Here is a 57,340-nt window from a genome sequence, read left to right on the forward strand (position 1 = left end):
ACCGAACACGAACAGGCCATCCGTGACGTCGCCGCCGGAGTCGCCGCCCCCGCCCTCATCGGCGCCACCTTCTGGATGCTGCACGAAGCCCACCAGCGCGGGCTCGCCCGATTACGATTCCTGTCCCGCGACGGCCAGATCTTCTACGAACTCGCCCGCCGACTCGCCCCGCTCGCCGGCGTAGACCTCGACTTGGAGTACGTCTACAGCAGCCGGATGACCTGGAGTCTGGCCGCCACCGACCCCCAGCACCTCGACCAGGAATCCTGGCTGTTCAACAGTTTCGTCAAATCCAACGCCAGCGACCTCTGCGCACGATTGGGCCTGTCCACCGACAACTACACCCCACTGCTGCACTCCGCGGGAGTCTCCCTCGACCCTGACGCACGCGCCGACCACCCGACCCACGCCGACGCGATGCGCCGGTTCCTCACCCTCCCCCAAGTCACCGAGGCCGCTGCCACGCGGATCACGCACACCCGCGACCTACTCATCGCCTATGCCGCCGACCACGACCTGACCGATTCCCGCACCGGGCTCGTCGATGCCGGCTGGACCGGCCGAATGATCACCGCCTTGCTCACCGCCTGCAATGCCACCGAATCCGACCAACCGCATGTGCTGTTCTGGGGCCATGAGCCGCGCCCGAGCGGCGGAGTCCACCCCGGCCTCGTCAGCGCCTACATGTACAACACCGGCACCGGCCAAGGTATGGCTCTGCGGGTCCCCGATGCACCGTTCGTGGTCGAAACCTTCTGTATGGGCGACCACGGCATTGTCACGGGCTACCAGCGAACTCCCTCTGGCGGTGTCGAACCCGTACTGCAGTCGGCAGGCAACCCCGCGGCCGAGGCGTGGGGACTTCGCACTTACCGATCCACTGTCTACGCCGTCGCCGACGAATTGGCCGAAGTTCCAGCCGATGATCTCCGGCCGATGATCCACCAGCTCATGATCACATTCTGGCGCCGCCCAACTACCCAGGAAGCCACCGCTTGGGGGAAATACCCGTACGATAGCGACCCCACTGGAACCGCGGCCCGGCCCCTGGCACGTCCCCTCAACCCAGACAAACCCATCCGCGGAGACCGCGCCTGGCTCAACGGCACGCTCGCACTGAGCACCCCCGACACCCGCAACCACTACCTGAAATCGGCCAGAGAAATCGACCTCCACGGCACCCCGGAAACCGATTAGCTCAGCGGGCGCGGACCAGTTCCTCAGTCAGGCTGCTGATCGGTAGGAGCCGCTCGTTGTCAACCATGAATCGCGTGAGGCCGAAGCGATTGGATACGACCGCGAGGCGGCGGTTGCAGCGCGCACAAGCCCACCTCAACTGTTCTGAGTACGTAGACCTTCCAGCAATTCCTGTATTCGGCGGACGCGGGGAGCGTCACGGCCCAGTATCCGCTCTAGTGGAGGCAGTAGCTGCTCGTACAAGGTAACCGCCTCGCTGATCCGCTCGGCCGCGCGATATGCATCAGCGAGACTGTTTCGGGTGGTCAAGGTGTCTGGGTGCTCCGAACCCAAAATGTTTTCCCGCTCCGGAAGCAACCCCTCCAGCAGCGCAATCGACTCAGCTACCCGGCCTCCTCTGCAATACGCATCGGCAAGGCTATTTCGGGTGGTTAGGGTGCGAAGGTGCTTGATACCCAGAATCCGCTCTTGGTCGGGAAGTAATCCCTCCAAAAGGGTGATCGACTCGGTTATGCGCCCCGCCGACCGATATGCGTCGGCAAGGCGGTTTCGAGTGGTGAGAGTCTGAGGATGCTCTGCGCCCAGAATCCGCACCCGATCCGAGAGCAACTCCTCATACAAGAAAATCGACTCATCGACCCGACCAGCCAAATGGTAGGCATACGCCAGGCTGTTGCGGGTGAGCAAGGTGGAAGGGTGCTCTGTGCCCAGGATCCGCACCCGATCAGGGATCAACTCCTCGTAGAGGGTGATCGACTCGTCATATCGACCCGCCGCGCGATATGCGTATGCAAGATTGTGGCGGGAGGTCAAGGTATCGGGGTGGCCCGGGCCCAGAATCCGCTCCCGGTCTGAGAACAACCCCTTATAGAGGGAGATCGACTCATCGACCCGACCTGCTAAATGGTAAGCGTAAGCGAGGGTTTGGCGGGTGGTGAGCGTCTCAGGGCGTTCAGGCCCCAAAATATGCTCCTGTTTTGGAAGCAACCCCTCCAACAGCGCAATCGACTCCTCCACCCGACCTGCCGCGCGATAAGCCGACGCAAGGATACCGAGAGTAGCGAGAGTGTCGGGATGCTCAGGGCCCAAAATACGCTCCCGATCAGGAAGCAACCCTTCCAGCAGCATAATCGACCGATCTGTGTGCTCTGCCGAGTAACACGCGTAAGCGAGGGTATTGCGGGTCGTGAGAGTGTCGGGGTGGTCGGCGCCTTGGGCCTGCTCACAGTATCGGAGAAGTCGCTCGGCGATAGTGATCGACCGGTTCAAGCTTGCAGTCTCAATCAAATGGTCTGCGGCCCACAAGCGGACAGCTATCGCGCGGTCGCGGAGATTGGGTTCCGTTCGGTCAATTAGGCCATGGGACCAGATCGCCTCGACCTGGTCCACAAGGTCAACACCTTCAACTCGACGTGCCCACGACTGCCTCCGATTGAAAAGTTGGGGTTGCAGCACGGCGAGTGCCTGAGCGAGAAGATCATCCGTGGTGGCAGCGTCACGAGACCGTTCAAGCAGCACACGAGCGGTGAGCCGGTGCGCAATCAACCTGTCGGCCTCGGTGGACCAGCTCAGCAACGAGTGCTGAGTACAGCGGTCGATTGCCTCATCGACCAGCCCGTCCAGTACCGAGTCGGGGTGGCGGAGCATTTCCCGGCGCACCCCGGAAGGGGATAGCACGGCGAACAACCCCAACAGCCAACGCACGACGGTGTCCAGTTCCGGATCGTCAGTGGTCTCTTCGGCGGCCTGGACGGATAACAAGATCGCTTGATCTACCCCCAACGGGTGATCTGCTCCGTCTCGACGGCGTAGCGCTCGCGGCAGAGGCTGTGCCCGCAGTCGCTTCAGGTATGTCCCATACGCCAGCGGTGGTCGCGCGGCGGTAATCGCCGCCGCAGCCGCTGCCAATGCCAGAGGTAAGCAGCCCAGCTCCTCAGCGAGCTCTTGGACATCCCCGGTGCCTTCGGTGATGCCTGTGGCCTCGTGCAGGTAGGCCAAAGACTGATGAGGCGTGTAGCCGGTACCGACGTCGACGGCGACGTCGGCTAGCCGGGCCATGGCGTGGTTGGTGGTGGTGATCACCACCCGCGCACCGCCGCGGCTGGGCAGCACTGATCGTAGCGGCTCGGGATCGCTGGCATTGTCGAACACCAGCAGGCATCGGTCGGAGCTGTTGTTGAGGTAATTACACAACCGCCGGGCAGACCGCAGAGTATCTTGGCCGGGCGCTGTGAGGCCCAAGTGGTCAGCAATTTCAGCTAACCCGGCATTCAGCGTGTCGGCAGTTTCGGCGTTCACCCACCCAACCAGCCCGCCCTCGTCGTCAAGAAAGTGGCGAGCGTAGGCGGCGGCCAGTTGAGTCTTGCCCGCGCCACGCATCCCGGTCACCACCACTACCGGGCCCTGGACCAACCCGTCGTTCAGGTCGGTGAGCTGCTCGCGGCGTACGAAATGATCAGGTTCGCGCGGCACTGAACCGACCACTGCACGATCTGTCACCGCGGGCACCATCGCGTGCGGGTGAACGAAGAATTGGACATCGCGACCAGCCTGTACCCGGTCGAGGTCGAACATCGGCGCACTGACCGAGGCCCCCTGCTGTAGAGATACGGCGCCCGGGTTGGGGGTTACCTGCGCGCCGGCGAAGGGTCCTGACCGTCGGTCCTCCCGACCCGGACCCCACTTATTCTGATGGAACCACCGGCCTTGATATCGGTGGCATCCACACCACGACCGCCAGCCGCGGTGATGTCACTGATCTCGATCTCTCCGTCTGCATCCACCCGCGTGAGCTTCACTCCCGCTGCTACTGCAACTTCGGGGGCCTGCTCTTCGATTAATCGCAACAGTTCCTCTGCCGCGCTACGCACCTCAAGATCTTCACTGGCGCCAGCCCTGCCGAGTTCATTGGCCAGCAGCTGGCGCCGTAGCGGCTCTTGCGGGTCACGCTCCACGCCGATGACCTCCGCCTCAACTACCTCGTATCGACGTATCAACAGGCCCTTCAGCCCCTGATAGGCATCCGTCACCGCGCGTGTGGCCACATCGGTCACTCCTACCGCCGCGCCCGCCGCCACCGCAGCCGCGATCAACGTCACCGGATCCATCCTGCCGAATCTCCCCTCCACCGCCATCAACCGGCAGCCACCCGTCCAATCTAGCCGAAACCCCCCTGCCAAAAGTGCGGGTCCCACATGGCTGGGCCCGGCTCGCATCGCCTGTCTCCTGGAGCTGTTTCTCTCGACAGTGGCGGTGGCGGAGATCACACCCAATCACGCCACGTACCTGGGCGTGCACCGCCTGTACTGCTCATCACTGCACCTCGACGGTCCAGCCGAATTCTGGCATGCGAGACATCTGCGCAGCACGGAACTCATACGATCGCTTTAGCCAGAGGTAGGGCGAGGAATCCGGTGGAACCCGATCGGCTTACGATGAGTGATTGACCCAGCTCGCCCGATCAGGGGCGGGGCTACGACATCCCTCGACCAGTCTGGAAGGCGTCTATGTACTCGGCCGACATCAGGAGCCGCGCCCTCAGCTTCTTCGAGAAGCGAGGCCACATCGTCGTACCGTCAGCATCGTTGATCGCTGACGATCCGACCTTGCTGCTGATCAACGCGGGTATGGCACCTTTCAAACCGTACTTTCTCGGCGAAGCCCCCGCCCCGTACAAACGGGCGACGAGCTTGCAGAAATGTGTGCGAACCGTCGACATCGAAGAAGTCGGCCAGACCAGCCGTCACGGCTCGTTCTTCCAGATGTTCGGCAACTTCTCCTTCGGCGACTACTTCAAAGAGAAGGCTATCCCCTACGCCTGGGAGTTCCTGACCAGCTCGGTCAGTGATGGCGGGCTCGGGCTGCCCGAGGAGAAGTTGTGGGTGACGGTCTACCTCGATGACGACGAAGCCGAGGACATCTGGCGGCGTGATGTCGGGGTGCCCAAGGATCGCATCCAGCGCTTGGGCATGTCGGAGAACTTCTGGTCGATGGGTGTACCCGGCCCGTGCGGGCCGTGCTCGGAGATCTGCTTCGACCGCGGACCCGACTTCGGTCAAGAGGGCGGACCGGTCGCTAACGACGAGCGCTACCTCGAAATCTGGAACCTCGTGTTCATGCAGAATATCCGCGGCGAAGGCCCCGCCAAAGAGGGTTACCCGATCCTCGGGGACTTGCCGTCGAAGAATATCGATACCGGCTTCGGTCTCGAACGCATGGCGCTGTTGCTCCAGAATGTGCCGACCATCTTCGACATCGACACCACCCGCCAGATCCTCGACCTTGCGGCTGAGCTCAGCGGAGCCAAGTACGGTGCCGGGGTCACCGAGGATGTACGGTTGCGGGTGGTCGCCGACCACATCCTCACCAGTGTCATGCTCATCGGAGATGGCGTCACCCCTTCCAACGAGGGACGCGGCTACATCCTGCGCCGCATCCTGCGGCGCGCTGTGCGCATGATGAAGCTCCTCGGATCCGACGATCCGGTCGTGCACGAGCTGGTCGCGCGCACCGTCAAGGCGATGAGCCCGATGTACCCCGAACTTGAAACCGAGCACAAGCGCATCGACCGTATCGCTGTCGCCGAAGAAGCCGCCTTCACTCAAACGCTGCGCTCGGGTACCGCGATCTTCGACATAGCCGCCTCCGAATTACGCAAGGCTGACGCTCGTGTCCTGCCTGGCGACAAGGCTTTCCAGCTCCACGACACCTACGGGTTCCCCATCGATCTCACACTCGAGATGGCCTCCGAGGCCGGACTAAAAGTGGACGAGACCGGCTTCCGGGAGCTGATGGCCCAGCAGCGCGCCCGCGCCAAGGCCGATGCCGCCGCCCGCAAGTCCGGCGGCCACGGCGAGTCCGGGGTTTACCGTGACCTGCTCGCGCAAGGCCCCACCGAGTTCACCGGCTACGGCGAACTCACCTCGGAGGCGACGGTGCGCGGGCTCGTCCGCGACGGCGAACGCATCCAGTCGGCCGCCGAGGGCGACATCATCGAACTCGTTCTGGACCGCACCCCGCTATATGCCGAGGCCGGTGGGCAGGAAAGCGACGCCGGGGTGATCACCGCCGACGGGGTCGACCTCGAGGTCCTCGACGTCCAGAAGGTCGCCCGCAAGCTCTGGGTTCATCAGGTCAAGGTCCGGCGTGGAGAGATCACCGAGGGCGCGGCAGTGCTGGCCCAGGTCGACCCGGAATGGCGCCTCGGAGCGCGTCAGGCCCACTCGGGAACACACATCGTGCACGCGGCCCTACGCCAGGTACTCGGCCCGACCGCCTTGCAGAGCGGCTCCTACAACAAGCCGGGCTACCTGCGCCTGGACTTCTCATGGACCGGCGGCCTCTCAGCCGCAACCCGGACCGAGGTCGAGGAGGTCGCAAACCTCGCCATCCGCCGTGACCTGCCTGTGGCCGTGGAGTACATGCCACTGCCCAAGGCTCGTGAGATCGGTGCGCTCGCGCTGTTCGGCGAGACCTACGATGAAGACGTTCGCGTAGTCGAGATCGGCGGGCAGTGGTCGCGTGAGCTGTGCGGTGGCACCCACGTCGGGCACTCCTCGCAGGTTGGGCCGCTGACCGTGATCGGTGAGTCCTCGGTCGGGTCGGGCCTGCGGCGCGTCGAGGCTTACGTCGGCATCGACGCTTACCGCTACCTCGCCAAGGAACGCGCACTCGCGGTCAAGGTGGGCGACATCCTGAACGTGCCCACCCCCGAAATCGGAGACCGCGTCGCTGCGCTGGTCAAGCAGCTCCGCGACGCCGAGAAGCAGATCGGACGCTTCCGGAACGAACTACTGCACAACCTCGCCAAGGATCTGGGCCGCGACGCCACCACAATCGGTGGTGTTTCGGTTGTCACCCAGCATCTGTCCGAGCCTGCCACCACCGACGAACTGCGCAGTGTGGTCTTGGACGTACGAAAGTCCCTCTCGTCTGCTGGCAACGCTGCGGTGGTCGCGCTCACCGCGCTGTCCAACGACAAACCCGTGGTGGTCGCCGCCGTCAGCGACGGCGGCCAGCAGCAGGGGCTCAAGGCCGGTGATCTCGTGCGGGTGGCGTCCAAAGCTCTCAAGGGTGGCGGTGGCGGCAAACCCGACATAGCACAAGGCGGGGGCACCGACCCTCTTGCTGTCAACGAGGCACTGCGCCTGGTGCGCGAGCTGGTCGAGCAGAAGACCCGGTCCTGACTTCAGGGTAGGTGTTCAGTCGGCCCCGAGATGCGACAGCAGCTCGGGGCCGACCTCGTCCGGGCTGGTGAGGACCAGATCCGCGCCCGCGTCCCGCAAGGCATCCGGTCCGGCGAATCCCCATCCCGCGCCGACCGTGAACACTCCGGCCGCGCGTCCGGCCGTGATATCGGTCGGGGAGTCACCGAGGAAGAACGCCCGACTCGGTAGTACTCCGAGCCGAGCACACGCGGCGAGCACTCCGTCCGGTGCCGGCTTCGGGACCGCGTCCTCGTAGGCCACGACGAAGTCGGTGAGGTCGGCGACGGCCGGCGGAATCCAGAACTTGATCCGGCTACGTGCTTGAGCGGTGACTATCCCGACACCGGCTCCGTGGCCGGCCAATGCCGACATCGCCGCGATGACGGGCTCGAACACGAGCACACCTTCGCTCGCGGCAGCCGAGAGCGCCGCGTCGAAATGCCCGTAGTACACCTCCCGAGGGTCGGGCACACCCAACATCTCCAGGGCCTGCATCGGGGGGACCGCAGCGCACCGACCCAACACGGTCTCATCCACCATGCTCAGCGACCACGTCTGTGCCAGCGTCCGCAAGGCGTCCACCGTCGCCACACGGCCGTCGATAATTACGCCATCAAGGTCGAACAGGGCCGCATACCGTCGCTCACCCGACCGCATCCGACACCCCCTCGAGCTGGGGCAGATATTCAAGCATGTCCGGGTCCAGTAGGCCGCGCAGCTCGATACCGTTTTCACGCAGAAGCTCACTACCCCCAAGACGACGGTCCAGGACGCACACCGCCCTGGGCACTCGCGCGCCAACTCCGTGCAGCGCTCTGATCGCGTCGTAGACCTGCCCGCCGGTGCGCACCACGTCATCGACCACGACTACGCGAGAACCGCTCGCGATGTCTCCCTCGACCTGCCGCCGTAGACCGTACGGTTTCGGTTCGGGTCGTACGAACGCGGCCGGGATGCCGGTAACAGCCGACACAGCCACTGCCAGCGGCACGCCACCCAGGGCGACTCCGGCGACCACATCGACATCCGCCGGTATCAGGCCCGCCATCGCTTCGGCGACCTCGGCCAGCAGGTCGGGGGCCGCGGCGAGCGCGTATTGGTCGAAGTACTCGTCGAGGACTTCACCGGAGGCGAGTACGAAACCGCCCCGCCGCACTGCGGATTCCCGAATCCGGGTCACCAGCCCGGACGAGACCGTCATCGGTCACCAGCCGACACCACGGAAGGAGCCTCGAACACAGACAATGCACGAGTGAATCCCTCGATGTCGGGGATCTCGGACAGGAACGACAGAGGCCGTGTCGGTGTTTCGAACAGCCACCGCTCGGTCCGTAGGAACGCGGCCAGCCGCAGCGCGGTCGGCCCGCACAGCCATATTGGGACGGGGCGAATGTTCCCCGCATACCACACCGCCGCGGTGAGTTCGTGTAGGGTCCCGACCCCGCCGCCCATCGCGATCACCAGATCCGCGGTGTCGAGGAACCGGTGCAGTCGTTCGCCCATCGTCGGCAGATGCACACTCGCACCGATGTAAGGGTTGAACTCACCCCACTTCATCCCCTCCAGAGAGACAGCGACCACGTGCCCGCCCCGGTTTGCGGCCCCGCGAGCAGCGTCCTCCATCAGACCGTTGTAGCCGCCATGCTGGAGCACGAACCCCGCCGCACCAAGGCCGGCGCCGATGTTGTAGGCGAGGTCGCGTTCGACGTCCGAAGCCGGCACGACACCACCGAAAAAGGTTGCAGTTTTTCTCTTTTCGCTCATCGCAGCTCCATATAGCGACAATAAGCGTCGATCGCGTCACGGTGGGTGTGCAGGACCTCCGGGATCGCTCTTTCCGCGATGGCGATTACCCGGTTCAGGCCCTCGCTGACAGAGGCTGAAGTGGGGATCGGTGTAGCGGTGACGAGCGCGGTCAGATGATCGAGGCAGTCACGCCCGAGGGGAGTCCTGCCGATCTCCTCATGCAGCTGATACCAGCCGTAGAAGGACGAGGATGGAGCCAGCGCAGTCTTGATCAGGTTCTTAACCGCTGTGTTGAACAGGAACCACTCGGAATAGGCGATGAAGTCCTGTCCGCGCGCAACTCGCTTACGGGTCAAATACCCAAGCACGAGGGCTTCGATCAGCAGGTTCTCGCAGTCGGAAGGTTGGCGCGCGACGCGCGTAACGAACTGGCTCGTATCGTCATCGACGGTGTGGATGGCGTTGGGGTCGCGAGTGAAGACCGTCTGGCACACCGATTGTTCACGCACTCGCGCCAGACGGCTCGCGGGAACAGCGTAGAGGTCCAGCTGCTGAAGGTGATCCGCCCACACGAGCAGAAATACGTATCCGAGCCCACCCATGTCGCCCACGATCGTGTCGCGCCATCCGGGCAAGATTCCGCCGAGTTCGGTCGCGACCAGTGGGTTCAGCGCCGAGACGAACTGCGGGAACTTCGCATCCTCGACGGCCACTACGAAGTCCACGTCCGAGAGCCGATCCGCGGTGCCACGAGCCAACGAGCCGCGCACCAGCAGATCGGTCACCGCGTCGCTGCGCGTGAACAGTTCGGTCGCTGCCTCTAGTAGCGCGAACTGATCAGGTCGGTTTGTTTCCAGCAAGTGACGCAGGCCAGGAGTGCTCACGCGAGCACCCCCGACGCGACCTCGCCGAGCATCATATGCTTGTTCGCTCGCCACCGCTGAGCACTCTCGATGTCGTCCAGCCGGCCGTAGAGGTCCGTGATCAGGTCGTAGACCTGACCCTCCGGAAGGGCGCGCTCGTAGAACAGTCGCAGCAGGTGCTTCTCAGCGGCGGACGGGTAACCCAACTCAGCCAGTGTCACCGCCTGCTCGAACCGGCGCGACAGTTCTTCGGGCGTGGCTACGGGCATCGGTTCAACATCATCGGACTCCAACCATGCGTCCTCGACTGCCTCTGCCAGTCGGTCGTCGAGGTAACAATCCATCAGCAAGTGGTATCGGTCCGGGCCGAGCAGATTGCCGGCGCCATGAGCGTGGGTCGGCCTCAACAGCCAGATCCGCCCGGCATGTAGCCGGACTCGAGCTCCGGCGGCGACGAGGACAGCCGAGCTGTTGGTCACCAGCGGGACATGTAATCGCACCCGCGCCGAACCGTCGAGATCCTGATAGTCGCGATGCTCCCACAGAAAGGAGTGCGCGCTCAGTCGCGCGATCCGCGCCCACATGTAGCGAAACCCCAACGAGAAGAGAAACTCCCGTGTAACCGGCATCTGCTCGAGCAGCTTCGTAGCTCGCGGAGAACAATCAGCAATCCGCACATCGCGAGGGTCGCCCGAATCGTTGATCAGCGACAACGTCGACCACCCTCCGGACTGAAACTCCCCGTACTCGGCCACCCACTCCCGATCGTCGGGAACCGTCAACACCTCATGCCGTACTCGATCCAGCGTCGCCGCCTCGACCCGATCCAGACATGCGATCTGCCCGACGAGATCGTCAAGCCCCACCGCGGATGTCGCTGCCATCGCCACCTGCCTGTTCTCGATCGATAATGAAATCTATTCTCGTGCAGTACAACACAACAGTCCGACAGGTCTCGCGCGGTTATCCCAAGCCGGAGCGATCCGGCGAGGGCTGCTCACCCGGCGAGCCGATGTCGGGTTGCTGACCGCGGGCTGAGACAGCTGGTAAAAGTGACCCGCCTCGTGCATCGCCTCAACCACAAACCATCAATCAAGCGTCCGGTCAGCGAATCAGGCCGGAAGCTCCCTCTAAATCCACAGTCCCCCTCCTACACGTACATGGTCGCCTGACCGGCCGAGAATTCACCGTCGTGGATACCTGCGACAAAGGCGGCCCATTCAGGTGGCGTGTAGGTCAGGGTGGCGCCATCGGCGGCGGTGATGCTCACTTCGCCGCTGGAGTGCTGGTGGATGGCAGGAAGGCTGGGCACCTCAAGGGGCTGTTCGCCAAGTTGGCCGACGACGTGATCGAGGAACACGGCCCATCGGTCGGCCGGCACGGTGATGACGGGCTGGTGTTGTGGGTTGTTGGCGGGGTCGCGCAGGTATTTGCTGTCGCGGATAAGCACGGGGTCGGCGTCGAGGTTGACTTCGACGCAGTTGGGGCCGTCGTTGGATCGCGATGATTTGAACCATCCGGTCCGTAGGGCATTGACGGTCTCGGTGGTGCTCATACCGGTCAGGCTATCCCATCTGCTGTGTGCTGGATCATCGCTGTCGAGTCCTCACGGCTCAGCGCTGATTCCAGTTGCTGGCCGTAGAGGATACGCAGCTCACGCACCCGGGACGGGTCGTCGATGATGCCGTGGGCGGCGACGGATTCGTGCCAGACGAGCATGGGCAGGATCGGGCTGGCGAACTCGAGGAGATGGAACGGGGATCCACTGAGGATCGGGCGCATCCGCGCGGTGAACGGGACGATTCGGATGTCGATGTTCGCGTCCGGGTCGTGGAGCAGTTTCACCAGGTGCAGTAGCTGTTCGCGCAGCACTGTGGGTCCGCCGGTTTCCTGGACGAGCGCGGCTTGGCTGATGACGGCGGTCAGTTGCAGGGCGTCGGGGCCGGTAAGGCGGTTCTGGCGGCGCATCCGTGCCTCGATGTAGCGTTCGGAGTCCACGGGGCGGATGCGTGCGATGTCGGAGGCCATGATGGCGCGGGCGTAGTCCTCGGTTTGCAGGAGCCCGGGGATGAGCAGCCCCTCGTAGCTGTGGACTGCTTGGGCGCCGTGTTCGAGCCCGAACAGCCGCCGGGTTTCGTCGCTGAACAGCCCCGAGTATTCCGACCACCAACCCCGGTCGCGGGCATCCGCACGTAGCTGACGTAGTTCGGCTTGGTCCTTGGCGGCGATTCCGAACAGCGTGAGCATGCCTTCGAAGTGGTCGTCGGTGAGCGCGCGCCGATCGCTCATGATCTGCCACCAGTGGTTGCGGGAGATCTTCAGCGACTTCGCGGCGGTTTCCACGTCGATACCGAGCTGCTTGCGCCACTCGTTGAGCCGCAGGCTGAGTTCCCAGCGCGCCACCGTCGGTGACTTCGATGCCATCGGACACTCCTTCACTAGCGGACTCCACCTGCGGACCGGCCAATCTTACAACCCGCCCGAATTCTGGACTGAGTGTTGTCTTGACAACTTGTCAGATGTAACGTCCGAAGTGTTATCGGTCACCTTCCCTGACAGCTTCCAACCCACCCGGAGGGCACGCGCCCATGTCTGAACACATCGACAGGCACCGCACGACCAACTCCTCGACCGCCCACCTGCCACCGCCCGCCCAGGCAGGCACCCGGCCGGCGTCCTCGGCGCGGTGCTACTGCAGTGCCGTGCAGCAATTCACGGGAGGACTCGATTGGCGACCCCGGCCCACCCCCAACACGCAGGCAGCCATAGTCCTTGGTTCCATCCGGCTCCACGCGGGAGGGCGGTGATGTTCGAGAACTGCCACGGGCCCCGCGAGGTCGCCCACATCTACTCCATGCGCGGTTTCCCGGTACAGGTGTCGTTTAACCGGACCTCGCTGGTAACCACCACGGCGCTGGGCGCGATCGCGATGCCCCCGATGCTGGGGCGAGCCACTCTGCAGGCCACCGGCGACACGTGCACGGTGCCGATCCTCACCTATGCCCGGCCCGGACGCGAATGGGTCTTCCTCATCGGAGCGGGCCGAGGACGCGCCCTCGGCACTCGTCGCATCGAAGCATTGGCGCGCCACGGTGTCCGCATCTTGCCCCTGGGAAGTCGCGTATGGCTGCCGATGTCGGACACACCGAGCGGGTGGTACTGGGTCAACGCGCCCCAAGACGTTCAATCCGTTCCGGCGATCGCCACCGTGCTCCACGCCGTCGACACGGCGTTGACCGAATCACGCAACCACCACAACGGATCGGATCTGAGCAGATGATGCCATCCACCGCGCGCACATCCGGTGACCGGGCAAAACCCGGCGGGCCGACGGCGTTGCCGGAGCTGACATTTCCCAGCGATGACGAACTACTGATCGCGATGCGAGGCCGACCTACAGGGAACCACCCCATCTCCGCCTACACACACCGACTGAGCCGCCTGCACGACCAGTCCCACCCCGAAGGTGGTGCCGCAACCGGGATCCGGTGGGGCCGCCACCTACTGGTGCGGGCGATCGATGCATGGGTGGACCATCGGCTACCGCCACCTCACCCCACAGCGACTCTGCACGCGCAGACGATCGGGCAGGTGATCGACCACCTGGTAGCGGCCCAGGTCCACGCCTACCGGTTGCTGATGACCCTGGACCCGATCGACCCCTGCGTCCACACAGCATGGACCCGCGTCGCCGAACTCGCCGACGAATACACCGATCTCACCACCGCAGTCCTGCATCGATCACGCCGCCTCCCCGCCCTCGGAGGCCACTGGTGAGCAGCCTGCCGGACAAAGACATGATCCTGGCTGCTTGCCGCGGATTCCCCGTCATCCCCGAACACGCTGTGCTCGACGCAGCCGCCGAACTCGCCACACTGCACCAAATCCGAGAAGTCACCCCCGCCTGTCACACCGAAGATACTGATTGGCGGCGAACCTGGCTGATGCGCGAGATCGACGAATGGATACAACAGGCAACCCCCGTACCGTTTCCCGCCGCGAAGGTGCACACTCACACAATGGGCCAGGTCATCGACCAACTCGCCCAGCACACCGCACACGCCTACCTCGCACTGCCCTCCCGCTCCATACACCTGTACAAGGATGCGTGCGACCGCCTCGACGAACTCGGCGACGCCTACCAAGACCTCGCCGACGACCTCGCCTGCGGCACCCGCCGTCTACCGCAATAGCCATCGCTGTAGTCGAATCCGTCTCGACCCCTGGCGGCCTGCCACACCTCTTGGTCGTCAATTCGCGGCGACACGAGCCAAGCTCGGCGCGCTTGAAACCTGGCTTCGATACCTTCGCGAACCCGATGCTGACCTGGTCGCACGCTTCGGTGGCCGGGGCCAGGGAGATTCGGCGAGCCTCGATCCACCACCAGCACGCAGCCGATCATGATACTGTGCGCTGGTAGATGTTTCCTGATTATCAGGTTCTGTAGATGCGGGTCGGGTAATCGTTTGTTGGCCAATGGTGGGGAGCTATGGCTGGTGCTCTGCGGACTGCCCGCAAGTTGCTGCTCGGGCGCGAGATCGACCAAATGATCCGTGTCGCCGGGTTGAGCCAGGCTGAGGCGGGCAAGCTCATCGAGGTCGGGCAGTCACGGATCAACAGCATCGTCGCCGGTTCGGGCACCATCTCTGCGGGCGACCTGAAGGATCTCGCCCGGGGCCTGGGATTCGCTGATGAGGTCTACATCGAGACCCTGCTGGAGCTGCGTCGCGACAACCACAAGCGCGGTTTCTGGAACACCGGCTATCGCCGCGCCTATATCGACGAACTCCGGTTGCTGGTCGACCTGGAAGCCCAGGCCGACCGTATTCGTGAGACCGGCGCCGAACTCGTTCCGGGCCTGTTGCAGCATCCCGACTACATCCGTGCCCTGCACGAGCCGTTTGTCGCCGATCTTCCCGGCGACGGCCCCACGGTTGATGAGTATGTGCAGGCCCGGATGGCAAGGCAGGAGAATTTGACCAAACGCGGTGCACCCGAGGTGCACATGATCTTGTCGGAGTCGTGTCTGCGGCGCACCTACGGCAGCGACATGGTCATGTACGCCCAGATCCTGCACCTGATCGAGCTTTCCGAACGACACAGCAACATCTTGTTGCAGGTCATGCCGTTCACGCACGCCGTTCCCGGAGCCGGCATGGAAGATCGTCACGTCCTGATCAGGGTCCCCTCTCCCGGCGCTGCGGGCGATCTGGAAATGGCGGTCGTGGAAGCCCAAGGCGAGCTGCGATACATCGACGACAAGGCCGCACTGGCCGCCCGCGAGCGCGTGTTCTCCCGTCTCGCCGCGACCGCATTGTCCGAATCCGACTCACGAGCTTTCATGGAGCACATCGCACGCAGTTTGCGTTCTCGCCCCACCGTTCGCGCCTGAAACCTCTTCCCGGAAGGGACCCATGACCGACAGCATGCCCCGTGAACTGGACACCTCCACACCGACGTCGGCTCGTATGTATCACGCGATGCTGACCGGTGAGACCTTCTACGACGCCGACCGGCGCTTCATGGAGCGGCTCTACGACACCATCCCGATCTTCCCGGTGTGGGCTCGCCACAACCGCGGGTTCCTCGCCCGAGCAGTCGATTACATGATCGGCAACGGAATCGAGCAGTTCCTCGATGTCGGCTCCGGGCTTCCCACCGGCGGCAGCACTCACGAAATCGCCCACGCGATCGACCCCGGTATTCGGGTTGTCTATACCGATATCGATACCGACGCGATCGTGCGTGCACGCGAACAACTCGTCGATCAAGGCGTGACCGCCACGGCAGCCATGGTTCCCGGCGATCTCCGCGAGCCCCACCCGATCCTGCATCACCCGGAGACGGTGCGGCTGCTCGACTTCACCCAGCCGGTGGGCGTGCTGCTCGTGTCCATCCTGCCGTTCGTCCCGGACTCCGATCGACCGGCCGATCTCGTCGCCCGGCTCCGCGATGCTCTCGCACCGGGCAGCTATATCGCCATCACCCATGTCAGCCTGGAGGACGCGGCACCGGACACCGCCCAGCAGGTCGCTGCCGGTGCCGCCGCCTACCGTGACACTTTGGACCCGGTGTCGCTGCGGACTCGCGCGCAATTCGCCGAGTTCTTCGCAGGGTTCGACGTGGTGGAGCCGGGAATCAGCTACGCCAGTGATTGGCGCCGCACGGCTCCGGTCGACACCACGGACCCAGCGCGACCATGCAACTTCGCCGCGGTCGGCCGGGTTCCCTGAGGGCAATGCCCTCTACACGAGGTATTGCCGGCCAGCGCATACGTTGTGATCGAACCCGTGCAGCCGAATAGAAATCTCAGCGCATCGGTTTCCGGCCGCAGGCAGCGTAGAAACCGACATCGGCATCGGTGATGCCCGTTGTGTCGCCGCGTGGGTTGCGCCATCGATGAGGAGTGACGATTCCGGGCGCGACGAGTTCGAGGCCGTCGAAGAAGCGGACGATTTCCGCGCGTGTGCGGGGTTGAGGGTCCATGCCGCTTGCGCGGTATACCTTCACAGCGGCGCTGGTGCCCTGTGGGTCGAAATCTGCGGTGCTGTGACTGATCGTCAAGTACGAGCCAGGTGCGAGAGCTTCCAGCAGTGTCGATACTGCTTCGAGGGGATAGTGGCGGTCGCTGATGAAGTGCAGGACCGAGATCAGCGAGAGTGCGACCGGTTCCTCGAGGTCGAGGGTCTCATGGAGGACTGGAGCGTTGAGGATCGTATCGGGCTGGGTGATATCGCCTTCCATGATCGTCACTGGGCCGTGCGATATCCCGGTCAGAAGGTCGCGGGAGTGAGTCAGCACGACCGGGTCGTTGTCGACATAGACGATCTTGGCAGTCGGCGCTACGGCCTGTGCGATCTGGTGCAGGTTGGGTTCGGTGGGGATGCCGCTGCCGATATCGAGGAACTGGCGAATACCGGTGTGTTCGGCGAGATAGTGGGTGGCGCGGTGCATGAACGCTCGGTTGGTGCGTGCCATGGTTCGCACTGTGGGGGTGACTTTTTCGACTTCCTCACCGGCGATGCGGTCGGCGTCGTCCTGGACGCTGCCGCTGAGGTAGTAGTTGTAGAGTCGGCCCGGCTGGGTAGTCCGGGCCGGGGTGCGGCGGGGTGCGGGCATCTTCTTCTCCTGGGATGTGTGCTGGTTCGATAGGGCGGTGCGGCTGACCTGTTCCGGCCGGGCATTCCGGTTCACATGCCGAGGCCGGTGGCTTCGATCTGTGCGCGGTTGGTCGCTGAAGGTGCGGTCGGGAGTGTGGTGCCGTCGACGGCGCTGAAGATCGGTGGTTGGACACCGGGCCCACTCGCCGGCTCCTCCAGGCCGGGGGTGGTGGCGTGGATTGCGGCGTCGATGTCCGCGCCTGCGCTGAGGTGCAGGTCGCGTGGCAGGTCGGTGGCGGCGGCGATGCTTTGCTTGATGTGGTCGAGGTCGGGAAGTGCCGAGCTGGTGCCGATAGGGATGTCGGCGCCGGTGACGGCGACGGTTTGCAGGCCGTAGGAGCGGGTGTCGGCGCGGGTCGCGGTGCGCCAGCGTTCTGCGAGTTGGTCGGCGGACAGGTGGTTCAGCGTCTGGGTGCCCTCGGTGATCCAGTCCTGGCTGGTGCCCCAGAGCAGGGTGCCGTGTGCGTCGCCGAGGCCGAGGAGGTTGGCGACGGCGTTGGTCCGGTAGTGCAGGGAATGCAGGTTGCGGTCGAACCGGCTGCGCAGGTGTGGGCTGTGGCTGGTGTCGAGTCGGCTGTAGACCGCGTCCAGGGTGACCCAGTCACGCAGCCTGTGGGCGTCGGCGGTGAGGTCGCCGAGGACACGGTCGAGGTCCGCAGGTTCCGGAGCGGGGAGGGTGTCGGAGCCGCGCCAGGGTTGATTGTTCTCGCCGCAGGTGCGGGCGTGGTCGATCCAGGATCGGGGTAGTGCGGCGGCGTGGGCGGCGTCGGTGAGGGCTTCGCGTAGGACGGAGCGGTCGTGGAAGTCTTCGTACCAGGAGGCCGGTGGTTGGGTGCCGGTGTGTTGCTGGTGGCGGGTGGCGTCGGTGAGCATGCTCGAGATAGCGGCCGACTGTGCGTGCAGCGTGTTCAGGACAGCGGTTTGGGCTGGTGTGGGTGTTTTCATGAAGTAGTTCCTTGTCGTGTGAGGGCGCGGAAGTCGGGGCCGAACCCGAGCCGGTCGACCGGTGTCCGGGCCCCGGGCAGGGCGAACCAGTTGTCGGGCACCGGGGCGCCCGCCAGGCCGGCCAGATCGGTGTGCCGGTCGGGGGTACAGCGGTGCAGGGGCCCGTTGGCGGCGTCGAGAATGAGGCGTAGGTGGGGGTCGATGTGGCGGGCGAGCAGGGTGGAGATGGCGGTGTGGTCGTCGCTGGCGAGGGCGGCTTCGAATGCGGTGTGCAGGCCGGCAAAGCGGACCGCGACGGTGTGGTGGCGCCACCACTGGGTGCACCAGGTGTATTGGCCTTCCCTGTTGTTGGCCGCGATCCGGACGGCGGTGACCGGTAGCAGCCACTGTTCGACGAAGTCGCGGTAATGGCCGAACCGCTTCTGCGGCTGCTTACCGCCGGGCTCGGGTGTTTTCGGTGGTGGGAACCAGTTCTCCGGCACCGGCGTGAACGGCAGCGACGGGGTAGGCACATGTTCGGTGCGGGTGCAGCGGTGCAAGGGGCCGTTGGCGGCGTCGAGGATCCAGCGCAGGTGCGGATCGATATGGTTGAGGACCAGGTTGCTGAATCCGGTTCCGCTGCGGCTGCGTCGGGTGGCTTCGAATGCCCTGTGTAGGTGGGCGATCCGGACCGCGACGGGTCGGTGGGACCACCATTGGGTGCACCAGGTGTAGGTGTTCTCGCGGTGGGCTTCGGCCAGCCTTAGCGTGATGAACGGGAACAGCCAGTCCTCGGCGAAGTCGACGAAATGGGAGTACCGCGGCGGTGTCGGCGGCCGGGCAGGCGTGGTGGGGGCGTTCATGAAGGATCCTCCGATCCGGGGGGCGAGTTCGTGGCGGTGGGGAGTTCGATCGGGGTCGCAGTGGCCTTTGCGAAGCGGGCGAGCGACGCGGCGATCAGGGGCGCGTATTCGGTGTCCTGCCACCAGACTTTGCGGACCAGGACGGGGCCGTGGCCGGGTAGCCGGACCAGGGCGCGGTCTTTGGCCAGGGCGGCGAGCTGGGCGATGTCGAGGATGGGTTCGGGCCGCCAGGTCAGAGTCCGGTTGACCCCGCCGGCGCCGTGGCTGCGGGAGCGGTCGGCCACATCGTGCTGGCCGGCCATCGCCCGCCAGTGCTCCAAATACCCGGTGTCGGCGATTCCGCCGCCGTAGACCTCGATCGACTGGGCGCGCATCGTCTTCAACCCGTTTACACCCCACAGGTCTTCGCCTTGTTCGAGGACCTGCAAGATCGTCATCAGAATGATTCCGCAGCCACCCGCGTAGGTGTAGTACGACGGGAGTTCACCGATGCGCGCGCAGTTGGCAGCCTCGTCCAGTACTGCCAGCAGCGGCACCGTGAGGCGGCCGTCGGGGCGGGCGCGGGCGGTGTTCAATGCCGCTTCCAGGATCTGGCCGACCAGCGCGGAGGTCAGTGGAGTCGCGCCGTCGGGGCCGGCCATCGACAGCGCATACAAGGTGTCGTTGGAGTTCGCGAATTCGACCGGTTTGAACTCCGGTAGATCATGGTTGAGCGTGGATTCCTCGGCGATATCGATGGAGATCGCCATCGTCCCGCTGCCGTCCTCGGCCGGAACTTCGCTGGCCCGAAGGACTTTTCGACGCGGTGGGGTGACCATGCGTGCGTAGCCCTCGTCGGAGGTGACGTTGAGGAAACGTCTCGCCATGTCGTAGAGGCCGTCGCGCTGACGACTGTAAAGGGCTTGCGCCTCGAGGATCCGTTCGGCCGGCCGGGGATGACCGCAATGGCGCAGGATCAGCGCCGGGGTCTGATCCTGGTCACGGCCGAGCCATTCGGCCACATGCAGCAGGTCCCCGCCCGCGCATGCGGCGGCGAACGCATACAGCGACAACAGTTCCTGAGCGCCACCGTCGAAATAGGAATCGACCTTGGCGTTGGCGGCCTGCGCTGCGGTACCGGTGGATGCGGAGACGAAGAACGACACCAATTTCCGTGCTGCCGGCAAACCGGCGGTTTGGGCCAGCAGATCGACCCAGAAGCCGCACTCGGGTTTCCCGGTCACTGCCTGCAGGTCGCTGAGCCAGACCCGGCCGCGCCGTTCGCGGCCGTAGACGGTATGCCGATACAAGTCGGGTTTGTTCGAGGTGGCCAGGCACGGTCCCCACGCGGACAGCACCGCGGGGATCGCCCACGCCATCGTCTTGCCGGTCCGGGTCCCGGCAGCGATCGTCACCCCGAGTTCGGCAGGAACATGCAGGGCGATTCCTGCTGTCACAGTGACACCCAGCGGTGGGCCCGGTAGTGCTCTGATTTCGGGTGCGGCGTCCTGTAGCAGTCGCACCGCTGCCGCCTCGTTGTCTTCGACGCGGCCGATACGGATGTCGGCGGGTCGTTGCATGGTCCGCGCTGCCGCATCCAGTTCGGAGCCGGTCCTCAGCCACCGCCACGCCCTCACGCTGCCGGTCACCATCACCGTGGCGATCGCGACGAGCACGATCGTTGCCTGCCACGGCCACCTGCGGCGCCCGGCAGCCAACTCGAGCAGCGCGGCCACCGGATTCCCGGTCACCGAACCGCCCGCCCACCACGACCCGATCACCAGCGCCGCTCCAGCAGCGAGCCCGGCGACAACCACGGCCGCGGCGATCAGCAGCAGCGAGGTTTCCTCCCCGAGGCCACGTTTGGTGCGGCGTCGGGTTTCCCGCGCGGAAAACATCGCCAGGTCCTACGACAGTTCGAGGCTTCGGTCGGAGGTGGCCGGGTCGGCCTCGATGCTGTCCGCTGTGCTGTCCCAGTCTCCGTGCCCGTAGCCGGTGGGCGAGGCTACGGCGGTGATCGCGGCGTCTATGTCCAGACCTGCCCGGCTTTCCTCGGCTCCCGGTTCAATCCGGCCCAGCATCCGGTCGCGTTCTCGGGAAAGGTGATCGATGCGTCCCAGCAGCAGGTGGCCGGGGCGTTCGTGCCAGGACACCCCGGTAAGCCCGGCCCGGTAGGCCTGATCTATCTCGCTGGTGGGGACACCTGCTCGCGCGGCGTCGCGTCGGGCGGCCCGGCCGTGGTCAAGCAACTGTTCCAGTCGCAGGATCCGCCCACCGAACAGCACTTCCGGACCCCACTCATCTGCCAGGCGGCTGTGTTCTGCCATGGCGTTCTGCAACCGTCGGAGTGCATCGATTTGCCGGTCTTGGCGCCGTGCGAGTGCTTCACCGAAGACGCTGGCATCGAGGGTCTGAGGTGCCGGGGCGGAGACGATCGACTCGGCCCCGGCACCGGTGACGGTCTGCTCGCCCGGGCGTTCCGCGATCGCTTCCGCCCCGATGGCGTCTGCTCCCGGGTCGACAGCGGGTTTGTCGAGGAATCCGCGGCCGAAGGCCCGATCGAGAACCGACGTATTGTCGGCGTCGGCCACCACATCGAGGTGGGCCGCGCGGGCAGGGGTCCGCACCGCGTCCTGCTCGGACCCGGTGATCGGCTCAGGACCGTGTCCGGTGATATCGCAGGCTTGGACCAAGGTCCGCCAGACCATGCCATCGACCGCAACACCTCCGAGCTGGCCCGATGTCGCCATCCGATCGAACGCACGCGCAGTCGCGTGCGGACGGGCCTCCCACCCCGCGACCGCACCCTGCAGTTGACGCCACAGCGTGCGCATATCGCGGCGCTCGTGGCTTGCCCACTTGTCGGCCAGCCGGTGCGCATCCCGATACATCCGGATCTTGTCGGCCGGAGTTTCACCGTAGGCAGCGATCAGGCGCAGCTGATAGTGGTGGGTGAAATCGGCCCGCAACTGCGCCTCGGCTGCCGACTCCGCGTCGGCATAGTAGGCGGGATCGGTCCGGGTAGGTATTTGCGCTGGCCAGTTCACGACTCCGCCCCCGTACCGCGATCGGTGGCGTTATCGGGAGAGGTATCCGGCGGCGGCGCAGGCTCTGGTTTCCAGATATCGGGCGCGGCGTCGCCCTCGGGTAGGGCGGAGTCGATCGCTGAGCCGATCGTGGACCCGGAACCGCGGTCTGTCGGGTCGATATCTGATGCCGGGTCCGCCGGCGGTGTGACGCCTTGGGTCAGCTCGGGCACGACGGTGAGGGACTGGCCCAGTTCCCACTCCGCTGTGCTCAGCGTCTCCCAGATCGATCGGATGTAGTTGTCGGTGTGAGCCAAATCTTCGGCCTGGCGGGCGACTGTGGATTCAGCCGCGACGGCCCTGTCGATCATGCTGGACAATGTCTTCTTGTGCAGGTGCAGGCTCTCTTGGGCCTGGGCGAGTTCGTCGGTGAGCTGTTCGATGCGGCCCAGCCACCGATGCGACGGCGCATCCATCCATGTCGCGCCGGTGGCCCCCGTTGCTTCGGCCGCGGCGATATCCTCCACACTGACTCCGGCGTTGCGCGCCAGCGTCCGCGATTCGGCCAGTGCGGTATCCAATTCGGAGGCATCGAGTTTGCGTGTCGTGGATCGGCCGGTGCCCTGTTTATCGGCCTGTGAGCGGACTGCGGACAGGTTTTGCACTTCACGTAGCCGTGCTGCGTGCCGGGCGTCCTCGAGCGCGCGAGAACCGTAGTCGGCGGTGACAGGTCCGGTGCGCATGTCGTGCGGGAGTGCACCGATCCGGCGCAACTCGCGCAAGGCGCCCAGCAGCTGGCGCGCCTCTTCTGGCGTAGGCGCGCTCCGCGTGCGCCGGGAATCGTTGGATGATTGAGGCTGGTCTTCGGTGTTGTCGGACATCGCGTTGTGCCTTCGTCTCGCACAGCCCGGACCGGTGTCGGCGCGGACTGTGGGATGTGTGGTGGATGTCCCCTGGGAGTGAGGTTCGATTGAGCGCGGCCGTCCCCGTGGCCGGTCACCGACAGAATGCGTGAACCAGAAAGGTCAGGGATCGGTGCCAATGTCACCCGGGTGCGGTGCCACTGCCTCCGGGCTTGTTTCGGGCTGGTCGACGATCCATGTACCGGTACCGGGGATCGCGGCGTCGACAGCTTCGCTGATCGCGGCGTGTACGAGTCCCGGCCCGGGTGCCGCGATGGGTTCGGTGGCGGTGTGCAGGATTTCGGTGTGCAGAGTGGCGGTGGCGGCGTCGAGCATCAATTCCGGAGTGGGGGGTATGAATCCGAGTGCGGCTCCTTCCAGATCGGGGACGTAGGGTGGAGTTGCCAGCTCGGCAGAGGGTCGGCTGTAGCTGTGCCATTCGGCGGCCAGGTCCAGGTCGCTGGCGTGCTGATGTGCGGCGGCGTGCCAGTAGCGCATGCTGGTGGCTCCCGGCCCCCACAACGCCGCTGCTTCGGTGTCTGTCACTCGCAGAACGTGCGCGAGCGCGGTGACCCGCTGGGACCGCAATGCCATGTTGTCTGCGAAGGTGCGTAGCGCCATCGGTCCGGCGTGCAGTTCGCTGTGTCCCTGAGCGGCACGGTGTGTCCGCGTTACGTGCAGGCTGGCCATCCGTTCGAGGTGCCACAGATCGAGGCCGAGCATGTCGAGGTAGAAATCCTGCATCTCCCCGGTGCGGTCGATACCCTCGCGCACCGGCGGCTGCTGCGGTGCCGCGAGCCCGAACAGTCCCCGCTGGCGGGCGTCATCGACATCGCTGGGGTGCACACCCGCGGTAACAGCGACCTGCTCGGTATGTTCACGCGCGGCCTCGAGGACGTCGAGGTGCGCTCGCCACCCTGTCTCGGGGTCGGAGTCGAGGTCGTGGCCGCCGTAACCTTGCGGGCCTCGGGCGTAGGTGCGGGCGTATTCGCCGGCCAGGTGGTGGATGCGCCGCAGCAACTGTGTCTGCCAGTCGGCCACCGTCACCGGTGGGCGTTTGGTTGATGTCATGGCGTGACCTCCGATACAGCTGGCCGCGCGCGGCCCGGGTGGTGGGTGCGCGGGCAGGGGCCCGCGAGAATGGGTGGTTGTCATGGCTCGGGTCCGATATCGGCGGGTTCCGAGCCGGGGCCGGGCGGCGCGGTTGTTGTCGCGTCGAATTCGCCGGCCGCTCCGGAGGGTGTGGTGAGGGCAGCGGCGTCGATCGCGGTGGCGATGAGGCCACCACCGCGTGTCCTGCTAGTGCCAGCGATCGTGGTGTCGAGGGATCGCGGTTCCGGTGCGCCGAACAGGGCGATCGCGGCATGCTCGACCATCTGGTCCGGCGACAACGGCAATTGCCGGGCGATGTCGTCGTGGGTGATGCCCGCGCCTTGCAGCACCATGATCGGCATCGCCAGCGGAGTGAAGTCGCTGGTGTGCATCGCTTCCCAACGCGCGGCCAGGGCCGTGTCGTCGAGGGTGTTCACCGCAGCGGCCACGGCAGCAGACCATTGCTGCGGCCCGGGCTGCCAGCACTGGTGGCGTTCATCGCGGGTCAATGCCAGGGCGTGACCGATCGCCCCGGCCCGTTGCCAGGTGATGCCCAGGACCTGACGCACTTTCGCGACCGCGTCGGGGCCCGCACCCATCCGCGGTGGGTAGGCCGCTGCGGTGGCGGCCATCTTCTGCAATTCCCGAATGCGCGCAGTGTGGGCTGTCAGCAATTCGCTGCGCGTGGCATGCCGACCGGACAGCATCTGCTGGCGGGGATGCCAACGCTGACCTTGGCCACCCGCGATCCGGGCGTAGTCCACCCAGGGTCTCGGTATGCCGATCGCGAGCGCGGCGGCCTCGATCTGAGCTCCGGCTGAGTCGACGATGTCGATCTGCGCGGCCTGAATCGGTGTGATCCGGTTGTGGTTGCGTTTCTGTGCGGTATCGAATGCCAAGTTCTGCACAGCGCGCAGCAGATGCGCCTGGAATTCGGTCGGGGTGTACATCAGCGGCCGTCACATTCCAGGCCCGAAGTCCGGCGCGGTTGGCGGACAGTTGCCAGTTTCCAGATCCGGCGCGGCGGCTTCGGTCCATGTCAGCTGGACTGCCGATGCACTCTCCACCTCCGGGTGATCCAGGCCGGGGCTGACCCCCTGGTGCCGAGTGGGTGAGGGATAGTCGAGGCCGTGGAGCGCGTCGGTGGCCGATTCGACGAGCTGATAGGGGGTCGGTGGTGCGGTCCCGGTGTTCACCGCGTGGTCGACCCGGGCTTCGTCGGGCCCGCCGAGCCGGCGCAGTGTGTTTTCGATCTCGGGTAATGTGAAGTCGTGCAGCCGTCGGCGCAAGCCGCTATCGTCGTAGCCGCGCACGAGCTCGGCGAGGGGTTGCCACGAGGCGGTGTCGCGGTCCCACAGGTCGCCGGCCTCGGCCAGGGATAGACCGGCGAAGTCGATGCCTTCGGTGGCGCCGAACCACGCGGCGGTCATGGATCGTTCCAGATCGCGGAGCAGTTCGAGGTCTGCCACGATCTGGCGGGTGTCGGTGCGCTGGTTGTATTCGACCAGTACCAGCGCGCTGTGTTCGAGGTGCCAGATCCGATCAGCTAGATGGTCGGTGGCTGCCTCCCCGGCGACAGCATCCCGGTCGAGGCACTCCGGCGAGGTCCGCCCGCCTTGGCCGGCCTCGTGGGCTCGCTGGATCGCGACAGCCGGTATTCCGGCGGCGGCAGCACGGGCGTCGAGCTCGCGCTGGTAACCGTGCAGTGCCGACAAATCAGCCAGGTTCGACCCACCGTGGGTGGTGGGATCTCCGCGTCCGGAGTGAATGCTGTCCGCGCTTCGGATCCGGGACAGGTCGGCGGCGAGTGCGACGCTGTGTTGAATGCGTTCCAGCAACCGCATCTTCCAACCCGATAGACCGTCGAGCTCGGGAAATTGGGAACTCACAGGAAATCCTTCCGGTATCGATAGATCGGCCACGCTCCCAGTCGTCACAGGTCGGGCCCACCGGGGGGCTCGGGGGCGCTCAGCGACGGGTCTTGGCCCTGCTCGAAGCCGAGGCCCTCGCTCCATTCCTGGTCCGGTAACTCGGCGGCCCTATGGAGGGTGAGCAGGGCTTGGGTGGCGGTTTCGGACAGTGGGATCGGTTCGGGGGGCGCAATCCCGAGCCGGATGGCGTGGGCGATCCGATCGGGGCTGTGCTCGGTGAGGGTGGTGGCGAGCTGTGTCCGGATCTCAGGGGAGGCGGACTCGTCGAGTCGGTGACGCAATACTGTGTCGTCGTAGTTGTGGACCAGACGCCCGCAGTGCCGCCACCCCTGCTCGTCGAGATCCCACAGCGCTATCGCTTCCTCGACGCTGAGGTCGGCCGAGGCGATGTCGGCAGTGACCGCGATCCACAAGGCGTCCATGTTGCGGCCCGCCTCCGTGATGGTCGCCAGGTCGGCGCGAAGGTCATGGTCCGAGGATCGGATGTCGTATTCGGCCACCACCAGCGCTGTATGGCGTAGCCGCCAGATCCTGTCGGCCAATACCTCCGTCGGCTCCAAATCCTCGGATGCGGCGTCGTCCGGTGTCTTCGAGGCCAGTGGTCGGTCCGCGATTCCGGCGGCCCGCGCCGACGCGAGCGCTGCCTCGGGTAATCCTGCTGCCGCGGCCCGGGTCTCCAGCTCCTCGATCCGGGCGTGGTAGTCGGTGATATTCCGGTGGCCTCGACCGCCCCACAGCAGCGCGGGCTGGGACCCTTCCGAGCGCGGAGTATCTCGAACTGCCAGCTTGTGCTCGTGGGCATAGTGGTATCGGATCCGGTTCAGCAGCCGGGCCTTCCAACCGGAACCATCTGTGGACGTCTGGAACTGGTCGCTCATCGTCCGGCTTCCGGACCAGTCCACAGGACCGGCAGGTTCACCGACGGCGCGCCGGTCTCTTCTGCGATTTCGACGACTTCGACATCGATCGGAGTGTTGAGGCCTGCGTCTTCGACCGCTTTCTCCATCCGGCCCGCCGGGGCGGTTGGGGGTTGGGGTGTATCCAAGATCGGGGGCAGCAGGTGGGCGAGTACGCAGAGGTCCCCGATGAGTCCGTTGACATCGCGCTGCGGTGCCCGCATCGGTGGCGGCGCCCACCCGGGTGAGGAGCGGGCTCCGCGGAGTACTTGGTAAGGATCGGTGCCGGTGTCCTCGACGAAACGTTCCTGAAATGCCTGGTAATCACGGGAACCTTCGGAGGTTTCCGATCCGGTGGAAGCGGCGGCGAACGCCGCTGAGGAAGTGACCGCCGCAGCCGATTGAGGGCCGGTTTGCTCGCTAAGGGTCTCGGTGAATCCCGCGGTGCGGCGCCGGATATCGATCAGCAGCTTCTTGTATGCAACATCCAGTTCATGTAGCTCAGCAGCACGCTGCTCCCGGTTCACATACCCGGCGACTTGATGATCGTGCAGAGTCGTCTTCTGCTTGCTCTCGAGATTCCCGGCGCGCTCACGGCGCGCAAGGTCTTTGTCCGCGCGCTCGATTTGCCCCTCGGCGCGCCGCATCTCCGCAGCATGCAATTCACCACCACGGGTAATGCGGGCCCGCACCTCATCGACGCGAGCCTGGTTGAGCTGACGATCCCACCACCGAGCTTCGGTCTGCTGGTCCACGCGCAGTTGATGCTCGACGAGCGAACGGTGCTCTTTGGCTGTGCTGGCCGACAACCGCTGCTCGTGTTCTTCGCGAGAGCGAGACTCACCACCGCGCCGGGCCAACAAAGCCTGGGTCGTATGCGCGGTCTGCATGGCCTGCACGAACCCCGTGCGCAGCGCCTGCCCGCTCTCCTCGACCGGGTCCCCGCCGCTCACGACCCCGCCACCAAGTGCGACAACCGCCAGCCCTGCACAGGTGTCTCCCGTTTCGCGGTCGCATGCACGACCAGCTCCGCACCGGCAGTCGCCGCGGCCCGGCTAAGCGCTACGGCCACGGTGCGGTGGGCGGTCGTGGATTGATCGGGTGGGTGATCATCTGGAGTGACCTGCACCGAGTCCACTCGAGACCCGCGCAGCGCCGCCGGCGCCCATAGCAGCGCCGCTTCTTGCGCTGCCGCAGCGAATGCTGGATCGATCAATGGCAGCGCGGCGTGGAAAGCCTGTGCTGGCCCTCCGTACCGGTCGTAGTCCAAAACCACGCCCACCGCGGCTTCGACCACCGCCTCCGGATCGCAGTGATCGACATTCTGATAGGGCGGGCTCAGATGCTCGGCTCGGCACTGCGATTGTCCACCGGGCGCAGACTGTACGGCCGTGCATCCACCCACCAGACCTCCGGCCGCGACCAGCGCCACGCCAACCACAGCCGGTCGGAAGACGCGTGGACCACTGCGCGCCGCGGCACCCGCGCCGCCGCGGCGTACGGTGGGCGCACCGGTGAACACGGTGATGAGGTGGTCTACGACTGGGCGGTCAGGACTTCGGCCGTCGAATAATCGCCGGTAATCCTGGTACGGCAGATAGTGAATACGGTTCATCAGATACTCCTTCGGAAATGAGCTGGACCGGAAAGGTTCACGGCCAGAGATTTCGGCTGGTCCGACGATGCCGAGCTCAGACGCGGGGTGTCTTCCTCCATGCCAAGCGACGGTGGGGAGAGCTCGTAGCGGCGCACATCCATGCGCTCGCCATCCCAGCCCGACAACGGCGCGATGGTGACCGTTTGCCCGGTTTGGGGTGCGTGTAGAAGCAGGTCATGGCCGTTCTCGTCGCGGCCGTAGTAGATGCCGACATGGTGAGAATCGGTGTCGCCGGGCGCGGTGAAGAAGATCAGATCTCCAGGTGCTCGATCGGCGAAGGGCACCACCTGGGCGGTGGGGTGATCTTGCTGGGCTTGGGTGTAGTGCGGGAGGCGGATCTGCCCGCCCGAGGCATGGTAGATCGCGTACAGGGTCAATCCGGAGCAGTCGAACCCACCGGAGGTGGGGCCGTGCACGTCTCCACCTCCCCACACGTACGGGGTGCCGATCCACCGGGAAGCACGGTCGATCACCGCCTGCCCGAACACGGTCGCCTCACCGCTCAGCGGTGCGCCGGAGCCGCTCGGTCCGCAGCCGGCGGCGGGAGTGCCGGCCGGAGTCCGCGGCATCGACGCGGGGTCGAGGTCGGCGAACATCGCATACAGGTCCTGTGCCAGGGCCAGGTGCTGGCGGTAGGCAGCCGGTTCCGACCGTTCGATCGCTTGGGCCAGCTCTGGCGCCGACATCTGCTCGGCTGCGGCGCCGAGTTTTTCGGCTTGGTCGTAAAACCAGTTGATCTGATAGGTCGGGTTCATCAGCGTCCCGATGCCGACGTCGCCCCAGACGCTGACCCGCATCTGGTGCGGGCCCACGGAATCATGATCGTCGGCGACGCCGTCGTTGGCGTAGCGCAAGGACTCGGGCACCGTCGAATTGGCGAGGTTACGGAAGCTGGATTCGGTGGCCTGGGCGGCGAGTTCGGCAACGATCACCTTCTCCGACATCCCGCGCTGAAGCCCGATCGCGACACCGTCACGTGCCAGTCGCAGCTGAACGTCCGACAGCCCCTGCACCCCTTGTCCGGTCTCGCCGGCGTCACCGCTTCCTGCCGACGGTAAGGCGGCAGCGCACGATGGAGCAGGTTCGGCACTACCTAGGAACACGAGAAGCAGCAGCACGCCCAGCACTGTCGCCACCGCTGCACCGAGGGTTGCCGAGCTGCTGGTGCTCATGTCTGTGCTTCCACCCAGAGGACCGAGGCGATGCGGTCAGGCTGTCGCCGCGGACGCCGCGCCGAACCGGTCGCTCCAGCCCGCGTACTCGATCCACCGCCGGATATGGTCGCCGACCATCGGCGCCGGCAAAGAATCCGGTAGCGCGAAGGATTTCGCCAGGACCGGTAGGTGTGGCTCGATGCTGAGCTGGTGGGCGACCAGTTCGCTGTCGATGACCGCGGCGTAGCTGCTCGAGATGTAGTCGTTGGCGGTGAACCACAGCGCGTGTTTCTTCACCTTCCGCAGCGCGTAGGTCGCGGCGAGATCGGTGAGGAGCTGATGCGCGACCGGATCGGTGGTGGTTTCGGCGGCGGTGACCATCTCATCCACGGCGATCCGGTCGGCCACTGCGGCAGCCAGTTCTATGGTCGAGTTGTCGGGTTGACCGGACACATCGATCCCGATCGTCAGCAGTCGCTCACGCTCGGTGAGCAGGCTCTGCCACCAGGTCTGCGCCCAACCCGGGTCGGAGGAACCGGGCAGGAGCCGGCCTCGGTGGCGTAGGGCTCTGCCCGCGGCTCCCAGCACCGCCGCGTTGGCTCCTTCTGCGGTGCGCAGCCCTTGACAGGCGGCGATATGGTCGACGAGGTAGTTGGCGCGCAGCATGCCCTGCGCCGCGCACGCCTCCCGACAGACCTCGAGGATCTTCCATGCCGAATGGGAGGTCATCGCTTTGGCGAGCATTCCCCACAACGCAGCTTCTCCCGCATCGCCGCTGCGCCCGTGGGTGCGGGCGGTGTTGGACAGGCACGTCATAGCCCACGCTTCCGACATCGCGTACACGAGTTTGCGGGCGATATGGTCGTGGCTGATCATCGTTTTCCCCGGGCCGATCTCACGGTTGACGGCGTAGGGGATCGTCAACGCCAGCCCGGCGCGCGCCGCCGAGACCGCTGCCCCGCCCATACTCAAACGCGCCGGATGCAGCGGGCTGGTAGTGCGCGCGAACCGCTCACCCAGGGTCAGTTCGCAGTGGAAACCGCCCTGGGAATCGAAGGCAGCCACCTCCCCGCACAGCAGCGCCGATTCCGGCAGGACCACGGCGTCGAAGCGGGTCATCGCATGGTCCATCCACAGCCCGTAGCCGGTGTCGGGCAACGCCACCATCTCCACCCCGTCGGCGAGGCCGTCGCGGGTGCGCAGCTCCATCACGAACGGCCACACCCCTTCGTCCTGGTCCTCGACGATCAGCCGGGCCATCACGATCACTGTCTTCGCCACACCCTCGGCAGCGGTGTTGGGCATGAACTTCACGCTCTGCGGGGTCGGGCTGGCGAGCCGGTAGGTGCGGGAGTGCCGCTGCCATGTCGCGGTGGTCTCCAAATGGAAGATGTCGCTGCCGTAGCCCAGCTCGGTGAACATCGCGGCCCCGGCCGCGGCGCCGGTGTCCAGCTGTGCGAGACACTTCTCCTGGTAGGCCGATCCGTTGCCGAGCTGCTGGATCGCAGCGACCGAGAGTTTGTGATGACCCGAGAGCAGCGACCACAGCCGCGGTGCCACCGCAGCCGACCAGTCGAACAGAGCATCCGACTCACATGTGTCGGCCTCGATCCCCGCCACCGACCCGCCCAACACCTCGACAGCCCGCGGCAACAGCGTGTAGCTGTACAGCGCTTCCTCGATCTGTGTCAGTCCGGACTGCGGCACGTCGCTCAAGCCGGTCAGCGCGTCACGGACGCGCATATGACGCGCGAAACTGCGGGGGCCGCCGAAGAGCACGCGCCGCAGCGACGCTATCGGCTCCGCAACGTAGCCCCGCGGCGGTGGCGGGCCGCTGGCTCCGGAGGCCGAAGCTGTATCCAGAGAAGTCATTTCCGTGTCCTTCCGAGAGATGTGATGCTGCGCGGGCGCGGTTACTCCGTGCCCTGGGCTAGGTGCTGGAAGTTGAGCGATTCGGGAGCTCGGTTGTGTTTCCTGGCAGGTTGTCGAACCGCCGGTTGGTGTTGTGCACATCCGCGGCACGTTCGCTCGCGGTGAAGGTGAGCCGGAACGGGATGCCGGGTTCTTCGGCTTCCCCAGTTTTGAGCAGGAAGCAGCCGGTGCCGGGTGGGGTGTCGCGGCGATTCGGGTCCAGATCGTCGTCGCTGGGTGGGCGCGGCGCCGCCCAGGAGGTGACCAGCAGTTTCTCTGTCTCGGTGATGCCCACCGCCGCTCGCAGCCGGTCGATCTCCTCGGGCCCGACCGGACCGATGATCTTCGCACGTGCCCGTTCGAAGAACCCGAGCGCTTTGGCTTGGGAAGCAGGGGAATCGAAAGCCGAGAGGTCTTTGATGGTGTGGCTGCACATGATCAGCCCGGTCCCGATCTGGCGATGCAACCGGGTCAGGGCATCGACGCGGTCGACCATGAACTCCCCCACCCCCAGCACCCGCCAGATCTCGTCCATCACCACCTCGAAGGTGCGGGCGGGCGCCAGTCCGGCATCGGCGAGAGCGTGCGCGGCGGCGACCGCACCGAAACCGTCGGACCAGCACACCATCAGCACCGCCGCCAACAATTTCGTGTCGCCTTCTGGTATTCGGGACACGTCCACGCACACCGCTGGCGAGCCCAGATCCAACTTCACGGTGGTGGGCCGGTTGAATACCGCGCCGAAGGGTCCCTCGACCAGCGCCCGCAGCGAGCGCCGCAACGGTTTCGTCGCCGCCCGATAGGCGACCTCGTCGTCTTCCTCGGCGAATTCCCGCAGCCGCTCCCCTCCGCCGGAAATCACCTCCAGAAGATCCGAGAGCAGCGGCGCCCGCTGATGGGTGAAACCCCCGGTAGGGCTGTAGAGTTCACGCAGGCCGGCGGCGAGGAGGACTTCTTCGTAGTCGGCGACCCGGGAGCCACGTACCAGTTCGATGAGGCCGGCGATGATGGTGACCTGCCCGGCCTCGACCCGGGCGGCCACGCGCCGCCGCTGATCGGGATCGGGCAGCCGGTCGATCACCGCGCCTAGGGCTCCGACGTCGAGGGGGTTGAGGCTGCCGTAGCCGTAGCCGAGGTCGATGACCTGTCCACCCAGGCGCAGCACCAGATCGCGATAGTCGGGTTTGGTGTCGCCCATGCACAGCACCGTCTCCCCCGCTGCCACTGCGCCGGTCGCTATCCGGCGGATCAACGACGACTTGCCGAAGCCGTTGAGCGCCAACACAAACGCAATGGGCGCGGTGATGAACCCGCGCAGGAACCAGCTCATCGGATCGAAATGCACCGGCGCTCCGGAGACGTAATGGGATCCCACCGGCGTCCCAATCACTGGAGCGCTGGCCCCGACCGTGAACGGCCACAGTCCTGCGATCTGGGTTGTTGTGGCGCGCCATTCCGGTGTGGCCGCCACCACCGCGGCTCGGCCCCCACCCAGACCTCGATAACCTCGCTCCGACGGCTCGGCCAGCGGGCGCCCGACACCGGTCTGCTCACCATGTCCGGCCCGGCCTGCAGCGGTGGCACAGCGGTGGTCATCGCTGGAGAGCTGCAACCGCGCCCACCATCCGCGCAGCCCGCCCCGGCCCGCCGCAGTCTCGGCCGCGGCCCGCGCATCAGCGGTGAGCACGCGGATCCCGGCGATGGTCTCGGTGCGTGCACTCCGCGACTGTCTCTTCGGCGTCCCTGAAGAAATGTTCATGCCGAGACCCGCTTCGAGATCGACACGTGCTCAGGCAATATGAGTCCGATCCCCAAGGACGCAGCGAATGCGGCAGCTTGGCAGCCATAACAGCGGCGCACCGACAACCGCGACGCCGCAGCCATCCCCTTCACCGACGCTTCGATTCCCGGTAGATCGCCGTCGAGGTGATCGGTGACCGTAACCAGCAGCCCGAACCGGGTCAGCCCCGCGCCGCGAGCCTGTTCTTCCCGCGCGGCCTGGGTGTTGCCGACCCGGATCCGCGCCGAGGCCGTCGCGATGCCGCGTTCGGTCTGCTCGGCGGCGACCGCGTCCCGGAAGTCGGAATCCACTAACTGGGTGGCCTCGCCCGCCGAATGCAGCCGGTACACGATCGCCACCCGCTTGCGCGGCACATCCGGGCGAGGCCGCAGCAATTCCTCGAGCACGGTCTCCATCACCGCGCCCCGCGGCGCAGCGTCCATCTCCCAGGTGATCGACCGCGCCCCGTCGTGGATGTAGTGATCCCACCGGTCCTCATGGGCCAGCGGACCCACCGAATCCCACGACTGAGTCTGGGTGATGTCGGCGCCGGCAGTTTCGACATCGCGTTGGGATGCCAGGTCGTAGCGGGTACGGACCAATCCCAGGACTTCCCAGGCCTGCAATGGAGTTCCGGCCAGCCCCGCGCGTGCCAGATGTGACAGCACTCCCTGTAGCCGTTGTCCTATCTCGCGGGCCTGCTCAGCCTCGTCACCGCGGATACGGCCGCGCCCGATCCCGCGGTAGGTGATCGCGATCCGTGCTTCGATCCGCACTCCCACACCACCGGTATCGGCCACCGCTTCGCGCATCACCGACCGCGCATACTCCCGCGTATCCGGCCGGACCAGCCGCGCAACTTCCCGCGACTGCTTCAAACGCGTCTCGACCACGTTGTCCAATACCGAGGTCACCGCGACGACCTCGCCGCTACGGCTCTGGGTCGCCAGGAAATCCCCGTAGGCCGCTACCCACGCATCGATCTGTGCCTGATCCACCAGTTCTTTCCCCCGAGGGATAACCCGCACGACCACCGTGTAATGGCTGCTACGGCGGACGGTCACCATCGCGAACCGCCGCCCGCCTGGGGTCTCGTACTCCGCCAATCGCGAATCCGCCAGCAACCCCGGCAACCTCGCCACCCCCGGGATACGAGCGAACCGACCCGACCGATACACCAACTCACCCCGAGACCGAGCAACAGCGAACTGCACCCACAGCGCAGCGATCTCCCAGCCGGTACGACCATTACGGACCACAGCCATCGGCACGAACACCACGACCGAAACCACCAGCACCACCCCGGCGATCGACGACGAGCGGGTAATCGTGAACGTCGCCATCACCGCAATGACCAGTGCCAGCCCGAGCAACGACACTCCCCAGGTCAACCCGAAGAACCCGGCCGAGCGGGGGCGCTCCCAGCGCCCGTACATCCGCGCCGTCACCGCCGCACCTCCCCCGAACCGAGGGTGTCCGGGTCCAATGGCACTGCCGACTCCACGTGGCGATCCAGCGCCGTGGCGCCCTGCTTGGCCAGGTCAGCACCAGCCTTGGCGGCTATCACCGCGCCGCCCGCCCCTCCTCCACCACCGCCACTTCCAGAAGCGGCCGCGCCACCGCCCGGCGGCGAAACGGGCGCCTGCTTCGAAACGCTACCGGGCCGCCCGGAGCCTGCGGAAGGCTCGGTCCCACCGCTGCCCCGGCTCGTCGGTGGTCCAGAGGGTGACGGGGACCCGCCTCCACCCCCGGGCATCGGCCGCCCTCCACCGCCTGATGGTCCTGACGGTCCCGCAGAGGGATTTGCGCCTTGGGGCCCTGCTGCCGCGTGCTCGCCCTCGCTTACTTTGCGCGCGCCGGATCGGTTACCCACTGCCGACATCGCGACCCCCGCAGCGCCGCCGGCAAGCACCGATGAGGCGCCGCCACCGCCACCGAGCGCCGCGACCGCGGGCGCCACGAGCCGGATCAGCGCTGGGAGCGCTACTGCCGACAAGACCAGCAGGATCAGTCCGAGCAACCGGAGCTGCGGGTCCTGGTGATCGTGACCGGCTGCGGTGAATGCCAGCGCATAGATCAGTGCTCCCACCGGTTTCCACAGCACGAATGCCAACGACCAGGCCAGTATCCTCTTGAATGCCTGCGAACCCGGGCCGGTGCCCGAGGCCGCGGCAGCCATCGGAAGAACTGCCACCACGACGATCAGCAGTGCTTGTCGAATAACCAGCAGCACCAACTGGATCAACATGCTGATCAGACCCAGGATCCCGATAATCCATAGAGAGGCACGGCCCAGGCCACTACCGCCGTCGAGAACGTCGAATTCGGCCATCTCGACAACCAGGCTGTACACATCACCGCGCGCGGCATCAAAGATCACCCACGAGGAGAATTCGTCTCCGGCTCGGGTCGCAACCGTGATCATCGCTGCAAAAGTCATCGCACCGAGGACTGCGCGGCCCAGCATCAGCAATGTCTCTTGAGCTTCTCCGGCCACACCGCCGCGTTTGGCGAGGGCCAGCCGGGCGCCAGCGAAGAGGACCCCGGCGGTCAGGAAGAGGACTTGTAGACCACCGGTGTATCCCTGGATATCTGACAATGTCGAGCCCAGCCCGCTCTCCCCAGCCAACTCGGGCGAGGGCAACTCGACCCACCAGGTCATGACGAGCCTCAGAAGGTTCGCGAAGTCCTCGATGAACCACTCGGCGAGCTCGTCCAGTGCCGAGTCGGCCGCGCGTGAGGCGCCCTCCACGATGGCCTTGCACGCGATACCCGGCGGCAGCGGCAGATCACACAGTTCTCCCGGCCCCGGCAGCTGGGCATGCCAAGGCCCGTGCTTTCGGCCCAGAATCGTGTCGCTCATGGCTGACCTCGCCAGTTCCCGAACTCCGCTATCGAGGACACGTGCTCGCCCGGGCTCCAGAATGTTTCGATATCAGTAGGGATCCGCACTCTCCAATCCCCGTCTACCCAGGCCATGGGCCAGCTCGCGATGGCATAGCCCTCGTCAGTGCGGGTAGCTATCTGGACCACGGCGAAATCACTTCGGTAGCCGTCCTTGATCCGGACGCCATCGGGCACAGTGACATAGCGGCCCGGATCCGGAGTGTTCGCGCGAGACCGGGCGAAGCGGTCGATAAGAACGGTCGTGTCACCGTAATAGCGTTGCTGCACAACATGCTGCCACTCACCTTCGGGAGCGGCGAGCGCCCGGCCCAGCGCATCCATCGCCGACAGCGCCGCGCCGCGAGGAGTGCGCGCGAACCCCGAGGCGATGCCTCCCTCGATCCGGGCTGGCCCGTCACCAGACGAAACCGGCAGTGCTGCCCCTCCCCAACCCCTCTGCCATTGCAGACCAGAAGGCGCAGCTGTGAGGTAATCGGGATGGTTCGGGTCGAGATCCGAGGCCGGCAGCCCGGCAAGCACATCACCGGAGGGCGAAGTGGGAACCTCGAGCCGGTTTCCGAAGAGGTCGGTAGTCGGCGGCTGGGCGCGCGACGAGGAGGGAATATCTGGATAGTGCTTTTCGGTGCTTCCGGCCGCGCGTCCTTCGGTAGGCGGATCCTGGTCGCCGTCGTCGCGGATCACGGTGGTCACGAATATTGCGACGACTACTGCGGCCAGGAGGACGAGTAGCGCGGTCAGCAGTTGCTGGGATTTCATCGGATGCTCCTATCGCGGTGCGAGCGCGATCATGTCCGGGGGCGGCAGAGTCAGGACCCGGACCGGGTGGGTCGCGGGGTTGTCCGGTAGTTCGAGCCGCCAGTCGTTGGCTTGCCATCGGACACGGCAGGTGTTGCTGTTCACCGAGTTGTCCGCATTAAGGGTGTAGATGTCGATCTCGGCGGTATCGGGGGTGTAGTGGGTTACGCGGTAGCCGAGGACCGCCGGCGGATCATTGGCGACTGGGGTGGTGATCGAGATCTGGGCGCGGGCCGTTGTCCAAGCGTCGCGTCCGACGCCGGGTGCCACGAGGTTCTTGACGACCGCGATCCACTGCGCGTCGGTTGCCACCGATATCCGGACGGTGGCGTGGATCGCCGCGAGCGCGGCCCCGACCGGGGACCGTTCGAACCCGCCGACGACGGCGCCGTCAAGACGAGTCGGGCCCTGCTGTGCGCTGGGCAGGCGGATCCCTTGGAATGTATCCCAGTGCAGAGCAACGGGTTTCGCCGCAAGCACCGTGGAAGTCACCGCGTTCGTGGCGTGCTGTTGCTCGGTTCCGCAGGCGAGGAGGAGAACGGTGGTAGCCGCTCCGAGTGTCGCTATTGCCATCGGCACGATTCGGGCGCGATGACCGAAAATGGGTCTGGCTGTCACAGAGGCTCTCCCGACATCAGGTGGGTAGGACGGCGATAGCGATGGAGCTGGCGGAGCCGACTAGCGCTGCGGCAGCGAACGCGCCGACGAGTCCTTCGAGGCTTTCCTCCCGGTACATGCGGATCGCCAGTAGCCCGGCGACCCAGATCAGACGCGCGATACTCAGCAGCAGCACCAGCCAGGCCAGATATCCGAGCAGCAACGTCAGCGGCGACAGGACCTGAGCAGGCAATGGATCCGCGATCATGATCACGCTCCCTCCCGCAGTTGAACGTCGCGGGCAACGCGTAAGGCGGCCAGAATTGGTTCAGCGGCCCGCGCCGGGTCGGTCAACGGGAACCGGTCCCCTCTAGACGAGATGGCCTCGTGGTCGGCCCACAGCACCTCGACAAACTTCGCTGTCGCCCGCCGCTGCCCCGCATCAGCGGTCCGGTCGGTGACGATCCAGGTCGGAATCGTCCGCAGCAGATGCAGCTCATCCCCGGCCGGAACCGCTACTGCCTCAAGGGCCGGGGCGAACAGCACGAGCGCGGTGAGCATCTTGGCTCGCTGCGACGATCTGCCGACCCAGGTAAGTGCTGCGGAGGCGTTGTGGGTGTGAGCAACCAGCAGCCGGGCGCCGCTGGCGCTGTCGAGGAGCATGTCCAGTTCCGGGAAAAAGGTTCCCGGTATGCCGTCGGCTTGCGTCAGGTGTTGTTGGCGGTAGGTGATTTGCGTGAACTGGCCGTTGAACCGGTGGTGCAGATAGGCGGTGAGCCGAGACCAGACCCCCGGCTCGGCGGCGGTGTCGAGATAGATCAGGGTCGCGGGTGAGTCGTCTGCTCCTCTTCTGGTGACTACCCGATTGTGAAAAGCAGTTGGCGTGTGAGGAGTCATAGTTCATCCGCCTCCGCCGGTGACGACGGCGTTCATGATCGAGCCAGCGCTAGTGGCGATGATGCCGCCGACCAGGGCTCCGAGGATGATCTTGGGTGATTCGATGGCGCCGCCATGGAAGCGTTCCCACCCGAATTTGCCGCCGGCGTAGATGAGGGAGGCGATACCGGCAAGCATCACGATCCAAGACAGGTAGTTGACCAGATTGACGAGCCGGTCCGCGCCGGGTGGGCTGTGCGGGGTGATCGTGATCTCTAGTGCGAGGACCGTAGTGGCCTCAGCGGCTACCCGTAGCATGGTCATTGCGTGTCCTCCGAGCTCTGCGAATCGACCGCGCGTTCGGCCGCGATCCTGGCCAGCAGATCCTCGGCCGCGCGGTGCACCTCGGCCGGAACCGATCGTGTGAGGCTCGCGCGGCCACGGCGTGCCGGGGACCGCTCGCCCGGGAAGAATTGGGCGAGGTCGCTGATTTCGAGGCAGGCGAGTTCGTCGTGCCAGGCGATGTCGTAGATCGGGGTGACCAACTCGGCGACCGTCGCGCGGTAGCGGCGCACCGTCACGGGTGCGCGGCGGCCGGACACAGGAGTGAGGACCAAGCCGATCACGGTGATCCCTTGCGGGACCAGGCCAGCGTGCCATTCGCGGAGCCGGTCCGCTGCGGCAGTGAGCCCGGGCAGGCACAGCCTGGCGGCCAGCAGCACTCGTTGGGTGGTGCGGTCCGAAGATGGCCATTGGTCTCCGGTATCGGCGGCCGGTGCCCACCAGCGGGCCAACGTGGAGGTTCCAGCACCACCGTGTGCGCCCATCACGGCGAAAAGCGGTGGATAACACGCGGTGGTGGGCAGGGGTGCCGTCCGGACGGTGGCGCGACTTTCCGGTGGTGGGGCGGTAACGGTTCGTGGGTCCAGTCGGCGGTCATGGTCACGCCGATCATCGAGCTGAATGGGTACGGTGGTCATCGTCGGCTTCTCTTCTGAATATTGGTGATGATCGGGCCATCGGCGGTATCGCGGAGGTTGATCAGTTGCAGGTAGTCGAGGCGCTGTCCGTCCGGTCGGGTTTCGGCCACGTGCACCTCGGCCACCCCGGCGGCGACAGGGGTGATCGCCACGCAGTGCCGGGTGCCGTTGGGGATGGAAGCGATTCCCGCGGCGAGTGCCTCCCGGCTGATTCCGGCTTCGGGTGCGACGACACGCAGTGCGGCGGCGGCGTCGCGTTGGCGGTAGTAGGCAGCTTCGAACGCCGTGATCGCTCCGGCGATCGTGCCGGGTGCCGCCGTGCCGACAGTGACGGTTTCGCCGGTCAATCCCTCGCACGCGGCCTCATCCGGATTCGCAGGCGATGTCGAGGTCGCCGCGGGGAAGGTCGGTGCGGCGACTGGTGTGTTGCGCTGCCCGGTGACGTAGAGAGTTCCTGCGCCGGTGACGATGGCGGCGGTCGCTAGCGCCGCACCAAGCGCCGCCCACATTCGCCGATGCCCGCGAAGTGCCGATTCGCGCTCCACAGCGGACGCGGTGCGCTGGGTGTCTGCCAGCCAGGCAAGTTCGTCCATATCCTGCCGAGTACCGGCGAAGTTTCTGGGATACGGCGGGGTTGGCTCGGTGGTGTCGAGCCATTGCCAGCCGTGCTCATGGCCTGTGGTGGCGTCGGGCAAGGCTGTAGTCACCTCCTCGGGGCGTGCCTGGGTGGGTGGGCCCTCCGAGCGGACGCTCCCTGGGGAATCGCCAGCCGGCCGACTGGTTTTGGGGGACGTCGGCTGATCCGGCGTCCGCTCGAAGGGGTTCATGGGACTCCGTCGCGCAGCGGTGGCGGTGTGGAGCCGGTCTCACTGACAGCCGGCCCGGTGGCTGTTGGCTCCGGTTGCGGCAGGGGCGGTTCGGGTTGTGAGGTGCTCTCGGGAGCGGTGAGGTCACGGTCTACCGCGGTGAACCAGCCCGCCACCGCGGCAAATGCTGACGGCATACCGGGTGAAGTGGTGTTGGTGCGGTAGGAGCCGTGCCGCCCGATAGTCGAGCTGTAGCTGGCGGAGCCGGCGACCGCGTAAAGGTCTGCTGGGTCGGTGACCAGGCTTGTGACCGCGTCGAAGGCATCGTTGACCCATCCGAGCGCAGTTTGGGGAGTGATCAACTCGACCACTGCAGCGGCGACTTTCGTACCCAGAACCGCAACCGTCGCGGCGGGGTTGGCCAGGCCGATGGCGGCTAGTTCAGCCACGGCCGCGGGTGTGAAGACTGTGCGGGCGACCGTAACGATGGTGCCGAGACCGATGGTGCCGAGTTTGAACAGAGCGGCCAGTGCCTGGTCCGGACCGGGGGGTACAGCGCCTGGTGCGGAGACTTCCGCGAGTCGCTCGCCCAGGCTCTTTGTGGGGTTGTAGGCGAGTTGGTCGAGGCTGTTGCCGGTGAGGTCGTTGTTGATCACCTCCACGCCGGTGGTGAATGCGGTTCCGGCCAGGGCGGCGGCGAGCGTGGAGATCGCGGCGACCGGGTCACGGTGATCGGTGCGGGCGGTGAGGTGAGCGACTGTGGTCGCCAGTGGCCCACCGGGCGTGGTGTCGCAGGTGGCGTCCCCCGGGACGCAGAGATCGGCCACGCGCCCGGTCAATGCTCCGAAGTCCGGTGCCTGTGCCGCCGCGACGATTCCGCCGCCGGTCACCCTGGTATTGCCGAAGGTGACTGCGGTGGTGTGCTGACCGTGGGTTCCTGGGGCCGCTGCGGGTGTTGCGCTGTGGGGGCGTCCCGGGATCGTCGGTGTGCCCACGGCACGGGAAGGGTTGGCCAGCAGAGCGATACCGGCGACGCGATCAGCGGGCACATCTGATCGTCCTGCGCCGACGTTGCTGGCGAAGGCGGCGACGGCGGAGGCGCCTTGGGCGTACCCGGCGGCGGCGATCCGGGTCTCCGGGCAGCGCTGGACAAGGTCCGCAGTGTAAGTCTCCACCTGCTGCGCCGTATCCGTGACCGCAGCGTCATACCCCGCAGCGTCCTCGGGGTTGGTCTCCGGAAACGGGACGTAGGTCCGCGCCACCGAGTCGCCGGCCGCAGCCTTGAGCGGCCCGAATACCTGGCCGAGCGCCCCCGTATCACTATTTGCTGCTGCGCCGGGACTGGATTCTTCGGCCCCCTGGACCCCGATCACGAACAACTGCGGGCAGGCGCCACCGTCCGGTGTTGCTGGGACGGTGCTCGGGACCGCTGCTGCTACACCGACGGCGGTAGCCATCACCGAGATCACGGTAACCGCCACGAACATGCTTGTACGCGACGACGCGACTCGGAACCAGATCCGATCGTGTCCGCACATGGGGTCTTTCACCTTTCGACGGTTCAGCGGTAGAAACCGGGGTTCAGGCAGCCGATCCGCTGTCCAGAGGAAGCGGCGGTGGCTCCAGGGTGGGTCGGGCAAGGAATTCCGCCGCTCGGTCCAGCGCGTCTCCGGTAGCTGCGTCGGCGGTGGCGGAGTGGTGGGCGGGATAGTCCTGCCAGCTGACCTCGATACCGCGGCTACGGTAGTGCTCGGCGACGGCGCGACCCATCGCGGTGGGGATGACGGGGTCGTCGGTGCCGTGGTAGAGATGCACCGGCACCCGCGGGATTTCGCCGCTGGTGCGCTCGTTGGTCATGACGTAGCCCCACAGGGGGTCGTTCCACGGGTCGGGCCGTTCGCACCATTGCCCCACAGGCCCCCGGCCCCGCTCGAGCAGGGACACCAGATCGAGCTCACCGGCCAGCCCGACGACGAGGTGGCCTTCCTCCGTGAGGATGTGGCGAAGCGGGAGATGGGAGTAGGCACGTATCGAACCGGCCATGGCCGCCAATATCAGTCCGGCACAAGGTGTCCCGTCCAGGCCCTGCGCGAGTTGGCGCAGGTCGCTGAACGCTGCCCCTGCCACCACTCCGCGCAGGTCGATATCGGGGGCGTAGCGCGGTTGCAGTTCGGCCGTCCACAAGGCGGCGCGACCGCCGTCGCCGTACCCCCAGACCACACAACCTGCCCCTTCTTCGAGGTTCAGGAGTTCGACGGTGGCCCTGGCCGCATCGAGGCCAGCGTGCGCGGCGGCGCTCCCCGACGGCCAGAGATGTGGTCCGAGACCGTTCATCCCAAGACCGAGACCATCGGCGATGGCGACGATCCAGCCGCGGGCCACCGCGGCCTCAATCCGCGGTGCTTCGGGCTCGCTGCCGAAACCCAACTGCCGTGACGGAGCGCAACCGCCGCCCAGTCCGTGAAATTCTGGGCAGTACAGCAGAATCCGACAACCCGTCTGACTCGAGCCGGGATCAGGAACGAGGACGGTGGCCGAGGCGGGAATCGGTGCACCGAATCCAGTGCGACTGGCGTACACGATCTGCCACGCAGAGCTCACACCGCTGATGTCCGGCACGATGATCGGACGTCGGCGCAGCATCACGCCGGGCCGGGGTTCGAAGCCGAGCTTCTCGGCAGCGAAGAAGTCGTCGTTGATCGGGTGGTCGGTCATGAGTGTGCTCCCGCGATGTCGTGAGCCAGTGCGATCAGCCACGCGGTGCCCGACGCCAGCCGCCCGGTCGCCGCGTAGTCGGTGTGAGCGGCGACCGTGCCCGCATAGCGGGCCCAGACCGCGGGGTTCAGCAGGTCAGCGTTCTCGGCGACCAGCTGGTTCCATGCCCCGCCGAGCTGACCCGCCAGTGCCGGCAGCACCGCCAGTGGATTCGCGGCCACCGCGGCGGTGATCTCGTTCCAGCGCGTCGCCGCGGCGGCATGGTCGCTGGGCGTCGGGCCTAGCAGTCGGGGGTCGGCCGCGTCGATGAGGCGTTGCGCCAGTGACATGCCGGGCAGGTAGTCTGCGCGGCCGGGGCCGACTTGGAAGTCGTGGAGCAGAACCGTTGTCCAGGCATCGCCGAAGGCTGCAGCGAAGAGCGCATGCAACGAATTCACTGCTGCTACTGGGTCGCGTAGGTCGGCCTGGGCGGCGATTTCGGCGCCCCACCGGAGCAACGCAGCCTGTCCTGGCGCCGAGCACGCCAGGTCGCCCTCTACGCAGATATCGGCGACCCGTCCCGTCAGCGCCCCATACTCGGTATCGCGCTCGGCGATCCCGGACCCAGAGACCACACCTGACGCGACCTGCACCCTGGCGACCGCCGCCCCGTCAGTTCCTGGTGCTGGGTCCGGGACCGCTTGCCCGGGCCGGCCTGGGATAACAGGGGCCGCGGGCGCGCGATCGGGGTTCGCGTACAGAGCGATACCGGCGATACGCTCCGCCGACACCGGTCCAGCCCCTGCCCCGATATCGCGGGCGAGCCAGGACATGGCCTGAGCTCCCTGGGAATACCCGACCCCGGCGATCAAGGTGTTCGGGCAGTCCAGGGCGAGCTGGGTCACCGCAGCGACGAGGCTGTGGCGGGCCTCGGCCACCGACACGGTGTACGGGGCGGGGCCGCCGCCGGGGACCACGCCGCCGAACCCTGCGCTGTAGGGGATGTAGCTGCGGGTCGCCAGGCCTGGGACAGCGGCCATCACCGGGGATAGCAGCGCACCGATCACACCAGTGTCTGCGGTGGGATCGGCGGTCGGTGAAGACTGTCCGGTGCCCTGTACTCCGAAGACGTGCAGCCCCGGGCAGCCGAGGCTCGGGGGTGTGGCTGCGGCGGGGCGGGCCAGGGTGAGCGAGGCTGCCAGAGACAGACCGGCACCGAGCGCGGCGCCGGCAGCGCGGCGGCGGGCCTTCGCGGCGGCGTTCACTGTCCCACTCCCACTCCGGCACCGAATCCGGCGCCGATTGTCCCGCCGGCGACCGCACCCGCGACTGCGAGCGGAAGGCCCGCGATCGCTGATCCTGCTGCGGCACCGGCTGCGGCACCGATCGCAGTTCCCGCGACGCCGGAGGTGACGGTCCCGACCACCGGCACCGCTACTACCGTGCCCAGGGCTGCCCCGGCGATGCCGCCGATCGTGCCGCCGATCAATCCCCCGACCACGGCACCCGCGGCGGCCGCGGGCACACCTGCAACAGCGGCTCCAGCCGCGCCACCGATCCCGGCGCCGGCGAGGGTGGCGCCGCTGACCCGGTCCGAGCGGCCCGCGGGTATGCCAACCGAATCCAGCGCGGTCGCCACGTGAGCCTCAGCTGTCGCCGCCGCTCCGTTGATGATGTCGCGGACTTCCGGCGGTATCCAGGGCGGGTTCGGGGTTTGCCACTGCCCGACCCGGATCGTGTCCGGCGGCGGCGCCACCGGTGCCACCGGCGGCACGGGAGCGGGCAAATGAAGCTGCTCGATCCGGACCGGCTCCACCGGTTCCTCCACCGAGGGCGCCGGTCGTGTCGCCGCGTCGTTTCGCACCTCCGGAGGCTGCGCGTAATACACCGGCGCTTCGGGCGCTGGGGCGGGTGCCGGAGGATCTGGCGGTGGGAGCGGTGTACTCGTGCCGGGCTGCGCCGGGTTGGTCACACCTGGTTGATCGGCGATCGGCGAAGCTGCCGCGGCAGTGCCGACTCCGGTGACACAAATAAGAGCCACCGCTGTCCCAGCCAGTAATAGCTGTTTACCTAGTGGTTCTTTTCCGGCGTTATCGCGTTTGCCCAGGCAACGATGGGTGGCATGTGAATCTTTGCAGTATCTCGCGACTCCGGAAAACTCTTCGCTTACCTCTACAGGCATGCAGAAACTACCCTTCACACTGGGTTTACAAGAATAAGGATCGGAGAGAATTAGGCGATCCGACTCCACCCTTCCCTGAAGGTAATAACTCCAGGAAAGGGGTAGAGGATCGGCCTTTGGTCAGACGAAGGATAGAATGATGCCGGCAAGCTGCGAAGCCACACTGAGTCCATGTGACAGTACCGACAAGCCGGTGTCCACCCAGCTCAGAATGATGTACGGGTCCATCGAAATCCTTTCTCATGTCGAACTGACAAACCCATCCAAACCCTGAAACGCGCCCACATGGAAGCCCTGGAGCACACCTAGATTTCGTTAACGCCACGAGCCCAATAACCCGAAAACCTAGCTAACCAGCGGCTATCCACTCACTTTTGCGCAGCAAGCGTTAACCCATAAGCAGAGCAGTTCTATACGCCAGAAGAATCTGGCAACGAACCCGACACATAGATCGGGTCACGACACTTTCGAACAGACTGCTCGGCAGCTTCGGAACACGGTTGCTCGCCCATACTGGCTGTGGTACTCATTGAAGCGTCTACTCAGGGGTGGGGTTCACAACACCTGGACGTTGCATATCAAAGCCAAGAAAGGGGGGCCTCGATCATGAGTGCCACGAAACGACCCGCAGCCGAGTCTGGACCCGTGCCACGCGCACGAATTCCAGACCTAGCCGGCGCAGTGTGGTCGTTCCGCCGCAATCTCGAGATCTCGCGAGCTACCGCGTACCGCCGCCACAGCATCAGCCCGTCCTACCTCTCACAGATAGAGAAGGGCGAACGTATCCCGAGCCCGGAGATGGTCGAACAACTCGTCACCGGATACGCCCTCAACCGAGCTCAAGCCCAGTACCTGCACGACCTGCGCGCACCATCCCAGTGCCTGGAGCCAACCTCGCACTCACGACGCCGCATCTTCGAGAACAAGCGACTCGTCCAGCATCTCGAAGAACTCGAACGCCGAGGTGTCCTGGCCGCCTTCGTCGACCCTCTCCAGCAGATCCTCGCCACCAACCACATCTTCCGCTCCGGACTCCCTGGCCTTCACGAAGCCGGCTCGATACCGTTATGGATCTTCAGCAACGTCGGCCAGGAGACCGTCATCGATTGGCCACGGGAAGCCCACCGCGCTGTCGCCTCGCTCCGGCCTGCGCTTGCGCGCTACCGCGACACCGAACAAGCCCACACGCTGATCGCTAAGATCACCAAGCACGCGACGTTCAACGACATCTGGCACCGCAGCACGGATGTGAGTTACAGCCGCGAAACCACCGATCCGCTGCACTGGTACAACCCCGATACCAACCAGCCCGCATCCCTGACTCTCGGCACATCGGCAGTCACCGAGAACCACAGCATTCTTCTGATCACCGCCGTCCCCCGGGCCTACTGCGGCCCGACTGACTATCTCTCTCGCCTGCCTCACCCGCCCGCCGCAGCGTCCTAGACACCACAGGACAATGCGACACGGCGGGCGAGCTCGGGCGAACAGGCCACCTACGGCCGAATCTCGGACCCGCCGAGCACGTGATGGCCGGTCCCAAGCGCGCCTCCGCACCGGACAAAGCCCTGAGCCGACGACCAGGTGTTGTCAGGGTCACATCACGGACGCGCGGATAGGGCGCCGAATGGTCTACCCTCCACATGCACTGGAGCATTCACGCGGACATGTAGCGCACGACTGCTACCTCCGTAAACTCACAGGCGGGTAACGTCAACTGGCACGGCGCGAAAGCGAATGCCCACGCACCCGATTCCGCTCTCGCGACTATCCAGCACAATTCCCACCAGCATGCCTCTGCCGGTGGCTTTTTCGTTCCACCACTGCACTCCGAGCTCCGATGCTTCGGCAGAATCTCGCAACCGATCTCGCGCAAAAATACGGAAGCTTCTCGCTCACATGCGCTGGTCAAACGGGGCAAGGAGGTGGTCGCACGGCGTAACCGGCGGACCGGGTGTCACTGGGCTTTGATCCGCTCCCGCAGAGGCGAAATCGCAGGTCACGAAAGAGAGCGAAATAGGTGTCTGGATAGACACCTGAACACCCGCGGTCGTCACTCGATGCGTATGACTGACGATCCTGTTAAGAAAAGGTGAGCGCTGTCGGTGGGATGCCGTGTCGGAGGATGTGGGTGGCATAGCCGGCAATCGGGTTGGTCGGGTCTGCGGTGAACAAGGCGTCGGTGCCCCGAAGCATTCTCTGCTGGCGGCGAAAATCGTCGGTCACCGGGACGCCGAAGTATCCCTCTGCTTGACCGTCTTCCAGTGCCGGGTCGGCGACGTGGCCGTCCTCCGTGAGGCACCAGGCGTGGTCGATAACGCTCATGAACGCCGGTGCCGCGGGAAGAAAAGCAATGCGCCGGTCCTCCGGGACCGGCGAGGATCGCAACCATCGTGGTGAGCTGCGCGGCGTTGTGGACCACGCGGGTGGCGCCGGTCCTCCGGGACCAGCGAGGATCGCAACTCGGTCATCACCCTCGACGAGACGCTTTCTCGGCGGCGTGGCGCCGGCCCTCCGGGACCGGCCAGGATCGCACCTTCGTACACGATGACCCCAAGACCCACGAATGGCGCTGGCCCCTCGTGGAGCGCCGGGACGGCAGCCAGTTTAAAACGGGTCCGGTTCGCTGATGACCCGCACCCCACGGGGTGGCCTCCGCAGCGGCAGCTACCGTAGCCGGTCAGCCAGCAGCAGCCTCATCATCGCCGCCAATCAGCGGCAGGAATACACCCGGGCCTTCGCTACCCGGCGGGATTGACAACCGCCTCAACATCATCCGCCTCACCGAACATCCCTGAACCCTTCATACCGGTACTTCTGTCGGTGCCTTCGGGCATGGTAGAGACTGCCGAGTCGGACGCGTCCAGCTAACTCTTAGGGAGATACGGTGCAATGCAATAAATTTCATACCTGTTGCCTTGACCTGAGCGTCATACTAGCTGACCGTGGATCCAGGTGTGGGCTCGGTGACGATCGCGCGCCCAGGGGTCAGTTCACACCTGCGATCCGAATCGTGTGTGAGCGATGACCAAACGGTGGCTCATGATCGCCGACAACCGCGCCCTGTCGCCCGAGACGTCCTTGCCAGCCACCACATGGAGAGACAAGAGGTCCTTCATCGCGCCTCTTGCCGCTGGAGTCGGTGACGCCGTTGTCCTGTGGCGAGTAGGGCCAAGGGGTATCGGAAGCGGGATTGTTGCGATCGGCCGCATTACGACGTCTGATCCTGCGGTCGAACCGTTCGACGAGCTGGCACGTTCAGCTTTTGTGCGCTCCGATGAGCGGGCGAGAAACGAATCAGAGCACGAACCGACAAGGTCGGTCATCACGATCGACTTCGATACCCTGCTGCTCACCAAACCGCTCGTGGACGACAAACTGCGCGAAGCCTCGCTCTCCGGACTCGTCCAGCAGGCGCGATCCGCGGCCCGTCGACACCGCCACCAAATCGAGGCTCTGGAAGTCGCCGATGACGAATGGCAGACTATTGAGCAACTAGCTGAGGAAACGACCCCACCCTCTGCGTGGCCACTGACGCTGAATATCGGTCCAGGCACCGTTGTTCATCGCTCCGAGCTACAGAGTGTGTACGGAGGAACGTCGGGGGCAGTCGCTGTCTGTGCCCGAACGCCGAACGTGTTCCTTTTCGTAGACCGAGCAACGTGTACGCCAGACCTTGCGCCACGATGGGCTGACGGAATCCTCTTGGTTCCTGGTAAATCGGCCACCACAGGATTCTGGCACGACACCGCGGCAGAAAATATAGTACTCGTTAACCATATCCACAGAGGGATCCCCCTTCATGTGTTCGAGGCCCAGGGCAACGAATGCCTGTATATTGGCGAATTTGCCGTGGACCAGTCTAATCCGGTCGAATGCGTGGCAGCCGCAGGTGCACAAAGAGTGAGAAGTTCATCGTATAACGGGCGAACTCGCCGTAGGCAGGGGCGGACGATGCTAGAAAGCCGATCTGTGCCTGTCTTTCGGCTGCGCCAGCTTCACGGCATACGATGTTTCTCGGGCGAATCGCAACCGTTCGACACAGCGCCCCGTGTATATCTGACGCTCACGGCGACCAGGTATGTCGACGCTGCACGTTGCAGCCCAAAAAAAGCGCCTCCGATCGGTTATGCCGCGACCGGTTTCACTAATGATGAGGAGTCATTTCTTGCACTGTACAGAGCCGACCCCCAGCGATTCCGACAGTTGATCGCCGCCGACGAGTCGGCGCGCGACCTGGTGGCGATAGCCCACCGGAAGCGGCAACTCGATCGATTCCGACGTTTGCTGAAAGACGAAGGCTACTTCAGCAAGGAACTCGCAGAATCCGGCGGCCGAGGGGAAGAACATGTCTGGCAACGCTTCTTCGAAGACAATCCTTGGATCTTCGGTGTGGCGCTGGCCGGACAATTGCTGACCCGCTGGAACAGTGAGAAACTGGAGCAAGTGGTCACCGGTGCATCAATCACCAGAGCAGGCAAAAGAACCGACGCGCTCCTACGAACGTCCGGCCTGGTCAAGTCGTTGGTGTTCGCTGAGATAAAGACCCCCAAGACACCCCTCCTCGGTCGCGAACCCCGTTCCGGATGTTGGTCATCGTCCACCCATTTGTCCGAAGGCATTGCCCAAGTGCAAGGCACCGTCCACCTCGCGGTGGACGATATCGGCGAGCGACTGCACAGCACAGCCACCGATGGCACGGAGATCGCGGGCGACTACACCTACCTGCTGAATCCCCGCTCCTACTTGATCATCGGACAACTCGATCAGTTCCTTGGCCCAGACGGAGGACACCACAGAGGCAAAATCCGGTCATTCGAGCTGCTGCGCAGCAAGCTCAAGGACCCCGAAGTAGTCACCTTCGACGAGCTACTAGCTCGAGCCGAGTGGTCAGTTCAGCCATGACCCGCCCTTCTCGCCGCACGCTGGCGACTGCCAATAGCGGTTGCGTCCCACAGCGCGGTGCACAGCGCGGAACTGCTGTTACCACTGCGTCGGGCGCTGTGGGCCCGGTCGGGCATCTGCCCGGCGCCTGCCCGTCTTCTACCATGTTTGTTATTTCGGCAAGGTGAATCGCCTGGGTGAGTCCGGGGTACATGCGCCATCACCTCGGCCCCACTATCGCGCTCGGGGGTGCTACAGGACAGGGGACAGTTTCGGTCACGTGACCTGACTGGGCCAATGGTTCGGCAGCAGCGGACTCGCCGCGGTATTTCCTGGCCGAGGTCTATAAACCCGTCGGGTTTCCTGATCCGAACGTTCAGGCTTCCCTTGTTGACGGAGGTGTCGGGCCAGGCGGTCGGCCGTACTGGATTCGTCCACTGCCGTGAGGGGTCACGAGAAACCGCTGCCTCGGACCGAAGCAGAGGGGTCACATCACCACACCCGCTGCCGCACCCGACCGCGGAGTAGGTACCGGACGACCGGAGGCGGTGAAGGACCCGCGCACAGCGGGAGCGGGTCTCACCACCTCCGGTGCCGACTGACGTCCGTCGGACATCCGGTGCCGGCTGCGGGATGTTATGGCTGTTCTTCGGGTGGGTCATCGGCGGTCAGAGCATCCACCAGCGCTATAGCGCTCGCGCGCAGTGTGTCAGTCTCGGCCTGCTCTGCCAACGCGAATAGATAGTCGAAAAAAGCTTGGAGACCGAGTTCGTCCTTGGCGTTCTCGGTTCGCGTGGCTCGTGAGATCGCTTCTCCCCCCAGTGTGAGCAGCGCGTCCAAGACCGTGGGCAGTGCGGTCTCCGGCGAGTCCTTCACCGCGTCGGCCACCGTCCGATCGAGGAAGGCGCGGACCACCGACATCTCGACGGTGGACGTGGCGAACCGCTGTCTCGACCACAGGTCCTCGTCACTGCGCTCGTTGTTTCCCACAGCGTAGGGCGCAAGGTAGCCGCGTTTGCGCGCCTCCTTCAGCCAGCGACTCGCCGTGACGGGTGAGACTCCCCAGTGCTCTGCTACCGCTTTACGGGCGGCGCGACCGTCGGCTTCTGCTTCGATATACCACCAGGCGACCTGCATGTAATGCTGTGCGTGCCACGACCGCCCGGACTTTGGCATACGGGTTCGGGCATCGCCGAGCAACTGCGAGACGCGATTCCCGCCTTCGGTTTTCAAGGCGCGTTTGACACGGTCGAGGATCAGGCGCAGCTGTACGCGACGCAGTTCGGTCTGGGTGATCGCCACAGGTGCGGACGGATCACGCTGGCTCACCAGCAGTTCTGTGATCATCGATGATCCGTTCACGAGGCGACCTTCAGCCGTGTATTTCCAAGGCCCCGGCACATCGTCGTAGGTGACCACGACACGTTCGGTCCCGTCGGCGTCGGTGATGACAGCGCCGCCCGTGCCAGGGCCGTCGAAAGGCGGAACGCTGAGCAGGGCCCTCGCCTTGGCGTCTTCCGAAATGATAACCCCCTGACATAGTGATGTATCTCTGAGCGTAGACGACGACCTATTGCGGGCACGAGGCTGGAAACCAGCGGACGGCCATCAGCGGCCGTCCCGATCTGGTGGACAACAGAGAGCGAAAGGCGTCGTCGCATGACATCCAGCACCGTGAACCAGTCCGGTTCGCAGCCCGATCCCGAGCGGTTGCCGTTGCGCTGGTTCGTGATCCTCGCAACCGCAGGCGCGAGCGGAACGGCCATCGGGGTGATCACCGAGGCGGGCGTGGGAGTCGGCGTCGCGCTGGCGGTTGTCGGCCTACTGCACAAAATCCTCGACCACTAGCGACCTGCCCGCCCGCTCCCGGCCCGTGCCCGACGTAGTCTGTCGAACGACTCTAACAAGGCGAGTTTGTGCTGGCCCGCCAAAGGCCGTTTACCCGAGCACATATCGGTCCGGCCCATCTCTAGGGCCGGATCGGGTGTGCGGGACTTCCGGTATGGGCGGTTCAGGTCAGAGGGTTTCTCCTCGGAACTGCTGGGCATGACCGCATGGATGCGGAGGCATGCGCGGACGTGCGCGTCGGTCCGTCGCCGTTACTCACTGGCGTGTTCCCGCGTCCCCTTGATCACCGCGTCCACGCAGCGCTGCAGCACCATCATATCGAGCGTGAAAACCTCATCGAGATCGACTTCCGCTGGGTTATCGATCGTCGTGGATACCATGATGCCAGCCCAAAACCGCTTGATGGCCTTCAAGATCTCCACTGCCTCGACAAACAGATCGGTATCGAGCCGCTCGGCCGGATCGACGATGTACTTGATGAGTTCATGGGTGACCGCGTGCCGATGGACGTAGATATCGTCCAGCCGAGCCGCCTGCGCCATGGTGATGGCTTCGGACTCGACCAGCCAGAGCAGCGAGGCCCGAAACTTGTTCTTCGGTGCCAGATCCAGCACTTTGCGCCGGTAGGCGTCCTCGTTGACGATGCTGCGGCCGGATTCATCGAAGCCCACACTGTAGAATTCTCGAACCTCGTCAAGCACGACCAGTTTCAGCCGCTCATGGATCATCTGCAGCAGGCTGGCGAACATCAAGGCGAAACGGATGCTCTCTGGCCGCAGCTTGGCTTCGAGTGCCCGCTTATATCCCTCCGGATCATCGGCAAATCCCACCGAACCAGTGTGGCGAAGCTGGTGGTGATCGGCATCAGAATTTCGGTGGCGCTTCACCGCGACCGGCACTCCTTGATCAGCTACACGTTCGCAACCAGCACGTCTTCACCGCACCCTTCCGGCTCCGGCCTAGATGCCTTGCAGCCGTCGCCAGTACGATCCTGGGCCTATGAGCTCCGAGCGGTCTGTGCCTGACAACGGCAGCGATGCAGCGATCGATTCCATGGTCGACGATCGCCTAGCGGTTGCTGTGTTCGCGAACCGGATCGCGCAGCGCATCGTGAGAACAGGAACCGGACCCAGTATCGTGTTCGGCCTCGCCGGGCATGGGGCAGCGGGAAGACCTCGATGCTGAGGATGATCGAGGAAGCGCTCAAGAACATCTCAGCCGATGTCGAGACGGACGCTCATGGCTGGACAGTTGCGCACTTCACCCCATGGGCAGCATCGGATGTCGATTCCCTCATCATCGAGTTCTACACCGCAATCGCGTCCGCCCTTCCAAAAGAAGCGACTAAGAGATCAGTTCAGAATGAACTTTGAGGGCGTCTTGCACTGCGCCGCAGCGTATTCGACAATCTCAGCGTGGGTGATGAGGTGGTGACCGACGAGCTTTGGTCAAGGCTGGAATCGTTGATTCCGTTGCAGGAAAGACGCTTCCGCTACCCCGGTCGCCATCGATCCGATGACCGAGCCGCGTTGGAAGGCATTCTGTACGTGGCCCGCACAGGTATCGGGTGGAACCAACTGCCGACCGGGTTGTTCGGTGTCTCGGGGGCGACCTGCTGGCGCCGGTTGAGCGAATGATCGCAGGCCGGAGTGTGGCAGCAACTGCATGAAAACGTGTTGAACGAACTCCGCGCAGCCGGACGGCTCGAACTGTCACGGGTGCTGGTCGATGCCTCACACCTGCGGGCCCTCAAAGGGGGGACGATGTCGGCCCGAGCCCGGTCGACCGCGGCCGGGCCGGTTCCAAGCATCACCTGATCACCGACGCCGCCGGGACGCCCTTGGCGGTCACGCTGACAGGCGGCAATCGCAACGACGTCACCCAGTTCGTCCCACTCGTCGATGCCCTGCCCGTGATCAGGGGTCGACGTGGTCGTCCCTGGCGCCGACCTCGTCATCTGTATGCCGACCGCGGCTACGACCACGACAAATACCGCCGCCTACTCCGAGCCCGCGGCATCACCCCCGTCATCGCCCGCCGCAGCACCGGCCACGGCTCCGGATTGGGGAAGCTCCGGTGGCCGGTCGAGCGAGGCTTCGCATGGTTGCACGCCTTCAAACGCTTACGGACCCGCTACGAACGGCGCGCCGATATCCACCAAGCACTGGTGCTGCCGGGCGGCGTGGTTGGTTCGCATGCTGCGTGATCGGCCGGTTCCGCAGGATGCTTCGGCGGCTCGGCGTTGGGCCTGGGCGTCGTCGCGGGCGGTGACCATGGTGTAGGTCCGGGCGACCCACTGCCGGTCGCGGTCGTCGGCCTCGCGGCCGATGCTGCCCGCCTGGCGTGCGGCTTCGTGGATCTCGGCGTGGATGGCCTCCTTCACGGTCGGTGCAACACCCTGGCGGCTGAGCACTTTGTCGAGTTCATTCACGGTCTTGCGGTAGTAGTCGCGGTGGTCGCGGCGGGTCTGCTCGCGGTTGTCCAGGCCAAATCCGCTGGCGACGTTGTAGAGGGCGAGTGCCACGTTCTGGGCGGCGGCCCCGCGGTCGTACTCCTGATCGGTTTTCCTCTCCACCGGACTGCTGGCCTGCGCGAGTTCCCAGATCCGGTTCTCGGTGCGGGAGGCGAGCCTGACCCCGCAGTGGATCTGCCAGTCCGAGTCGACGGCGCTTCGGGAGCGTTCGTCGGCCCACATCAGCTCGGGGACGTCTTTACGGTGCAGGACTCGTCCTGTGTCGATATCGGCGAGGACAGCGGCCAGGTGGACGCGTTCGATCGGTGCCAGCCCGTTGGGTTCGGTGCCGGTCGCGATCGCCTGCAGCTTGGCGCGGGTCGCGGCCAGACGCGGCAGGTCGGCGGCGATCTCGTCGTGAACACCGATCCGCGCCATACTCTCTTCTCTGTTCGGTGAGCCGAGCAGTTCCCGCGCTGTCCACTCCTGGCGGCCGGTGATGCTGGCGTAGGTCTTGAGTTCGTCGAGGATCTCGTCGCGGTTGGCGTAGCCGGGCCAGACCCGCAGGTCGGGGTTGTGGCCAGCGACGATCACGCGCCCGATCTCCCGGACGGTGTGCTGATCTTCCGGCGTCATCACCGAGATCTCCCCGGTCATCCGGGCCGGGTCGATCCGGCGGGCGGCGAACTCGGCGAGCAGGCTCGGGATCCGGCCGCGGGCCTCCTCACCCGGGTCGACGAGGGCGGAGTGGCGAGCAGGTCCATCTTCTTCTGTGTGCTCGCCCAGATAGTCCACTAGGAACCGGATCTGAGCGCGGTCGCCTAGCCGAAAGTTGCTTAGCGTGACTTTTCTCGTGGATGTTCCCGGGCTGCCATTCTGACGGGGAGCGGCGACAACGCGCTCCTCCCTCGGGACACTTCCTGACAGCCACAGGATTTGGGCCGACTCCAGGCGTCAGGACCCATCGCCCAAAGCGCTTGCGAGCAGCACGGCGAAACCGAAGTAGAGGTGACTCAGACCCACTATCGAGATCAGAGCACCGTACTTGTAATACGCCTCGTGGAAGGGGTCCGCCAGCAGGTCGTCCAGCTGAGCCCTTCCATCGCCAAAGTGCAGTGAGTCTCCGTAGTTGAAAGTCCGAATCAACTCGTCAGGTTTTATATTGCCGTAGCTCACGGGGTCGTCGAGCGTGGCATTGCTCGCCTTGAGTGCGGTAAGCGTCTGGAGGGTGTGGTTCATCAGCTTGCCGCGCGCCGCACGCCACAGCGGCACCACCTCCCGGATAGCCGACTGCTGCGCCTCGGACAGACCACCGATCGCCTTGAACAGTGCACTTTGAGCGATAGGGAAGGAAGCCGCCTCGCCGTCGTTGTGCAACTGCCGGAAGGCGGCGGATGCACCCAGGAAACTCTCGTCGGCCGGGAAACCGAGCACGCGAACGTACCATTCGTCCGTCCCAGAGTGCCGCCCCACTGACATTTTCGTATCGTCGTTGATGATGCTGAACCCTGCGAGTCGGCGACTCATCGTGATGTACCGCTCGACGCTTGTCCGATCGTCTCCTTGTAGTGGGATGCGCGGGAATGCGTACGGGTCAGGCAGGCCGAAAACGTAATCCAGCTTTTCCCAGTGGTGAAGGAAGCCCTTGGCCCCTTCCCGACCGTACTGCTGCAACGGGGGGTCGAAGCTCAACAAACGGGGATGGATTGTGTCCTCGACAGGGGTCATCTTGAACCCGACCGTACTGCGGGTGAGGTTCACGTTCCGTTCGGTTATCTTCAGCGCGAACTGGATCGAGGGCGCGTTTTCAGGCGCATCGTCCGGCGCAGGCCACTCGACCGTCAGGTATTCGGACTCGGACAGCTTTCGAGGGGTCAGGGGCCCCTCAGGACTCTCCGGGTCGACCGGGCCCCTCCATTTGGACGTGCGGTTGATGGAGCTGCCAGGGGCCGGGCGCTCGCGCCGCGGGCCGGCCAATGGTCTTTGAACCGGAGCTGGATTACTTGCACGGTGGCGCTGGGACTGAGCCTGCTGTTTGGCTCGCTGCTTCGCCCGCTTCTTGTCGCCCCTTTTACCCATGAACCACCCTCTCCGATCGCACACAGTCAAGGCGCTTGCAAGCTGCCGCTTTCGAGCTGCGGCCGCGCGACCTTTCGGAGAGTTACTTCGTCGCAGCGTACGCCTCGTTACCAAGGAATTGAGACACAAACGCATCCCCTTTGCCCGGGCCGCGCAAAGGGGATGCGTTCCATCGAGCTATCTATGGTGCGCCGGGGACTCCCCGTAGCCGGTTTACGCGAGGGCGATACGGGTGTTTCCTGGGCGTACTTCGAAGATTCCGTCTCCGATGGGTACGGAGTCTCGGTCGATTTCGTCCTTCCAGTCTTCCGGCCATTTCGTCCGGGCGGACCATCGCAGTCCGTCGAGATGGTCTTTCTCCAAGCCTGCGGCACGCAGGTCTTCTCCGACGAAATCGTTCAGGCCGTGGATGGTGGTAGCAAGCTCTTCCGCCAATTCAGTCATGTTCAGCAGCACTGCGTGATGAGTGATGGTGAACGTGCGAAAGAGAGCCTGACGGGGTGCGTCGTGCTTCATATCCCTTGCGCGGGCAGCGATGGTCGTTGCCCGCGCTGCCCGGCGATCCCACTGGAGTTCCAATGTGGAATGGTCCTCTTTCGGTACCTGGCCTGCGATGGAGTAGAGGTAGTCGATTCCAGCGTAGAGACCATCACCGGCAGAGGCCGCAACCATCTCGAAAACATCGCAGTTGTCCTTGAACCAGTCAGGCCACGAGGCGTATCCAGCCGGGACCGGGCAGTATGTCGGGACCGCGCCCTCTTCTGCTACGTCAGCCGCCAAGATGCGTGCTGCCATGAGGGCGCGCTGAAGCCCGTTACGGAGCATCCCGTTGCGGAGTTCCCACCGGTCCCGGAGAGACAAGCGTTTAAGGATCTCCCTCTCTACGCCCGGATGAACGAGTAAGGCCTCGTCTGCTCTTCCAGAACGGACGAAGGTAGCCGAAGTGCCCAAGT

Annotated in this window: 53 protein-coding genes and 2 pseudogenes (2 of these 55 only partly in view); 13 read left to right on the plus strand and 42 right to left on the minus strand. The window is 65.3% G+C overall.

All coding sequences use genetic code 11. From position 1 onward, the window contains the following. Positions 1–1,197: the 3' portion of a hypothetical protein gene (locus NF4_RS25290; protein WP_063129877.1), read on the plus strand. The gene continues 123 nt to the left of window position 1, outside the view; the window shows 1,197 of its 1,320 coding nt (coding positions 124–1,320); the start codon falls outside the window, past its left edge; it ends in the stop codon at positions 1,195–1,197. A gap of 135 nt (positions 1,198–1,332) precedes the next feature. Here the strand turns inward: NF4_RS25290 and NF4_RS25295 are convergent, their stop codons facing one another. Together NF4_RS25295 and NF4_RS25300 are read right to left on the minus strand one after the other, a co-directional pair. Continuing rightward, positions 1,333–3,771, minus strand: coding sequence for a tetratricopeptide repeat protein (locus NF4_RS25295; protein ID WP_084533449.1), 2,439 nt, complete (start codon positions 3,769–3,771; stop codon positions 1,333–1,335). Positions 3,772–3,824: 53 nt separating this feature from the next. Continuing rightward, on the minus strand, positions 3,825–4,295 hold the full coding sequence (locus NF4_RS25300) for a Het-E N-terminal domain-containing protein (protein ID WP_157120578.1): 471 nt from the start codon (positions 4,293–4,295) through the stop codon (positions 3,825–3,827). Positions 4,296–4,703: 408 nt separating this feature from the next. On the opposite strand from NF4_RS25300, the gene alaS reads away from it, so the two are divergent. Continuing rightward, positions 4,704–7,382 (plus strand): alanine--tRNA ligase, encoded by a 2,679-nt coding sequence (alaS, locus tag NF4_RS25305; protein WP_063129880.1) that lies wholly within the window; start codon positions 4,704–4,706, stop codon positions 7,380–7,382. A gap of 15 nt (positions 7,383–7,397) precedes the next feature. On the opposite strand, the gene NF4_RS25310 is transcribed toward alaS, so the two are convergent. The 7 genes from NF4_RS25310 to NF4_RS25340 form a co-directional block, all read right to left on the minus strand. Then, on the minus strand, positions 7,398–8,060 hold the full coding sequence (locus tag NF4_RS25310; RefSeq protein WP_063814705.1) for an HAD family hydrolase: 663 nt from the start codon (positions 8,058–8,060) through the stop codon (positions 7,398–7,400). Beyond that, complete coding sequence (pyrE, locus tag NF4_RS25315; RefSeq protein ID WP_063129882.1) at positions 8,047–8,604, minus strand: orotate phosphoribosyltransferase; 558 nt, start codon at positions 8,602–8,604, stop codon at positions 8,047–8,049. Before pyrE ends, NF4_RS25310 begins: the two co-directional genes overlap by 14 nt. After that, complete coding sequence (locus NF4_RS25320; protein WP_084533450.1) at positions 8,601–9,167, minus strand: SLOG cluster 4 domain-containing protein; 567 nt, start codon at positions 9,165–9,167, stop codon at positions 8,601–8,603. Before NF4_RS25320 ends, pyrE begins: the two co-directional genes overlap by 4 nt. Continuing rightward, the gene (locus NF4_RS25325) at positions 9,164–10,033 is read right to left on the minus strand and encodes a nucleotidyltransferase domain-containing protein (protein WP_198165478.1); all 870 of its coding nucleotides are present in this window, start codon (positions 10,031–10,033) and stop codon (positions 9,164–9,166) included. The genes NF4_RS25320 and NF4_RS25325 overlap by 4 nt, the downstream gene beginning before the upstream one ends. Continuing rightward, a complete protein-coding gene (locus tag NF4_RS25330; protein ID WP_063130002.1) occupies positions 10,030–10,896 on the minus strand; it encodes an aspartyl/asparaginyl beta-hydroxylase domain-containing protein in 867 nt (288 codons plus the stop codon). The genes NF4_RS25325 and NF4_RS25330 overlap by 4 nt, the downstream gene beginning before the upstream one ends. Before the next feature lie 266 nt (positions 10,897–11,162). Next, a complete protein-coding gene (locus tag NF4_RS25335) occupies positions 11,163–11,567 on the minus strand; it encodes a DUF397 domain-containing protein (RefSeq protein ID WP_063129884.1) in 405 nt (134 codons plus the stop codon). Between the two features lie 5 nt (positions 11,568–11,572). Further along, the gene (locus NF4_RS25340) at positions 11,573–12,436 is read right to left on the minus strand and encodes a DUF5753 domain-containing protein (protein WP_063129885.1); all 864 of its coding nucleotides are present in this window, start codon (positions 12,434–12,436) and stop codon (positions 11,573–11,575) included. A 382-nt stretch (positions 12,437–12,818) separates the two neighbouring features. Between NF4_RS25340 and NF4_RS25345 the strand changes: the two genes are divergently transcribed. The 5 genes from NF4_RS25345 to NF4_RS25365 all read left to right on the plus strand — a co-directional run bounded on the left by NF4_RS25345 (position 12,819) and on the right by NF4_RS25365 (position 16,245). Continuing rightward, positions 12,819–13,292 (plus strand): hypothetical protein, encoded by a 474-nt coding sequence (locus NF4_RS25345; RefSeq protein ID WP_063129886.1) that lies wholly within the window; start codon positions 12,819–12,821, stop codon positions 13,290–13,292. Next, positions 13,289–13,789 (plus strand): hypothetical protein, encoded by a 501-nt coding sequence (locus NF4_RS38790; protein ID WP_198165479.1) that lies wholly within the window; start codon positions 13,289–13,291, stop codon positions 13,787–13,789. The genes NF4_RS25345 and NF4_RS38790 overlap by 4 nt, the downstream gene beginning before the upstream one ends. Then, entirely contained in the window at positions 13,786–14,205 is a 420-nt protein-coding gene (locus NF4_RS25355) for a hypothetical protein (RefSeq protein WP_063129888.1), read from the plus strand. Before NF4_RS38790 ends, NF4_RS25355 begins: the two co-directional genes overlap by 4 nt. A gap of 296 nt (positions 14,206–14,501) precedes the next feature. Next, positions 14,502–15,404, plus strand: a complete 903-nt coding sequence (locus NF4_RS25360) for a helix-turn-helix domain-containing protein (RefSeq protein ID WP_063129889.1) — start codon at positions 14,502–14,504, stop codon at positions 15,402–15,404. Positions 15,405–15,426: 22 nt separating this feature from the next. Next, a complete protein-coding gene (locus NF4_RS25365) occupies positions 15,427–16,245 on the plus strand; it encodes an SAM-dependent methyltransferase (RefSeq protein WP_063129890.1) in 819 nt (272 codons plus the stop codon). A gap of 76 nt (positions 16,246–16,321) precedes the next feature. Here the strand turns inward: NF4_RS25365 and NF4_RS25370 are convergent, their stop codons facing one another. The 11 genes from NF4_RS25370 to NF4_RS38060 all read right to left on the minus strand — a co-directional run bounded on the left by NF4_RS25370 (position 16,322) and on the right by NF4_RS38060 (position 27,738). After that, on the minus strand, positions 16,322–17,131 hold the full coding sequence (locus NF4_RS25370; protein ID WP_063130003.1) for an SAM-dependent methyltransferase: 810 nt from the start codon (positions 17,129–17,131) through the stop codon (positions 16,322–16,324). 71 nt (positions 17,132–17,202) lie between these two features. After that, complete coding sequence (locus NF4_RS25375; protein WP_157120581.1) at positions 17,203–18,117, minus strand: hypothetical protein; 915 nt, start codon at positions 18,115–18,117, stop codon at positions 17,203–17,205. After that, a complete protein-coding gene (locus NF4_RS25380; RefSeq protein WP_063129892.1) occupies positions 18,114–18,959 on the minus strand; it encodes a DUF4913 domain-containing protein in 846 nt (281 codons plus the stop codon). Before NF4_RS25380 ends, NF4_RS25375 begins: the two co-directional genes overlap by 4 nt. Next, complete coding sequence (locus tag NF4_RS25385) at positions 18,956–20,836, minus strand: type IV secretory system conjugative DNA transfer family protein (RefSeq protein WP_063129893.1); 1,881 nt, start codon at positions 20,834–20,836, stop codon at positions 18,956–18,958. The genes NF4_RS25380 and NF4_RS25385 overlap by 4 nt, the downstream gene beginning before the upstream one ends. A 9-nt stretch (positions 20,837–20,845) precedes the next feature. Beyond that, complete coding sequence (locus tag NF4_RS25390; protein WP_063129894.1) at positions 20,846–21,985, minus strand: hypothetical protein; 1,140 nt, start codon at positions 21,983–21,985, stop codon at positions 20,846–20,848. Beyond that, positions 21,982–22,845, minus strand: a complete 864-nt coding sequence (locus NF4_RS25395) for a hypothetical protein (RefSeq protein ID WP_063129895.1) — start codon at positions 22,843–22,845, stop codon at positions 21,982–21,984. The genes NF4_RS25390 and NF4_RS25395 overlap by 4 nt, the downstream gene beginning before the upstream one ends. 144 nt (positions 22,846–22,989) lie before the next feature. Beyond that, positions 22,990–23,937, minus strand: a complete 948-nt coding sequence (locus NF4_RS25400) for a hypothetical protein (protein WP_157120582.1) — start codon at positions 23,935–23,937, stop codon at positions 22,990–22,992. An 80-nt stretch (positions 23,938–24,017) separates the two neighbouring features. Beyond that, the gene (locus NF4_RS25405) at positions 24,018–24,908 is read right to left on the minus strand and encodes a hypothetical protein (protein WP_063129897.1); all 891 of its coding nucleotides are present in this window, start codon (positions 24,906–24,908) and stop codon (positions 24,018–24,020) included. Positions 24,909–24,917: 9 nt separating this feature from the next. Continuing rightward, positions 24,918–25,847, minus strand: coding sequence for a hypothetical protein (locus NF4_RS25410; protein ID WP_063129898.1), 930 nt, complete (start codon positions 25,845–25,847; stop codon positions 24,918–24,920). A 44-nt stretch (positions 25,848–25,891) separates the two neighbouring features. Further along, positions 25,892–26,767 (minus strand): hypothetical protein, encoded by an 876-nt coding sequence (locus NF4_RS25415; protein ID WP_063129899.1) that lies wholly within the window; start codon positions 26,765–26,767, stop codon positions 25,892–25,894. After that, positions 26,764–27,738, minus strand: a complete 975-nt coding sequence (locus NF4_RS38060; RefSeq protein ID WP_157120583.1) for a hypothetical protein — start codon at positions 27,736–27,738, stop codon at positions 26,764–26,766. The genes NF4_RS25415 and NF4_RS38060 overlap by 4 nt, the downstream gene beginning before the upstream one ends. A gap of 359 nt (positions 27,739–28,097) precedes the next feature. On the opposite strand from NF4_RS38060, the gene NF4_RS25430 reads away from it, so the two are divergent. Beyond that, positions 28,098–28,358, plus strand: a complete 261-nt coding sequence (locus tag NF4_RS25430; RefSeq protein WP_157120584.1) for a hypothetical protein — start codon at positions 28,098–28,100, stop codon at positions 28,356–28,358. Positions 28,359–28,399: 41 nt separating this feature from the next. Here NF4_RS25430 and NF4_RS25435 read toward each other — a convergent pair whose 3' ends face one another. The 16 genes from NF4_RS25435 to NF4_RS25510 all read right to left on the minus strand — a co-directional run bounded on the left by NF4_RS25435 (position 28,400) and on the right by NF4_RS25510 (position 44,806). Next, positions 28,400–29,614 carry a C40 family peptidase gene (locus tag NF4_RS25435; protein ID WP_232330647.1) on the minus strand — a complete coding sequence of 405 codons (1,215 nt, stop codon included), beginning with the start codon at positions 29,612–29,614 and terminating at the stop codon, positions 28,400–28,402. Positions 29,615–29,650: 36 nt separating this feature from the next. Then, positions 29,651–31,468: an acyl-CoA dehydrogenase family protein gene (locus NF4_RS25440; RefSeq protein ID WP_198165480.1), complete on the minus strand. Its 1,818-nt coding sequence runs from the start codon at positions 31,466–31,468 to the stop codon at positions 29,651–29,653. A gap of 58 nt (positions 31,469–31,526) precedes the next feature. Next, on the minus strand, positions 31,527–33,266 hold the full coding sequence (locus tag NF4_RS25445; protein WP_063129904.1) for a putative type IV secretion/conjugal transfer ATPase: 1,740 nt from the start codon (positions 33,264–33,266) through the stop codon (positions 31,527–31,529). Next, complete coding sequence (locus NF4_RS25450; RefSeq protein ID WP_157120585.1) at positions 33,263–34,735, minus strand: SCO6880 family protein; 1,473 nt, start codon at positions 34,733–34,735, stop codon at positions 33,263–33,265. The genes NF4_RS25445 and NF4_RS25450 overlap by 4 nt, the downstream gene beginning before the upstream one ends. After that, positions 34,732–36,150 (minus strand): TrbL/VirB6 family protein, encoded by a 1,419-nt coding sequence (locus NF4_RS25455; protein WP_063129906.1) that lies wholly within the window; start codon positions 36,148–36,150, stop codon positions 34,732–34,734. Before NF4_RS25455 ends, NF4_RS25450 begins: the two co-directional genes overlap by 4 nt. After that, on the minus strand, positions 36,147–36,950 hold the full coding sequence (locus tag NF4_RS25460) for a DUF8175 domain-containg protein (protein WP_063129907.1): 804 nt from the start codon (positions 36,948–36,950) through the stop codon (positions 36,147–36,149). Before NF4_RS25460 ends, NF4_RS25455 begins: the two co-directional genes overlap by 4 nt. A gap of 9 nt (positions 36,951–36,959) precedes the next feature. Beyond that, positions 36,960–37,562, minus strand: coding sequence for a DUF8175 domain-containg protein (locus tag NF4_RS25465; protein WP_063129908.1), 603 nt, complete (start codon positions 37,560–37,562; stop codon positions 36,960–36,962). Positions 37,563–37,623: 61 nt separating this feature from the next. Next, entirely contained in the window at positions 37,624–37,854 is a 231-nt protein-coding gene (locus tag NF4_RS25470) for a hypothetical protein (RefSeq protein WP_157120586.1), read from the minus strand. 2 nt (positions 37,855–37,856) lie between these two features. Continuing rightward, positions 37,857–38,483: a hypothetical protein gene (locus NF4_RS25475; protein ID WP_063129910.1), complete on the minus strand. Its 627-nt coding sequence runs from the start codon at positions 38,481–38,483 to the stop codon at positions 37,857–37,859. Between the two features lie 3 nt (positions 38,484–38,486). Next, positions 38,487–38,786, minus strand: coding sequence for a hypothetical protein (locus NF4_RS25480; protein ID WP_063129911.1), 300 nt, complete (start codon positions 38,784–38,786; stop codon positions 38,487–38,489). Continuing rightward, the gene (locus tag NF4_RS38065) at positions 38,783–39,442 is read right to left on the minus strand and encodes a hypothetical protein (RefSeq protein WP_157120587.1); all 660 of its coding nucleotides are present in this window, start codon (positions 39,440–39,442) and stop codon (positions 38,783–38,785) included. Before NF4_RS38065 ends, NF4_RS25480 begins: the two co-directional genes overlap by 4 nt. Beyond that, complete coding sequence (locus tag NF4_RS25490; RefSeq protein WP_157120588.1) at positions 39,439–40,149, minus strand: DUF8176 domain-containing protein; 711 nt, start codon at positions 40,147–40,149, stop codon at positions 39,439–39,441. Before NF4_RS25490 ends, NF4_RS38065 begins: the two co-directional genes overlap by 4 nt. A 116-nt stretch (positions 40,150–40,265) precedes the next feature. Further along, positions 40,266–41,735: a cutinase family protein gene (locus NF4_RS25495; RefSeq protein WP_063129914.1), complete on the minus strand. Its 1,470-nt coding sequence runs from the start codon at positions 41,733–41,735 to the stop codon at positions 40,266–40,268. Positions 41,736–41,829: 94 nt separating this feature from the next. After that, positions 41,830–42,963, minus strand: a complete 1,134-nt coding sequence (locus tag NF4_RS25500; RefSeq protein WP_063129915.1) for a lipase family protein — start codon at positions 42,961–42,963, stop codon at positions 41,830–41,832. Beyond that, the gene (locus NF4_RS25505; protein ID WP_232330648.1) at positions 42,960–44,207 is read right to left on the minus strand and encodes a cutinase family protein; all 1,248 of its coding nucleotides are present in this window, start codon (positions 44,205–44,207) and stop codon (positions 42,960–42,962) included. Before NF4_RS25505 ends, NF4_RS25500 begins: the two co-directional genes overlap by 4 nt. Continuing rightward, a complete protein-coding gene (locus tag NF4_RS25510) occupies positions 44,204–44,806 on the minus strand; it encodes a hypothetical protein (protein WP_157120589.1) in 603 nt (200 codons plus the stop codon). Before NF4_RS25510 ends, NF4_RS25505 begins: the two co-directional genes overlap by 4 nt. Before the next feature lie 963 nt (positions 44,807–45,769). Here NF4_RS25510 and NF4_RS25515 point away from each other — a divergent pair. Then, positions 45,770–46,570, plus strand: coding sequence for an MmyB family transcriptional regulator (locus tag NF4_RS25515; protein ID WP_198165481.1), 801 nt, complete (start codon positions 45,770–45,772; stop codon positions 46,568–46,570). A 636-nt stretch (positions 46,571–47,206) separates the two neighbouring features. Here the strand turns inward: NF4_RS25515 and NF4_RS25520 are convergent. Next, complete coding sequence (locus tag NF4_RS25520; RefSeq protein WP_063129918.1) at positions 47,207–47,449, minus strand: hypothetical protein; 243 nt, start codon at positions 47,447–47,449, stop codon at positions 47,207–47,209. 717 nt (positions 47,450–48,166) lie between these two features. Here NF4_RS25520 and NF4_RS38795 point away from each other — a divergent pair. Continuing rightward, positions 48,167–50,029: a Shedu immune nuclease family protein gene (locus NF4_RS38795; protein ID WP_198165482.1), complete on the plus strand. Its 1,863-nt coding sequence runs from the start codon at positions 48,167–48,169 to the stop codon at positions 50,027–50,029. A gap of 615 nt (positions 50,030–50,644) precedes the next feature. Here NF4_RS38795 and NF4_RS25535 read toward each other — a convergent pair. Beyond that, a complete protein-coding gene (locus NF4_RS25535; RefSeq protein ID WP_063129921.1) occupies positions 50,645–51,427 on the minus strand; it encodes a hypothetical protein in 783 nt (260 codons plus the stop codon). Between the two features lie 240 nt (positions 51,428–51,667). On the opposite strand from NF4_RS25535, the gene NF4_RS25540 reads away from it, so the two are divergent. Further along, positions 51,668–51,856, plus strand: a complete 189-nt coding sequence (locus NF4_RS25540) for a hypothetical protein (RefSeq protein ID WP_063129922.1) — start codon at positions 51,668–51,670, stop codon at positions 51,854–51,856. 251 nt (positions 51,857–52,107) lie between these two features. Here the strand turns inward: NF4_RS25540 and NF4_RS25545 are convergent, their stop codons facing one another. After that, complete coding sequence (locus NF4_RS25545) at positions 52,108–52,743, minus strand: hypothetical protein (protein ID WP_157120590.1); 636 nt, start codon at positions 52,741–52,743, stop codon at positions 52,108–52,110. Positions 52,744–53,022: 279 nt separating this feature from the next. Between NF4_RS25545 and NF4_RS25550 the strand changes: the two are divergent. Beyond that, positions 53,023–53,229 (plus strand): annotated as a pseudogene (locus NF4_RS25550) (P-loop NTPase fold protein); the annotation flags it as partial. A 42-nt stretch (positions 53,230–53,271) separates the two neighbouring features. Further along, positions 53,272–54,062: pseudogene (locus NF4_RS36865) on the plus strand (IS5 family transposase). Here the strand turns inward: NF4_RS36865 and NF4_RS25560 are convergent. The 3 genes from NF4_RS25560 to NF4_RS25570 all read right to left on the minus strand — a co-directional run. Further along, positions 53,979–55,103 (minus strand): hypothetical protein, encoded by a 1,125-nt coding sequence (locus NF4_RS25560; RefSeq protein ID WP_063129925.1) that lies wholly within the window; start codon positions 55,101–55,103, stop codon positions 53,979–53,981. The pseudogene NF4_RS36865 and the gene NF4_RS25560 sit on opposite strands and share 84 nt — an antisense overlap. Before the next feature lie 159 nt (positions 55,104–55,262). Continuing rightward, positions 55,263–56,387: a TAF4-like domain-containing protein gene (locus NF4_RS25565; RefSeq protein ID WP_157120591.1), complete on the minus strand. Its 1,125-nt coding sequence runs from the start codon at positions 56,385–56,387 to the stop codon at positions 55,263–55,265. A gap of 213 nt (positions 56,388–56,600) precedes the next feature. Further along, positions 56,601–57,340, minus strand: partial view of a hypothetical protein gene (locus NF4_RS25570; RefSeq protein ID WP_063129927.1) — the 3' portion only. It continues 232 nt past the right edge of the window; 740 of the gene's 972 nt are visible here — the last part of the coding sequence; its start codon lies off the right edge, out of view — the gene reads right to left on this strand; the stop codon is at positions 56,601–56,603.

Source organism: Nocardia fusca NBRC 14340, from assembly GCF_001618425.1.
In the GTDB taxonomy this organism is placed as follows: Bacteria; Actinomycetota; Actinomycetes; order Mycobacteriales; family Mycobacteriaceae; genus Nocardia; species Nocardia fusca.

Bases quoted from the DNA above. Each gene is read 5' to 3' on its own strand.
- NF4_RS25295 (WP_084533449.1), bottom strand. From the start codon at position 3,771: ATGTTCGACCTCGACCGGGTACAGGCTGGTCGCGATGTCCAATTCTTC.
- alaS (WP_063129880.1), top strand. From the start codon at position 4,704: ATGTACTCGGCCGACATCAGGAGCCGCGCCCTCAGCTTCTTCGAGAAG.
- NF4_RS25310 (WP_063814705.1), bottom strand. From the start codon at position 8,060: ATGCGGTCGGGTGAGCGACGGTATGCGGCCCTGTTCGACCTTGATGGC.
- pyrE (WP_063129882.1), bottom strand. From the start codon at position 8,604: ATGACGGTCTCGTCCGGGCTGGTGACCCGGATTCGGGAATCCGCAGTG.
- NF4_RS25320 (WP_084533450.1), bottom strand. From the start codon at position 9,167: ATGAGCGAAAAGAGAAAAACTGCAACCTTTTTCGGTGGTGTCGTGCCG.
- NF4_RS25330 (WP_063130002.1), bottom strand. From the start codon at position 10,896: ATGGCAGCGACATCCGCGGTGGGGCTTGACGATCTCGTCGGGCAGATC.
- NF4_RS25335 (WP_063129884.1), bottom strand. From the start codon at position 11,567: ATGAGCACCACCGAGACCGTCAATGCCCTACGGACCGGATGGTTCAAA.
- NF4_RS25340 (WP_063129885.1), bottom strand. From the start codon at position 12,436: ATGGCATCGAAGTCACCGACGGTGGCGCGCTGGGAACTCAGCCTGCGG.
- NF4_RS25345 (WP_063129886.1), top strand. From the start codon at position 12,819: ATGTTCGAGAACTGCCACGGGCCCCGCGAGGTCGCCCACATCTACTCC.
- NF4_RS38790 (WP_198165479.1), top strand. From the start codon at position 13,289: ATGATGCCATCCACCGCGCGCACATCCGGTGACCGGGCAAAACCCGGC.
- NF4_RS25360 (WP_063129889.1), top strand. From the start codon at position 14,502: ATGGCTGGTGCTCTGCGGACTGCCCGCAAGTTGCTGCTCGGGCGCGAG.
- NF4_RS25365 (WP_063129890.1), top strand. From the start codon at position 15,427: ATGACCGACAGCATGCCCCGTGAACTGGACACCTCCACACCGACGTCG.
- NF4_RS25370 (WP_063130003.1), bottom strand. From the start codon at position 17,131: ATGCCCGCACCCCGCCGCACCCCGGCCCGGACTACCCAGCCGGGCCGA.
- NF4_RS25375 (WP_157120581.1), bottom strand. From the start codon at position 18,117: ATGAAAACACCCACACCAGCCCAAACCGCTGTCCTGAACACGCTGCAC.
- NF4_RS25380 (WP_063129892.1), bottom strand. From the start codon at position 18,959: ATGAACGCCCCCACCACGCCTGCCCGGCCGCCGACACCGCCGCGGTAC.
- NF4_RS25385 (WP_063129893.1), bottom strand. From the start codon at position 20,836: ATGTTTTCCGCGCGGGAAACCCGACGCCGCACCAAACGTGGCCTCGGG.
- NF4_RS25395 (WP_063129895.1), bottom strand. From the start codon at position 22,845: ATGTCCGACAACACCGAAGACCAGCCTCAATCATCCAACGATTCCCGG.
- NF4_RS25400 (WP_157120582.1), bottom strand. From the start codon at position 23,937: ATGACATCAACCAAACGCCCACCGGTGACGGTGGCCGACTGGCAGACA.
- NF4_RS25405 (WP_063129897.1), bottom strand. From the start codon at position 24,908: ATGTACACCCCGACCGAATTCCAGGCGCATCTGCTGCGCGCTGTGCAG.
- NF4_RS25415 (WP_063129899.1), bottom strand. From the start codon at position 26,767: ATGAGCGACCAGTTCCAGACGTCCACAGATGGTTCCGGTTGGAAGGCC.
- NF4_RS25435 (WP_232330647.1), bottom strand. From the start codon at position 29,614: ATGAGCACCAGCAGCTCGGCAACCCTCGGTGCAGCGGTGGCGACAGTG.
- NF4_RS25440 (WP_198165480.1), bottom strand. From the start codon at position 31,468: ATGACTTCTCTGGATACAGCTTCGGCCTCCGGAGCCAGCGGCCCGCCA.
- NF4_RS25445 (WP_063129904.1), bottom strand. From the start codon at position 33,266: ATGAACATTTCTTCAGGGACGCCGAAGAGACAGTCGCGGAGTGCACGC.
- NF4_RS25455 (WP_063129906.1), bottom strand. From the start codon at position 36,150: ATGAGCGACACGATTCTGGGCCGAAAGCACGGGCCTTGGCATGCCCAG.
- NF4_RS25460 (WP_063129907.1), bottom strand. From the start codon at position 36,950: ATGAAATCCCAGCAACTGCTGACCGCGCTACTCGTCCTCCTGGCCGCA.
- NF4_RS25465 (WP_063129908.1), bottom strand. From the start codon at position 37,562: ATGGCAATAGCGACACTCGGAGCGGCTACCACCGTTCTCCTCCTCGCC.
- NF4_RS25470 (WP_157120586.1), bottom strand. From the start codon at position 37,854: ATGATCGCGGATCCATTGCCTGCTCAGGTCCTGTCGCCGCTGACGTTG.
- NF4_RS25475 (WP_063129910.1), bottom strand. From the start codon at position 38,483: ATGACTCCTCACACGCCAACTGCTTTTCACAATCGGGTAGTCACCAGA.
- NF4_RS25480 (WP_063129911.1), bottom strand. From the start codon at position 38,786: ATGACCATGCTACGGGTAGCCGCTGAGGCCACTACGGTCCTCGCACTA.
- NF4_RS38065 (WP_157120587.1), bottom strand. From the start codon at position 39,442: ATGACCACCGTACCCATTCAGCTCGATGATCGGCGTGACCATGACCGC.
- NF4_RS25495 (WP_063129914.1), bottom strand. From the start codon at position 41,735: ATGTTCGTGGCGGTTACCGTGATCTCGGTGATGGCTACCGCCGTCGGT.
- NF4_RS25500 (WP_063129915.1), bottom strand. From the start codon at position 42,963: ATGACCGACCACCCGATCAACGACGACTTCTTCGCTGCCGAGAAGCTC.
- NF4_RS25520 (WP_063129918.1), bottom strand. From the start codon at position 47,449: ATGAGCGTTATCGACCACGCCTGGTGCCTCACGGAGGACGGCCACGTC.
- NF4_RS38795 (WP_198165482.1), top strand. From the start codon at position 48,167: ATGATCGCCGACAACCGCGCCCTGTCGCCCGAGACGTCCTTGCCAGCC.
- NF4_RS25540 (WP_063129922.1), top strand. From the start codon at position 51,668: ATGACATCCAGCACCGTGAACCAGTCCGGTTCGCAGCCCGATCCCGAG.
- NF4_RS25565 (WP_157120591.1), bottom strand. From the start codon at position 56,387: ATGGGTAAAAGGGGCGACAAGAAGCGGGCGAAGCAGCGAGCCAAACAG.